Annotated in this window: 44 protein-coding genes and 2 tRNA genes (1 of these 46 running past the window's edge); 14 read left to right on the forward strand and 32 right to left on the reverse strand. The window is 67.9% G+C overall.

The window, feature by feature from the left end; translation table 11 throughout:
* Window positions 1-636, forward strand: partial view of a L,D-transpeptidase family protein gene (locus FZ029_RS22720; RefSeq protein WP_149272050.1) — the end only. The gene continues 684 nt to the left of window position 1, outside the view; 636 of the gene's 1,320 nt are visible here — the last part of the coding sequence; its start codon lies beyond the left edge, outside the window; the stop codon is at window positions 634-636.
* Between the two features lie 4 nt (window positions 637-640).
* Here the strand turns inward: FZ029_RS22720 and FZ029_RS22725 are convergent, their stop codons facing one another.
* The gene (locus tag FZ029_RS22725; protein ID WP_149197678.1) at window positions 641-1,009 is read right to left on the reverse strand and encodes a DUF2934 domain-containing protein; all 369 of its coding nucleotides are present in this window, start codon (window positions 1,007-1,009) and stop codon (window positions 641-643) included.
* Between the two features lie 329 nt (window positions 1,010-1,338).
* Here FZ029_RS22725 and FZ029_RS22730 point away from each other — a divergent pair, with 329 nt between their 5' ends.
* On the forward strand, window positions 1,339-2,970 hold the full coding sequence (locus tag FZ029_RS22730; RefSeq protein WP_149272051.1) for a polysaccharide deacetylase family protein: 1,632 nt from the start codon (window positions 1,339-1,341) through the stop codon (window positions 2,968-2,970).
* A gap of 13 nt (window positions 2,971-2,983) precedes the next feature.
* On the opposite strand, the gene FZ029_RS22735 is transcribed toward FZ029_RS22730, so the two are convergent.
* From FZ029_RS22735 to FZ029_RS22765, 7 genes are all read right to left on the reverse strand, one after another.
* Window positions 2,984-3,346, reverse strand: a complete 363-nt coding sequence (locus tag FZ029_RS22735; RefSeq protein ID WP_149197260.1) for a hypothetical protein — start codon at window positions 3,344-3,346, stop codon at window positions 2,984-2,986.
* A 166-nt stretch (window positions 3,347-3,512) separates the two neighbouring features.
* The gene (locus tag FZ029_RS22740; RefSeq protein WP_149272052.1) at window positions 3,513-3,833 is read right to left on the reverse strand and encodes a hypothetical protein; all 321 of its coding nucleotides are present in this window, start codon (window positions 3,831-3,833) and stop codon (window positions 3,513-3,515) included.
* Window positions 3,834-4,455: 622 nt separating this feature from the next.
* On the reverse strand, window positions 4,456-6,522 hold the full coding sequence (locus FZ029_RS22745; protein WP_149272053.1) for an amylo-alpha-1,6-glucosidase: 2,067 nt from the start codon (window positions 6,520-6,522) through the stop codon (window positions 4,456-4,458).
* 7 nt (window positions 6,523-6,529) lie between these two features.
* Window positions 6,530-8,539, reverse strand: coding sequence for a malto-oligosyltrehalose trehalohydrolase (treZ, locus tag FZ029_RS22750; protein ID WP_247892452.1), 2,010 nt, complete (start codon window positions 8,537-8,539; stop codon window positions 6,530-6,532).
* A gap of 274 nt (window positions 8,540-8,813) precedes the next feature.
* Complete coding sequence (locus FZ029_RS22755; RefSeq protein WP_149197263.1) at window positions 8,814-9,068, reverse strand: hypothetical protein; 255 nt, start codon at window positions 9,066-9,068, stop codon at window positions 8,814-8,816.
* Between the two features lie 20 nt (window positions 9,069-9,088).
* Complete coding sequence (locus tag FZ029_RS22760; protein WP_149272054.1) at window positions 9,089-10,270, reverse strand: zinc-dependent alcohol dehydrogenase; 1,182 nt, start codon at window positions 10,268-10,270, stop codon at window positions 9,089-9,091.
* Entirely contained in the window at window positions 10,267-11,082 is an 816-nt protein-coding gene (locus tag FZ029_RS22765) for an SRPBCC family protein (RefSeq protein WP_149272055.1), read from the reverse strand. Before FZ029_RS22765 ends, FZ029_RS22760 begins: the two co-directional genes overlap by 4 nt.
* A gap of 169 nt (window positions 11,083-11,251) precedes the next feature.
* On the opposite strand from FZ029_RS22765, the gene FZ029_RS22770 reads away from it, so the two are divergent.
* A complete protein-coding gene (locus FZ029_RS22770) occupies window positions 11,252-11,902 on the forward strand; it encodes a dienelactone hydrolase family protein (RefSeq protein WP_247892453.1) in 651 nt (216 codons plus the stop codon).
* 33 nt (window positions 11,903-11,935) lie between these two features.
* On the opposite strand, the gene FZ029_RS22775 is transcribed toward FZ029_RS22770, so the two are convergent.
* The 9 genes from FZ029_RS22775 to FZ029_RS22815 form a co-directional block, all read right to left on the reverse strand.
* On the reverse strand, window positions 11,936-12,883 hold the full coding sequence (locus FZ029_RS22775; RefSeq protein ID WP_149197266.1) for an anti-sigma factor: 948 nt from the start codon (window positions 12,881-12,883) through the stop codon (window positions 11,936-11,938).
* Entirely contained in the window at window positions 12,883-13,392 is a 510-nt protein-coding gene (locus FZ029_RS22780) for a sigma-70 family RNA polymerase sigma factor (protein ID WP_085089022.1), read from the reverse strand. The genes FZ029_RS22775 and FZ029_RS22780 overlap by 1 nt, the downstream gene beginning before the upstream one ends.
* Before the next feature lie 192 nt (window positions 13,393-13,584).
* Complete coding sequence (locus FZ029_RS22785; protein WP_149272056.1) at window positions 13,585-14,190, reverse strand: hypothetical protein; 606 nt, start codon at window positions 14,188-14,190, stop codon at window positions 13,585-13,587.
* 6 nt (window positions 14,191-14,196) lie between these two features.
* Window positions 14,197-14,382, reverse strand: a complete 186-nt coding sequence (locus FZ029_RS22790; RefSeq protein WP_149272057.1) for a hypothetical protein — start codon at window positions 14,380-14,382, stop codon at window positions 14,197-14,199.
* 152 nt (window positions 14,383-14,534) lie between these two features.
* Window positions 14,535-14,610 (reverse strand) — tRNA-Ile (locus tag FZ029_RS22795).
* A gap of 132 nt (window positions 14,611-14,742) precedes the next feature.
* Window positions 14,743-16,755 carry an RNA polymerase sigma factor RpoD gene (gene rpoD, locus FZ029_RS22800; RefSeq protein WP_149197270.1) on the reverse strand — a complete coding sequence of 671 codons (2,013 nt, stop codon included), beginning with the start codon at window positions 16,753-16,755 and terminating at the stop codon, window positions 14,743-14,745.
* A gap of 198 nt (window positions 16,756-16,953) precedes the next feature.
* Window positions 16,954-18,864, reverse strand: a complete 1,911-nt coding sequence (gene dnaG / locus FZ029_RS22805) for a DNA primase (protein WP_149272058.1) — start codon at window positions 18,862-18,864, stop codon at window positions 16,954-16,956.
* Between the two features lie 138 nt (window positions 18,865-19,002).
* Window positions 19,003-19,635, reverse strand: coding sequence for a Uma2 family endonuclease (locus FZ029_RS22810; protein WP_247892454.1), 633 nt, complete (start codon window positions 19,633-19,635; stop codon window positions 19,003-19,005).
* 60 nt (window positions 19,636-19,695) lie between these two features.
* Entirely contained in the window at window positions 19,696-20,160 is a 465-nt protein-coding gene (locus FZ029_RS22815; RefSeq protein WP_149272059.1) for a GatB/YqeY domain-containing protein, read from the reverse strand.
* Between the two features lie 359 nt (window positions 20,161-20,519).
* On the opposite strand from FZ029_RS22815, the gene carA reads away from it, so the two are divergent.
* The gene (gene carA / locus FZ029_RS22820; RefSeq protein WP_149272060.1) at window positions 20,520-21,692 is read left to right on the forward strand and encodes a glutamine-hydrolyzing carbamoyl-phosphate synthase small subunit; all 1,173 of its coding nucleotides are present in this window, start codon (window positions 20,520-20,522) and stop codon (window positions 21,690-21,692) included.
* A gap of 60 nt (window positions 21,693-21,752) precedes the next feature.
* Here carA and FZ029_RS22825 read toward each other — a convergent pair whose 3' ends face one another.
* A complete protein-coding gene (locus tag FZ029_RS22825) occupies window positions 21,753-22,007 on the reverse strand; it encodes a hypothetical protein (protein WP_149272061.1) in 255 nt (84 codons plus the stop codon).
* Window positions 22,008-22,153: 146 nt separating this feature from the next.
* Between FZ029_RS22825 and FZ029_RS22830 the strand changes: the two genes are divergently transcribed.
* Window positions 22,154-22,411 (forward strand): HNH endonuclease, encoded by a 258-nt coding sequence (locus tag FZ029_RS22830; RefSeq protein ID WP_149272062.1) that lies wholly within the window; start codon window positions 22,154-22,156, stop codon window positions 22,409-22,411.
* Window positions 22,412-22,417: 6 nt separating this feature from the next.
* Here FZ029_RS22830 and FZ029_RS22835 read toward each other — a convergent pair whose 3' ends face one another.
* From FZ029_RS22835 to arsC, 3 genes are all read right to left on the reverse strand, one after another.
* Window positions 22,418-23,140 (reverse strand): hypothetical protein, encoded by a 723-nt coding sequence (locus tag FZ029_RS22835; RefSeq protein WP_149272063.1) that lies wholly within the window; start codon window positions 23,138-23,140, stop codon window positions 22,418-22,420.
* 68 nt (window positions 23,141-23,208) lie between these two features.
* Window positions 23,209-24,153 (reverse strand): 50S ribosomal protein L3 N(5)-glutamine methyltransferase, encoded by a 945-nt coding sequence (prmB, locus tag FZ029_RS22840; RefSeq protein WP_246457494.1) that lies wholly within the window; start codon window positions 24,151-24,153, stop codon window positions 23,209-23,211.
* Between the two features lie 34 nt (window positions 24,154-24,187).
* Window positions 24,188-24,529 (reverse strand): arsenate reductase (glutaredoxin), encoded by a 342-nt coding sequence (arsC, locus tag FZ029_RS22845; protein WP_149197278.1) that lies wholly within the window; start codon window positions 24,527-24,529, stop codon window positions 24,188-24,190.
* A gap of 243 nt (window positions 24,530-24,772) precedes the next feature.
* Between arsC and serA the strand changes: the two genes are divergently transcribed.
* On the forward strand, window positions 24,773-26,017 hold the full coding sequence (gene serA / locus FZ029_RS22850) for a phosphoglycerate dehydrogenase (protein WP_149272064.1): 1,245 nt from the start codon (window positions 24,773-24,775) through the stop codon (window positions 26,015-26,017).
* A gap of 125 nt (window positions 26,018-26,142) precedes the next feature.
* Window positions 26,143-27,135, forward strand: a complete 993-nt coding sequence (locus tag FZ029_RS22855; protein WP_149272065.1) for an alpha/beta hydrolase — start codon at window positions 26,143-26,145, stop codon at window positions 27,133-27,135.
* On the opposite strand, the gene FZ029_RS22860 is transcribed toward FZ029_RS22855, so the two are convergent.
* The 3 genes from FZ029_RS22860 to FZ029_RS22870 all read right to left on the reverse strand — a co-directional run bounded on the left by FZ029_RS22860 (window position 27,126) and on the right by FZ029_RS22870 (window position 28,903).
* On the reverse strand, window positions 27,126-27,728 hold the full coding sequence (locus FZ029_RS22860) for an N-acetyltransferase (protein WP_149272066.1): 603 nt from the start codon (window positions 27,726-27,728) through the stop codon (window positions 27,126-27,128). The genes FZ029_RS22855 and FZ029_RS22860 overlap by 10 nt on opposite strands.
* A gap of 117 nt (window positions 27,729-27,845) precedes the next feature.
* On the reverse strand, window positions 27,846-28,301 hold the full coding sequence (locus FZ029_RS22865; RefSeq protein WP_149197282.1) for a MarR family transcriptional regulator: 456 nt from the start codon (window positions 28,299-28,301) through the stop codon (window positions 27,846-27,848).
* 182 nt (window positions 28,302-28,483) lie between these two features.
* Entirely contained in the window at window positions 28,484-28,903 is a 420-nt protein-coding gene (locus FZ029_RS22870) for an organic hydroperoxide resistance protein (protein WP_012973667.1), read from the reverse strand.
* 308 nt (window positions 28,904-29,211) lie between these two features.
* Here FZ029_RS22870 and FZ029_RS22875 point away from each other — a divergent pair, with 308 nt between their 5' ends.
* A complete protein-coding gene (locus FZ029_RS22875) occupies window positions 29,212-30,876 on the forward strand; it encodes a methyl-accepting chemotaxis protein (protein ID WP_149272067.1) in 1,665 nt (554 codons plus the stop codon).
* A gap of 758 nt (window positions 30,877-31,634) precedes the next feature.
* On the opposite strand, the gene FZ029_RS22880 is transcribed toward FZ029_RS22875, so the two are convergent.
* The 8 genes from FZ029_RS22880 to FZ029_RS22915 form a co-directional block, all read right to left on the reverse strand.
* A tRNA-Pro gene (locus tag FZ029_RS22880) sits at window positions 31,635-31,711 on the reverse strand.
* Between the two features lie 94 nt (window positions 31,712-31,805).
* The gene (locus FZ029_RS22885; protein ID WP_149272068.1) at window positions 31,806-32,270 is read right to left on the reverse strand and encodes a MerR family transcriptional regulator; all 465 of its coding nucleotides are present in this window, start codon (window positions 32,268-32,270) and stop codon (window positions 31,806-31,808) included.
* A 103-nt stretch (window positions 32,271-32,373) separates the two neighbouring features.
* Window positions 32,374-32,706, reverse strand: a complete 333-nt coding sequence (locus FZ029_RS22890; protein WP_085088899.1) for an integration host factor subunit alpha — start codon at window positions 32,704-32,706, stop codon at window positions 32,374-32,376.
* A gap of 157 nt (window positions 32,707-32,863) precedes the next feature.
* Entirely contained in the window at window positions 32,864-33,835 is a 972-nt protein-coding gene (locus tag FZ029_RS22895; RefSeq protein WP_149272069.1) for a beta-ketoacyl-ACP synthase III, read from the reverse strand.
* A gap of 3 nt (window positions 33,836-33,838) precedes the next feature.
* A complete protein-coding gene (gene plsX / locus FZ029_RS22900; protein WP_149197286.1) occupies window positions 33,839-34,891 on the reverse strand; it encodes a phosphate acyltransferase PlsX in 1,053 nt (350 codons plus the stop codon).
* Between the two features lie 82 nt (window positions 34,892-34,973).
* Window positions 34,974-35,162 carry a 50S ribosomal protein L32 gene (rpmF, locus tag FZ029_RS22905; protein ID WP_012973646.1) on the reverse strand — a complete coding sequence of 63 codons (189 nt, stop codon included), beginning with the start codon at window positions 35,160-35,162 and terminating at the stop codon, window positions 34,974-34,976.
* A gap of 190 nt (window positions 35,163-35,352) precedes the next feature.
* Window positions 35,353-35,940 carry a DUF177 domain-containing protein gene (locus tag FZ029_RS22910; protein WP_149272070.1) on the reverse strand — a complete coding sequence of 196 codons (588 nt, stop codon included), beginning with the start codon at window positions 35,938-35,940 and terminating at the stop codon, window positions 35,353-35,355.
* 144 nt (window positions 35,941-36,084) lie between these two features.
* Window positions 36,085-36,666, reverse strand: a complete 582-nt coding sequence (locus FZ029_RS22915) for a ubiquinol-cytochrome C chaperone family protein (protein WP_247892455.1) — start codon at window positions 36,664-36,666, stop codon at window positions 36,085-36,087.
* 132 nt (window positions 36,667-36,798) lie between these two features.
* Here FZ029_RS22915 and bamE point away from each other — a divergent pair, with 132 nt between their 5' ends.
* From bamE to nusB, 6 genes are all read left to right on the forward strand, one after another.
* Complete coding sequence (bamE, locus tag FZ029_RS22920) at window positions 36,799-37,293, forward strand: outer membrane protein assembly factor BamE (RefSeq protein WP_149197288.1); 495 nt, start codon at window positions 36,799-36,801, stop codon at window positions 37,291-37,293.
* Window positions 37,294-37,319: 26 nt separating this feature from the next.
* Window positions 37,320-38,474 (forward strand): bifunctional diaminohydroxyphosphoribosylaminopyrimidine deaminase/5-amino-6-(5-phosphoribosylamino)uracil reductase RibD, encoded by a 1,155-nt coding sequence (gene ribD, locus FZ029_RS22925; RefSeq protein WP_348771135.1) that lies wholly within the window; start codon window positions 37,320-37,322, stop codon window positions 38,472-38,474.
* A 77-nt stretch (window positions 38,475-38,551) separates the two neighbouring features.
* Window positions 38,552-39,139 (forward strand): riboflavin synthase, encoded by a 588-nt coding sequence (locus tag FZ029_RS22930; RefSeq protein ID WP_149272072.1) that lies wholly within the window; start codon window positions 38,552-38,554, stop codon window positions 39,137-39,139.
* Window positions 39,136-40,290, forward strand: coding sequence for a 3,4-dihydroxy-2-butanone-4-phosphate synthase (gene ribB, locus FZ029_RS22935; protein ID WP_149272073.1), 1,155 nt, complete (start codon window positions 39,136-39,138; stop codon window positions 40,288-40,290). Before FZ029_RS22930 ends, ribB begins: the two co-directional genes overlap by 4 nt.
* A gap of 22 nt (window positions 40,291-40,312) precedes the next feature.
* Window positions 40,313-40,777 (forward strand): 6,7-dimethyl-8-ribityllumazine synthase, encoded by a 465-nt coding sequence (gene ribH, locus FZ029_RS22940; RefSeq protein WP_149272074.1) that lies wholly within the window; start codon window positions 40,313-40,315, stop codon window positions 40,775-40,777.
* 35 nt (window positions 40,778-40,812) lie between these two features.
* Window positions 40,813-41,403, forward strand: a complete 591-nt coding sequence (nusB, locus tag FZ029_RS22945; RefSeq protein WP_109151537.1) for a transcription antitermination factor NusB — start codon at window positions 40,813-40,815, stop codon at window positions 41,401-41,403.
* Window positions 41,404-41,584: the final 181 nt, after the last annotated feature.

Genomic DNA, 41,584 nt, shown 5'->3' on the forward strand with positions numbered 1-41,584 from the left:
GCCAAGGGCGTGCCCGGCATCCAGAACGCCATCGTCTATCTCGACGGGCAGGAGGTGGCGCCGGAAACGGTCGACTGGCACGACGTCACGCCCGGCCGGGTCCGCATCGTGCAGCAGCCGGGCGACCACAACGCGCTCGGCCGGTTCCGCTTCAACCTGACCAACCCCTACGACATCTATCTGCACGGCACCAACGAGCCGCGGCTGTTCGCCCGCGAGCTGCGCTCCATCAGCTCCGGCTGCGTCCGGCTGGAGGACCCGCGCCGGCTGGCGGAGCTGCTGCTGCAGGGAACCACCGTGACCCCGGCGCGGATCGACCGCATGCTGAGCAAGCCCCAGCCGCAGTGGGTCAAGCTGGCCACGCCGATGCCGGTCCAGTTCGTCTATTGGATCGCCACGGTCGAGGCCGACGGCGCCGTCCGCCTGCATCCGGACATCTACGACCGCCTGGACGACGTGCCGGTCGGCGCATCCGCCCCGGCGGTGGAACCGGCGCCCGGCTCGCTTCCGGCCGTCGCGCCCGCAACCGCCCCGGCGACCATCCCGGCGGTGACGCCGGCCGACACCGGCCGCGCCGCCATGCCCGATGGCACGAGCGGCACGGCCGGCGGGATGGCGGAGAAGTCCCGCGTCTGAGGGGCTATCCCCGGCGGCGCGTCTTCTTGCTGCGGTTGGGCGGCACGGCGGTGGAGGCCGCTTCCTCCGGCGTCGGCCAAACCTCCCGGTCGCCGCGCATAGGGATGCCCATCTCTTCACCCTGGTCGGCAAGGCCGGGCTGTTCGCCCTGATTGGCGATGCTCAGCACCGGCTCCACCGGCTCGGTCCGCATCGCGGTCGCTTCCGGACCGCCGGCCGGGTTGGGCTTCAGCGTGTCGCGGTAATTGTCCTGGATCGCGATCTCCTCGCTGGCCAGTTCCCAATGGGCGGCGTCGCGGCCTTCCGGGCGGCCTTCGCCTTCCCAAATCTCATGCGCGCGCCGACGGATGCGGCTTTCCAAATCCTCGGCCATACGGGTCGTCTCCATTCACGGGTGGGCCTTCCAAAGAGGGAAAGCGGAGCGGCCGGCGGCGCCCGTTCCGACGCCCGGCCGCTCCGCCGGTCCCCTTATGAACCCCGTCGCTCCCCCACCGGTTCCGACACGCCTCTTCACAGGCCTTTGCTCCCACCCCGGGCATGCCCGGTCGCGGCACCGTTTCCGAACGGCAACGCCCCTGTGAAAAGCGGCGGAGCCGCCACATTTTCGCCGCTTGTCGTTTGAATTAACCCCATCGGGATGATATTGCACCGCCATCAACCGGCGGTCCGCAGATAGTGGCTGGGCCAAGCGACGGGACCGATATGTTGCGCATTTCCTGGCCGAACGCCGCATCCCACAGTTCCAGCCACCGGATGGCCGACAGCCGCCGGGGCCGTGGCCTTGCGCTGGTCCTGCCGGCGCGCGGCCAGGGCTCCGGCAGACTGCTCAAGGCCGCCCTGCTGGCCTGCGCGATCGCCTTGCCCGCCCTGCCCTCCCACGCCGCCGAATCGCCCGCCAAACGCCAGCACGCAGCGAAGGTCGAGCAGAAGGCGCCGGCCCCGGCCGCTGCCCCGGCCGCTGCCGATGGCCCGGTCCTGCAGCTGGGCATCTTTTCCCGCGACGGCGACGCCTGGTGGAGCTGGAAGAACCTGCAGCGGCGCGAGCACGACCTGACGGCCGGGATGACCGCCTCGGTCATGCTGCTGGACGGCAAGAGCGAGGCCGGCGGCGTGGCGCTCTACGCCCAGGTCGCCAAGGGCACCGACGCGCGGGCGCTGTGCCGCCGGATCGTCGGCGCCGGTTTCGGCTGCCTTGTCGTCGACCGCCCGGCCCCGGCCGCGACGCCGGCGCCCGTCACGTTGGCGCCCGTCACACAGGCGAAGACCACCCCCGAAAAGGCCGCTCCCGAAAAGAGCGCGACGGCGCCCGTTCCCGACGTTGTCCCCGTGCAGGCGGCAACACCGGCGCAGCCGGCCATCGTTCCGTCGCCCGCGACCAAGCCGCCGGCCGTGACCGTGGCCGTCGCCCCGCCATTGCCCGACGGCAAGCCGCCGCAGCCAGCCGTAGAGCGCGAGCCGGTGACGGCGACGACCACTTCGGTCCTGGCGCCGATCGGCTCCGCCGTCGCCGCTCCGCTGCCGCCGCCGTCCGTCGCCGCAGCCTTGCCGCCGGCCGACGGTCTGGTCATCTACAACGAGGAAGATGCCCGCACCATGGCGGACATCGAGCAGCACAGCCGCCGCAAGGGCCGGCTGCGCTCGGTGATGCCGGATTCGCGCTACGACGTGATGCCGGCGACGTTGAAGCGGGAGAACTGGAACCTCTGCGCCCTGACCTTCGACGACGGGCCGCACCGCACGGTCACCCGTCAGGTTCTGGACATCCTGAACCGCGAGGGCGTCCGCGCCACCTATTTCCCGGTCGGCCGCATCGCCGAACGGCAGGGGGATCTGATCCGCGACTTCGTCGCCGGCGGGCACGAGATCGGCAACCACAGCCTGACCCATTCCGACCTGCGCAAGATGGACGCCGCCGGCGCCCGCTACGAGATCACGGAGACCAACCGCATCCTGCGCGAATTCGGCGCCAACCCGGTGCTGTTCCGCCCGCCCTACGGCCGCTATTCGGACGATCTGCTGACCATCGCGCGGGAGGAGCATATGGGCTCCGTCCTGTGGTCGGTGGACACGCGCGACTGGCAGGTGCGCAATGCCGACAAGATCGTCAGCCAGATCAAGCTGGGCGGCCTGCCGGGCAACGTCTTCCTGATGCACTCCACCTATGCCAGTACGGCGCAGGCGCTGCCCCGCGTGATCGCGGAGCTGCGGGCCAAGGGCTGCGAGTTCGTCACCCTGTCCGAATGGCTGGAACGGGCGCGCGTCCTGGCACTGCCGAAGATCGTCAACGCCGGCATGCCCTCGCCCGTGGCCGGAACGCCCACCGACCGCCAGTAAGCGGCCTACGCCCTTACCGGGCGGGCTTGCCGTCCTGCTTCTTGCGGTTCTGGGCGTATTGGCGGATCACCGCATCGACCTCCGTCGGCAGGATCGACCAGGTGGCGCCGACGGTGTCGCCCTTGATCTCCACCACCGCGACGGTCGCGTTGAAGGTGAACTTGCCGGCGGGATCGTCGACACGCACCGACACCTTGGCGTTCTGACCGACGATCAGCGACCCGTCGAAGCCGCGGGCGACGAAACCCTTCGGCGTCAGCGACACGATGGGAAAGCTCTTTCCGTCGCACTGGATGACGCTGACCGGTATGCGGCCGGCAGGCTTGGCCGCCTTGTTGTCCTTCACCGCGACCTTCAGGAAATCGAAAAGCCCCATCCCGCGCCCCCGGAAAACCACCCCGGATCACCGGGAGGAAGGGCGAATGCCGCCCTCACCCGCGATTAAACGCGGGTGCGCCCCGCGGAGCAACGGAATCCTTATCGGGAGTAATCCTAGGGAAAAGCCTGAACGGGCGATCTCTGCAGTGGCCTGAGCGGCGGCCTCAGCTGCGGAAGGACTCCTGCATGGCGGCCCAGGCCCGGTGCGCCCGCCTGACGGACAGCAGTGCGAAGGGCAGCAGGGTCACGAGGACCACCGCCATCCCGACCATGACCGACAAGGCTCCCAGTGCATCGGTGGTGGGAAGCCGGGCCACCAGACCGGCCAGAAGATGCAGGATCAGCGCCCCCAGCACCGACACCGCCAGCAGAGGACCGACGACGGCCGGCAGCAGGCCAAGGGCGCCACGCCGCGAGCGCCCGGCGGTCCCGGCCGTGGCGGCATCCTCCGCCGCCCATCCCGACCGGCCCGCCGGGTACGGCATGCCGGCGACACCCCGCACAACGCTCCGCATTGGCTCCTCCGCTCTGGCTGTCCTTCCGCACTCCGTACGGCTGCATTTCGAAGGTCCGCCCGGAGTACCGCCAGTCGGGGTACCGAGAGAACCGGCGCGGGAACTATAGGATGCTTTCTCCGGTCTGGCTAAAATCCAAAACGATTACCCCCTTGCGCAGAGCCCCGCCCCGGCCTCGGCCCAAAGCACAGGCATCGAAAGTACAGGTCCGGCCGACAGGCACGACGGGAGGCATGGCCGCCGGCAAAGCCGACGGTCTCCACAGAGGCTGTGGATAACTGTGTGGGCAAGCCGTGGGCAGTCCCGATTCGCGCTAGGCGATTCAACGGGGCCACGGTGTTTGCCCAAAAATCAGGCAAATGACGCAAGCACCTGATTTATAAAAGAAAACCCTGTTTTTTCGCTCTCGGAGCCCTGGCCGCGTGTCAACCGAAATCTGTCACATTCCGCCCGACCCTGCGATTTCACACCCTGTTGTGCCCTGTTGACAACTGCTCCCAAGGGCATTCCACCATCGTTGCGGGTGGGGCGGCCCTCATCGGCCGCCCTATGACCTTCGGAGAGGCAGGGTCTCCGCAACCGCCGAATTCCTTCAGCTCTCCGTCTTCACCCAGCAGCGCAGGACCTCCGCCACGCTCCAGGCCTGGGAGATGCAGCCGCGCGGGGTGAAAGGCGCCTCCGCATCGAAGATCTCGCTGATGGTGCCGATGCCGGCCTCGTCCAGATGCGGCAGGAAGCCCTCCAGCAGGCGCCGCGCCCCCGCCTTGTCCTCCGGGTGCAGCTTCAGCCACGCATCGACATAGGGGCCGATCAGCCAGCCCCAGACGGTGCCCTGGTGATAGGCGGCGTCGCGCGCCCGCAGGTCGCCGAAATATTTGGCCTTGTAGTCGCGGCAGCCCGGCGCCAGCGACCGCAGCCCCAGCGGGGTCAGCAGACGGCTTCGCACCGTTTCCACCACCGGATCCCATCGTTCGCGCTCCAGCACCGGATGGTCGAGCGAGACGGCGAAGATCTGGTTGGGCCGGCAGGCGATGTCGTCGCCATGCTCGCCATCCACCACGTCGAACAGATGGCCGGCCGACGGGCACCAGAAGCGCGCGTTGAAGGAGGCGTGGGCCTGATCGGCCAATTCGGTCAGCGGACGGGCGGCGGCCTCGCCGTCCTCCTCGCGCAGCCAGCCGGCCATCAGCCGCAGGGCATTATACCACAGCGCATTGATCTCCACCGCCTTGCCCCGGCGCGGCGTCACCACCCAGTCGTCGACCTTGGCGTCCATCCAGGTCAGCTGGTAGCCCTCCTGCCCCTGGCGCAGCAGCCCGTCCCTTGGGTCGACGCCGATGCCGAACCGGGTGCCGCGGCGGTGGTGGTCGATCACATCGTTCAGCTTGGGCAGCAGCAGGCGCAGCGTGTCGCGGTCGCCGGTGGCGCCCAGATAGCGGTGCAGCGCGTGGAAGAACCACATCGTCGCGTCGGCGGTGTGGTACAGCCCGCGATCCTTGCCGTCGGGGAACATGTTGGGGATCAGGCCGTCGCGGATGTAATGGCCGAAGGTGTGCAGGATCCACCCGGCTTCCAGATGGCGGCCGGTGGCCAGCGTCAGCCCTTCCAGCGCGATCATGGTGTCGCGGCCCCAGTCGGTGAACCAGTGATAGCCGGCGATCACCGTCCGCACCTCGTCGCCCTCCGCCCGCGCCCGCATCTGGTCGGCGACGCGGCCGGCCGGCACGAACAGGAAGCTGTCGGCAGACAGCACCAGTTCCGCCATCGCCCCGTCGCGCAAGGCGGGATGGGCGTTCTGGATGATGCGGCGGCGGCGCTCCGTCTCGAACACCAACACGTCCTGCGGCGGCAACGCCTCCAGCCGCCACCAGTCCTCGGTCGCCGCGGCGAAGGTGATGCTCTGGCCCGACCCGACCTCGCCGCTGAAATAGCCGGGCGTCCACAGCGAACCGCGCGCCTGATAGCCGCGTTCGTCCTCCACCCGGTAATAGACGTCGCGTCGGATGCCGCCGTCGAGCGTCATTGGGAAATGGCCACCCTCGATCGCCATGCGCAACACCGGCAGGTCGGGTCCGGCGGAAACCTCGTAACGCTGCCCGGCCGCGGTGATGCGATAGTCCCCGGCGAGCGGTCGGTCGACCGCCGATTCCTGCGTGCGGAAGGCCAGCACCGGCCGCAGATGCAATTTCACCGGCGCCTTCGTCTCCATCACCCGATAGGTGACATGGACGATGTTCTGGCCGTGCGGCAGGACGACCTGCTTTTCGATCACCGCCCCGCCGGCGCGGAAACGCCAGACCGGCAGGCCCGACTCCATTCGGAATTCCTGCAAGGCGGCGGTCTGGCCCTCCTGCCCCGCTTCGCCGCCCTCCGCATCGTCTCCCGCGGGATCGCCGCCGGTGTCGCGGCTGCTCAGCCTGTAGCTCCGGCCGTCGGCGTCGATGACCACGTCGCTCAGCTGGCTCAGCATCAGCACGCGGCCGAGCGGAGCCGGCAGCGCCGCGATCAGCAGCCCGTGGTAACGCCGCGTCACCGCCCCCGACACGGAGCCCGAGGCGTAGCCGCCGAGACCGTTGGCGACCAGCCATTCACGGGTCTCCGCGCCTTTGGGACCGGTGTTCAGGATATCGCGCGACAGGGTGCGGACAAAATCAGCCATGGTGGACCTATGCTCTGCAATCGGTTTCCGACCCATGTGAAACCACGATGACCGGGGTTGTGTTGCCCCCGGCCCCGTCGCTTTTCTTTGGAAAATCGCGCGCGGGGGCCAGAACCAGCGCCGCATGGCCGGGCAGCCGCCATGCGCCGTCCGACTGTTCCACCGCCGCCGAGCCGCCGCCGCCATAGGCGGGCTCCTCGCTCGACCACAGCAGCATCCAGGCGCCATCCACGAGCGGCGGCGCCAGCAGCGGCTCCGCCAGCACGCGAAGCGTCAGGTCGCGGCCCAGATTGACCAGGACCAGCCGGTCGTCGCCCTCCTCCTCCCCGAAGAAGCGCAGGACGAAGGCCTCCTCCCCCAGCACCGCGCCATCCAGCCCGCCGACGCGCTGGGCGGCGAACACCGGGTCCTCCCGGCGCAGGCGCAGCAGGTCGCGGTGCATCGTCCAGACCGCGGCGTTGGCCTCCCGCTCCCGGTGGTCGAGCTTGCAACGGGTGAAGCTGTCCTCCGCCTGCGGCTTGGGCAGTCCGGCGCTCATCGCCGGTTCGGCGATGCTGGGGAACTGGGCCAGGAACTCCGCCCTGCCCGTCTCGACCAGCGCGGCGAGGTCCGGCTTGTGGTCGGCGAAATAGAGGAAGGGGGCGCCGGCGGCGAATTCCTGCCCCTGGAACAGCATCGGCGTACCGGGTCCCAGCAGGATCAGCGCCGTCATCGCCCGCAGCAGCCCCGGCGCGGTCAGCGCATGCAGCCTCGAGCCCCTGGCGGAGTTGGCGATCTGGTCGTGGTTCTGCAGGAAATTGACGAAAGCCGGCCGCGGCATGGCGAGGGCCGGCATACCGCGCCGCTTGCCCTGCCAGCGATACCACTGCCCCTGATAGAGGAAGCCGTACTTCAGCGCCGACACGAACTCCTGCGGGGTGCCGCGGTAATCGCTGTAATAGGCCTCGTTCCGGCCGGTCAACGCCACCATGGCCGAATGGTGCAGGTCGTCGTTCCAGATGGCGCACAGCCCGCAACCACCCTCCTCGGCCGGCTTCACCATGCTGGCATGCTGCGGCTCGTTCTCCCCCACCAGGATGGCGGCGCGTCCGTCGGCCGCCTTGCGCACGGTGAGGGAGATCTCGGCCAGGATGTGCGGTTCTCCTCTCTCTTCGCTGCTGTCGAAGATCGACTGGGTGGCGTCCAGCCGCAGCCCGTCCAGGTGGTATTCCGCGATCCAGTAGGCGGCGTTGCAGAGGAAGAACTCCCGCACCGGTTCCGAGTTGGGACCGTCGAAGTTGATCGACTCGCCCCAGTCGTTCTTGTAGCGGTCGGTGAAGTAGTCATCGGCGAAGCATTTCAGGTAATTGCCGTCCGGACCGAAGTGGTTGTAGACGACGTCGAGAATGACGGCGAGCCCCAGCCGGTGCGCCCCGTCGACGAAGCGCCGCATGGCGTCGGGATCGCCATAGAGCCGCGTCGGCGCGAACAGGTTCACCCCGTCATAGCCCCAGCCGAAGCGGCCGGGAAACTCCGACACCGGCATCACCTCCAGCACCGTCACGCCGAGATCGGCCAGCGCCGGCAGCTCCCGCAACGCGGCGTCCCAGGTCCCGTCATGCGTGAAGGTGCCGATGTGCATCTCGTAGATCACCTGGCCCTTGATCGCGCGGCCTTGCCAGTCCTGATCGGTCCAGGCGAAGCGGTGCGGATCGACCAGCTGGGACGGGCCGTGCGGTCCCTCCGGCTGGAAGCGCGACATCGGATCCGGATAGCGCATGTCGCCGCCGTCCAGCCGAAAGCGGTAGAGCCCGCCGGCCTCCAGCCCCGGCACGGCGCCGGAGAAATAGCCGTTGGCCTCGCGCTCCAGCGCCGTCGCCCGCCCGTCCGGTTCGGCCACAAGCTCCACACGCCCGGCCTTCGGCGCCCAGACCCGCGCATGGGCACCGCCGGGCAGTAACTCCACACCGATGGGCCAGCGGCGTTTGACGGTGGCCTGCACCTGCTCGACAGGCGGTACGACGGCGGACAACTTCACGGCAACGGCCCCCTGGAACGAGTGATGCGGACTTGCCTTGCGGCAATGGTCAACAGAGGCTGGGCGGCGTGGTTGCAGACAGGCCGAAAATTGTTTCAGAGGCTAAGGGTTTTGGGGTCAAGTGTCGGCTTCGGGTGCCCCCTCCCTAACCCTCCCCCACCTTCGGTGGGAGAGGGAACTCCGCCGCCGAGCGAATCAACCCTCTCCCGCGCAGCGGGGGAGGGAGGGACCCGCGGCGAAGCCGTGGGAGGGAGGGGGCAAAGCACCGCCCCCCTCACACCCTCTCCCCAAAACTCCGCGCCGCCGCGTCGATCACCAGCGGGTGGGCGCGCAGCGCGGTCAGCGCCGCTTCGACCTTGTCGTCGGTGACCTCCAGCGTCACCACCACGTCCGAACGGTCGCCGCGTTCGGCGTCGCGCTCCTCCCGCCCGCGCTGCACGACATCGCCGAAGCGGTCGCGCAGGCTGCCGACGATCTCGGCCTCCACACCCCGGCCGCGTTCGGCGGGATAGGCATAGACCAGCTCCATGGCCGCTCTCCCTTTTCGCTTTAGCCTTGCGGGGCGAAGACGACGCGCATGCAGTCGTCCGCCTTCTCCTTGAACATGCGGTAGGCCTGCGGGCCATCGTCCAGCGGCAGCCGGTGCGTCATCAGATATGAGGGGTCCAGGTCGCCGTTGCGGATGTGCTCGAACAGGCGCCCGGCATAGCGCTGGCCGTTCTGCTGGCCCATGCGGAAGGTCAGGCCCTTGTTCATCGCCGCGCCCATCGGGAACTTGTCGATCACCCCGCCATAGACGCCGACGATCGACAGGGTGCCGGCCTTGCGGCAGCTCTCGATCATCTGGCGCAGAACCGCCGGCCGGTCGGTCTGCAGCCCCACCGCCTGCTTGGCACGGTCGTACAGGTCCTCCACCGCGTTCGACGCGCTGTCGGCCTCCATGCCGACGGCGTCGATGCAGACGTCGGGACCGCGCCCGCCGGTCATCGCCTGCAGCGCGTCGAAGACGTCGACGCGGCTGTAGTCCAGCGTCTCCGCCCCCACCTTCATCTGGGCGGCGCGCAGCCGGTCGGGATAGCGGTCGATGCCGATCACCCGCTCCGCCCCCAGCAGATAGGCGCTGCGGATCGCCATCTGGCCGACGCCGCCGCAGCCCCATACCGCCACCATGTCGCCGGGCTTGATGCCGGCCATGTCGGCGGCCATGTAGCCGGTCGGCACCGCGTCCGACACGAAGACGGCCTTCTCGTCGCTCACCCCCTCCGGCACGCGGAAGGCGTTGAAGTCGGCATAGGGCACGCGGATATAGTCGGCGTGGCTGCCGGCATAGCCGCCGAAGGCGTGGCTGTAGCCGAAGATGCCGGCGCCGCAATGGCCGTAGGCGGTGCGGGCATAGTCCGGGTTCGGGTTGGAGTTGTCGCACAGCGAGCTTTCGCCGTGCCGGCAGTGCCCGCAATGGCCGCAGCCGATGATCGAAACGGTGATGACCCGGTCGCCGCGGTTGAGATAGCGGACCTCCGGCCCCTTCTCCACGATCTCGCCGAGGAACTCGTGGCCGATGATGTCGCCGGGCCGCATGGTCGGCACATAGCCGTCGATCAGATGCAGGTCCGACCCGCAGACCGACGACAGCGCCACCTTGACGATCACGTCATGCGGATTGACCAGAACCGGGTCGGGCACCCGCTCCACCCGCAGATCGTTGGTTCCGTTCCAGCAGAGCGCCTTCATTCCGTCGCCTCCCGGAAAGTACCCGATCCATCCCCGCGCGGCTGCCGTTCGATGGTCGACAGTTCACCGGTCTCCACCCGCTGTTTCAGCCGGCGCAGCGCCTCTTCCGCCTGCCCTTCCGGCGTCACGCCCAGAAGCGCCGCCACCTCGCCGGCCGGAACCCGGTAGACCAGCGTCAGCCGCACCTCCGTCCCGCGGTCGCCGGGCGCCGGGCTCAGCATCAGCGAGGCGCGGTGCGGCAGCGCCGTCTCGCCCACCGTGTGCCAGGTCAGCAGGCGGTCCTCGTCGACGCGGTCGAGCACGCAGCGCCAGCTCGGCCCCTCGCCGCCCGAGACGGCCTTGGCGATCCAACGGCTTTCGGTGGCCGACAACACGTCGACCCGCTCCAGCTGCGGCATCAGTTTCGGCAGGTTGGCGAAGTTGCGCCAGAAGCGGAAGACCGTCCCCGGTTCGGATGCGATGGTGACCACGGCCTGCTTCCGCTCCGGCGTCAGCGACCGCCGGCGGGAGGCCGGGCCGTGGCTGCGCCAGCCGGGGTTCGATACGGTGCGCAGCGGCCGTCCGCCGAACGAACCCAACCCCAGGGCGCCGACGGCGAACAGGCCGGCGCCGCCGAGCGCCAGCATCGCCCCGCCCCATCCCGACCGCCGCAACCCCATCACGCCCAGCGCGGTGCCGCCCATCATGGCAAGCCAGCGTCCGCCGGTCGCAACCTCGCCCGACCCAAGGCGGTCGCCGATCCGGCTCAAGCCCGAGCCGAAAGTGTCCGGCCGCGGCCAGCGGCCGTCTCCGGTCAAACTGTTCGACGCCATCGCCGCTCCTTTCCCGTTTGTCCAATGCCTGTGGCCAGAGTCACTGGGCCAAAGTCTCTGGATGGAGAACAGCCGGGTTGCGGCTTCGTTGCCTCGCCCGCCCCGGTATGCGGCAACCGTGGGGCGTTCCCGCTGTTACCATCTTCAGCAGCCGAGATCGGAAGGGAGAATGGCCGTGCCGCTTCTGGACGCCACCATGGGGATCGCCGACGCCGAAGGCTTTCAGCCGGCGACGCTGGAAACCGACCGTGGCCCGGTCGAGGCCCGCTATTACCCGGTGCCGGGCGGGGTTCTGGCGGTGATTTGGGTCGGCGGGGTCGGCGGCGGCTTCGACACGCCGGCGCGCGGGCTCTATCCCCGGCTGGCCGCCGACCTGACCGCCGACCGCATCGCCTCGCTGCGCCTGCGCTTCCGCGATCCGCGCGACCTGGAGGAGTCGGTGTACGACCTGCTGTGCGGGCTGAGCTTCCTTGGCCGCCAGGGCATCCACCATGTGGCGCTGGTCGGCCATTCCTTCGGTGGGGCCGTGGTCATCCAGGCGGCGGCGTCGAACCGCGGCGCCGTCTGCACGGTGGTGGCGCTGGCGACCCAGGGCTACGGCACCGACCCGGTCGGCGATTTGTCCTGCCCCATCCTGCTGGTCCATGGCGAGGCGGACGAGATCCTGCCGCCCAGTTGCTCCATCCACGTCCACCGCAAGGCGCGCGAGCCGAAGAAGCTGGTCCTGGTCCCCGGCACCGGCCACGCCCTGGAGGAGGCGTCGGAGGCGGTCTGCCGCGAGGTGCGCGACTGGCTGAAGGAAAACTTGCTGAAGAAGTAGAGGGGAGCAGACGCCCCTCTACTTTCCTTCGCCTCAGCTTTCCTTCGCCTTTTGGGTGTCGCTGATCGGCTGCACGCCCGGCGGATGGTCCTGTTGCGGCTGCGGCTGTTGCTGCTGGGGCTGCTGTTCCGGCGGCGGCTCGCGGCGCGGCGGGCCGGCCTTCACGTCCTGATAGACCGCCTTGGCGATCTCCAGCAGTTCCTCCTTCGACAGGCGGCCGGCCAGCGCGTAGGCCAGCGGACCCTCGACCCAATAGAAGGTCGCGACGTCGCCGTTCTGGGTGAAGCTGAAGTTGGACTGGTTGCCGCCCTGGGGGGCGCCGACGAAGAGGGTGATCCGCTTGTTGGCGTCGTTGGCATACATGTACTGGGCGCCGGCGCCGAGGTCGGTCGGCAGCGACCGGCCACCGATCAGCCGGTAGCCGACGCGGCCCAGGTCCGGACCGAACACGTCGCGGCCCATCCGCTTGGACAGCCAGCCGTTCAGCTCGTCCTGATTGTCGGCGCCAAGTTCCACCTGGAAGCGTTCGTCCGAGGTGTAGAAACGGTGCGCCTGCGTCGCCTCCTGGGCGAAGGTGGCCAGCGTCTGGCGCTGCTGGGCGACGGGGGCCGCGCCCTGCTGGTCGGCGCCACGGCCCATCCAGCCGCCGGCGGCGCCGGCGACCACCAGCATCACCGCCGCGGCGAATCGCACCAGCGGGCGGGCATGCCAGGCCGGACGGTTGTCGTTGAAGGCGATGCGACCCTTCAGCCGGTCGGACAGTTCCTGAACCGTGTCGCTCGGCGGCTCGCGCAGGACGGCGTCGAACATCTCGTGCAGCAGCAGCCCCTGGGCGCGGTAATCCTCCGCCCGGCGCGCCGCCTCCGGATCCTCGGCAAGCCATCGCTCCACCGCCAGGCGGCGGTTGCCGTCCAGCTGGCCATCCACATAGGCGTGGAGTTCGTCCTCCGTGACCCGTCCAGTCGCTTGATGCGCGTTCATCACTTCACCCGCCGGAGGGTGACGCCACCCTCGTTCGCCAGTTTCGCCCGCACCGCCTCGCGCGCCCTGGATAGGCGCGACATGACGGTCCCGATCGGCACGCCGAGCATGTCGGCGACCTCGTCATATTTCAGGCCCTCCAGCGCCACCAGAAGCAGCACCTTGCGCTGTTCCTCCGGCAACTCGTCGACCGCGCGCATCATCTCGCGCAGCTCGACACGCTCTTCCTGCCGGGCCGGGCTGACCAGCTTCGATTCGACGTCGGCGACGTCGACCTCCTGCGGCCGGGCGGCCTTGGAACGGACCTGATTGACGTGGACGTTGTGCAGGATGGTGAAAAGCCATGCCCGCAGGTTCGTCCCCGCCTGGAAGCTGTCGGCGCGCGCCACCGCGCGCGTCAGCGCCTCCTGCACCAGATCCTCCGCATCCGCACCGTTGCGCAGCAACGCACGCGCGTAGCGCCGCAAGGACGCGATGTGGACTTCCAGATCGACCCCGAATTTGCTCAACCGCGCACCCGTTCCTTACCGGTAACGCCAAGGCTCACGCCATGGACTCCCCCTTCCAGCGAGAGGCCGGACGGGACGACGAGGGCGCCGCAACTCCAGGGCCGGGCCGGCTCACTCGACCCTGCGGCCGAAATGGGGACCCGATGCATATGGGTGCGAACGCGCGCCGCGCATCCTTTATTCCAGACTTTGTCAGGCTTGCAGCAAAATTTGTGCGGTACGGCCACGCTTGTGCCGAAAAGGCTTCAGGTGGGCTGTTGGATGATCGGATGGGATATGCCCGCCCTTCACACACCATCCGGACGCTACGCCATTCCTTCCAGGATGATTCGGATCGCACTCGGCGAGAAGGAATGGTAACGCAGCGACGTGATCAGGTCGTGGACCAGTTCGGGCTTTGGGCGCAGAACGGTTCCATGGGCCCTGATGATCCCAAAGGCTGCCCGAGCAGCAATCATCTCGTTGACGAACAGGTGCAACGGGTTTCCGGACCATCTCCGGCGGGAAGGGATGCTGGATCCCGCGCTCTTCAAGAAAGTGTATGACGGTGGAAATGCGGAAGACACGGAAGGGCTTCAGCTTGCGGACCCAGAAGGCTATGTGACCGGCGACCTTGAAGTGATTCGGGTTCGGGACGCCGGGAATGGATCCGAAGCCCTTTTCCGCTTCCAGAACAGCCTCTTCGGAAATTTCCCGGTCGTGGAGGATGGAGCATTTCAGCTCGATTTCAACGCGCCGCCGTGCATCATCAAGAAAGGCAAAAGCCTCATCCAAATTGGGAAACCGTGCGTCGGCCAAGGATCATTACCCCTGGGAACGGCTCAGGAGACGCGCCACGTCCTTCCAGAGATCGCCGTTCTCGCGGTCGAAATCCTCAAGCCCCTTCCGGGCAAGGTCGTAATCGACCTTGGGACCGGTATTGTGGGCGTAAGGCTTCTGTATCTTTTCGATTTGGGCTTTGGACAGGCCCGCTTTGTTTTCGACCGGCATTCCAGATTATCCTTCAGGCCCCATCCTGCGGCCAGAAAGCCGGAATGGGTATGGAACGACATATCTATTCATCGCACCGCATCTTAGCCGGCGCAAGAGCGACGGCCAGGATTTTGCGCGACATGATGACGTTACCGGTCACAGGAAAAGCGTGGTGGGCCCGGCCGGATTCGAACCGACGACAACACCGTTATGAGCGGCGCGTTCTAACCGCTGAACTACAGGCCCTACCGCGGGGCGCACTTTGCGACAAAGCTTCGGGGAAATGCAACCCCTCGTTCATCGTTCCGACGCAGAAGCCCGAAAACGAAAACGGGGGCCAACCGGCCCCCGCTCCGTCTCGAAAACAAGCGTCCCGGATCAGGTATCCAGGAAGCTGCGCAGCTTGCGCGATCGCGACGGGTGCTTCAGCTTGCGCAGCGCCTTCGCCTCGATCTGGCGGATACGCTCGCGGGTCACGTTGAACTGCTGGCCGACCTCTTCCAGCGTGTGGTCGGTGTTCATGCCGATGCCGAAGCGCATGCGCAGCACACGCTCCTCGCGCGGCGTCAGCGAGGCCAGGACGCGGGTCGTCGTCTCGCGCAGGTTCGCCTGGATGGCGGCGTCGAGCGGCAGGACCGCGTTCTTGTCCTCGATGAAATCGCCGAGATGCGAATCCTCCTCGTCGCCGATCGGCGTTTCGAGGGAGATCGGCTCCTTGGCGATCTTCAGGACCTTGCGGACCTTCTCCAGCGGCATCATCAGACGCTCGGCCAGCTCTTCCGGGGTCGGCTCGCGGCCGATCTCGTGCAGCATCTGGCGGCTGGTGCGGACCAGCTTGTTGATCGTCTCGATCATGTGGACCGGGATGCGGATGGTCCGCGCCTGGTCCGCGATGGAGCGGGTGATGGCCTGACGAATCCACCAGGTGGCGTAGGTCGAGAACTTGTAGCCGCGCCGGTACTCGAACTTGTCGACCGCCTTCATCAGGCCGATGTTGCCCTCCTGGATCAGGTCCAGGAACTGCAGGCCGCGGTTCGTGTACTTCTTGGCGATCGAGATGACGAGACGCAGGTTGGCCTCGACCATCTCCTTCTTGGCGCGGCTCGCTTCCTTCTCGCCCTTCTGGACGGTGGAGACGATGCGGCGGAACTCGTTGATCGGCAGGCGCGCCTCGTCGGCGACGTTGGAGATCGCCTCGCGCGTCTTGCGGATGTCGCTGTCGTACTTCTCCGCGAACTTGCCCCAGGTCTTGGGGTTCAGGCCGCGGATGCGCTCCAGCCAGTTCGGATCCAGCTCGTGGCCGAAATACTGGTTCAGGAAGTCCTCGCGCTTCACCCGGCACTCGGTCGCCATGCGCAGCAGGCGGCCTTCGAAGCCGGTCAGCTTGCGGTTCAGGCCATAGAGCTGCTCGACCAGCTGTTCGATGCGCTGGTTGTTCAGGCGGACGGTGTTCATCAGCTCGACCATCTCGGTCTTGAGCTTGTCGTACTTCTTGTCCGTCTGCTTGCCGACATCCTCGCCGCGCTGCATCGCGCCCATGCGGGCCTCATGCAGCTTGTGCAGCTTGTCGTAGGTCGCCTTGATGTTCTCGAAGGTCTCGATGACCTGCGGCTTCAGCGCGGCTTCCATCGCGGACAGCGACAGGCTGTTCTCGCCCTCGTCGCCTTCCTCGCCCTCGTCGCCCTCGCCTTCGGCGCGCGGCGGACGCGGCTCGTCGCCTTCCTCGTCGGCCGGCGCTTCGGCGGCGGGAGCCGCACCGGCGGTGCCGGCGGGACCGACGGCCTCGACCACCCCGGCCAGACCCTCCGGAATCTCCTCACCGTCCGGACCGCCGCCATAGGTGGCGTCCAGATCGATGATGTCGCGCAGCAGCATCTTCCCTTCCATCAGGGAATCATGCCACTCCAGGATGGCGCGGATGGTCAGGGGCGATTCGCAGATCGCGCCGATCATCATCTCGCGGCCGGCCTCGATCCGCTTGGCGATGGCGATTTCGCCTTCGCGCGACAGCAGCTCCACCGAACCCATCTCGCGCAGATACATGCGCACTGGGTCGTCGGTGCGGCCGATGTCGTCGTCGTCGAGATTGCCCGACGAGCGGCCTTCGCCCTCGCCGCCGGCCTCGCCGCTGTTCTCCGAATCCTGCTCTTCCGATTCGACGATGTTGATGCCCATTTCGGACAGCATCGCCATCGTGTCTTCGATCTGCTCGGAAGAGGACGAATCCTGCGGCAGCGCTGCGTTCAGCTCGTCATAGGTGACATACCCGCGCTCCTTGCCGCGGGCGATCATCTTCTTGACGGCCAAACCCATGCCGTCCATCAGAGGACCGTCTGCGGATTCCTCCCGCGTTTCGGAAACTTCCACGCTGTTCGCAGCTTTCGTGGCCATGCGATCGGTGCCCCCGCATTACCCCAGTGAATAAAGACGAAAGGAGCGCCCGGTCCCGGTTTCCCGGCCCGTCCGCCCCACCCCCAACCATGTATCTACCCAGAACCCGCCATCACAGAAACTGTCATGCGGCCCCGTCCTGTTGCCCTGTGTCCCGTCAACCGATGCCCGATTGCCGATGATACGAGTCATCAACCGTCAGACATCGTCAAAGTCACTGTCGTCCGCATTACCCAGACCGGACTTTATGACCTCCTGCTGAAGAGCCACGACCCTCGCGAAGTTGGCCTCGCTGTTGTCACGGGTCAGGGCCGCCTTCGCTTCCCTAAGATCGTCGAGCACCCGCTCGTGATGCAGATGCCGCCACGCAGGCCACCATCCCTTCCTGGCGTCCTCCGTAGAGGCGTCGGGACGGGCGAAGCCGGCATGGACATAGGTCGACTCGCCTAGCAAAGCACCGACCATGGTCTCATGGCCGGCGGATGACAAGTGGCGACAAAGCGCAGCGGCGTCAAGTGTCGAGTCGTGATTGCGGTCGTCGGAAAGGCATTCAATGACCGCCCAGCGCAGTTTTTCCAGCTCCGGGTCACCGAACGGCAACAGCCCCAGCGGCTCGGCCAGTTCGCCGAACAATTCCGGATGATTGATGAGCGTCGCCAGCAGGATCCGCTCCCGCATCGAAGCGAGGCGCGAGGCGCGGCCGCGCCCCTCCCCGACCGGCTTGGAGGTCAGGCGGCCCGGCGTGCCCGGCACATGGCGGCGTGGCGCCTCGCCGAAGCGGCTCCGCCCCTGCCCCGGCACCCAGGGGCCGCGATTGTAGCCCTGGCGCACCGGGGCGAAGGCCTCGTCGACGCGGCGGCGCATCTCGGTGCGGTAGAAGCTCTGGACGTCGCGGTCGGCGATGGTGGCGACGCGGGCCTCCAGCGCCGCCTTCACCGCGGCCTTGGCCTCCGGCGTGTCGGTCGGCCGGCCTTCGCTCTCCATTCGCCACAGGGCGTCGGACAGCGGGATGGCCGCCTCCAGCACCGCCCCCATCGCCTTGGCGCCGCTGGCGCGGATCAGGCTGTCGGGGTCTTCCCCCTCCGGCAGGAAGGCGACGCGGGCCGACTGGCCGGGGGCGAGGTGCGGCAAAATGCGCTCCACCGCCCGCCACGCCGCGCGCCGGCCGGCATTGTCGCCGTCGAAACACAGGAAGGGCACCTTCTCCGCCGCCGGGATCAGCTTCCACAGCTCCTGCACCTGCGTCTCGGTCAGCGCGGTGCCCAGCGGCGCCACGGCGCCCTCGAAGCCGGCGCGGACCAGCGCGATCACATCCATATAACCTTCGGCGACGATCACCGGCTTGCCGTCCGCCGCCGCCTGCCGCGCCCGCGACAGGCCGTAGAGCAGCGTGCCCTTGTGGAAGAGCGGGGTGTCGGCGGTGTTGACGTATTTCGGCCCGTCGCCCTCCAGGATGCGCCCGCCGAAGGCGACCACCTGCCCGCGCCGGTCGGTGACCGGGAACATCACCCGGTTGCGGAAGAAGCTGTAGGGAGACCGGCCGTCGTCCGGCCGCTTCAGCAACCCGGCATTGACCATGTCCTCATCGGAAAAGCCCTGCTTGCCGAGATGGGTGCGCAGCGCGTTCGAATCGCCGGGGGCAAAGCCCAGCCGGAAGCGGGCGATGGTCTCGCCGTCCAGCCCGCGCCGCATGAAATAGTCCAGCCCCGGCCGCCCGGCGGGCGTGTGCAGCTGCTGTTCGAACCAGCGCGCCGCCTGTTCGACAAGGTCGTGCAGGGTCTTGCGCCGCTCGTAGCGCTGGCGGTCCTCCTCCGTCGGGCGCGGAACCGGCAAGCCGGCCTCGCCGGCCAGATGCTCGACCGCATCGGGGAAGCCGAGATTGTCGTGGCGCATGACGAATCCGATGATGTCGCCATGGGCGCCGCAACCGAAGCAATGGAAGAAGCCCTTCTGGTCGTTGACGTAGAAGGAGGGCGACTTCTCATTGTGGAAGGGACAGGGGGCCTTGTACTCGCGGCCGGCGCGGATCAGCCGCAGCCGCTTGGATACCACTTCCGACAAGGTCAGCCGGGTGCGCAGTTCTTCCAGGAATTGGGGCGGGAAAGCCATGGTCGAACGGTCACCGGGGTACGAAGGACGATGGGCGGGGGCAAAGGGCGGAGCAATGGGAGCCAGGCTATAGCAGAGGCATAGTATGGGAACCAGCGCCGCCGTCCCCAAGGGTGCAGATGGCGCAGAGGCAATGCGTCAGTCCGGCGGCCTGACGAGATGCGTCCCGACATAGAGCGTGCGCAAGGGGGCCTGATAGCCGATGCTGTCCAGAGCCAGCACCTCGTCCCCGACGATCACTTGCGGACATTCCGGCCAGCTTCCGTCCCCCTGCCGCCGCAGAAGCTCCGCACCGACACCGGCCGTCCACAGCACCAGGATCTCGCGGACCGACGGCAGCGTGGTGTAGGTCCAGACATTCTCCCAGGTCTCGGCCTCGTTGCTGAGCGAGAGGATCTCGATCAGCAGGACCGGATCGGGCAGCGTGCGCAGACCCCGTTCATCCGGGGTGCAGGTCACGCCCAGGTCGGGGATGCGCATGTTGTGGCTGGAGCGGACGCGGGGCTGCACGCCCGGCGCGGTCACGACATGGCAGCCGGGCGCGCGGTCGGCCAGATGGTTGCCGATCAGGCGGGCGACGGTGCTTTGCAGGATGCCGTGGGTAATGCTCGCCAGCGCCATGGCGCGCGGTTCGCCGTTCACCAGCTCATAGCGCGTGTCGGTGCCGTCGCCGTTCCAGTCCAGGAACTCCGCGACGGTCATGCCTGAAGAGCTGGATTTGCGGACCGCGACCATTCCACTGTCCTCCTGCCCGTCTGCCGCGCGGGGCATCAGACCTCAAGCCTAGCCTGAGTCGCCCCGCGGCGGCCAGCGCCCCTAATTTGCCCGCCCTTACTTGCCCGAAAGCCGTGCCTTCACCAGACCACCGGCCTTGGCGAAGTCCATCTGGCCGGCATGGCGGGCCTTCAGCTCGGCCATCACCTTGCCCATGTCCTTGATGCTGGAGGCGCCCAGTTCGGTCACGATGGCGTCGATGGCGGCGGCGGACTCCTCCTCGCTCATCTGCTTGGGCAGGAAGCGTTCGATGACCGCGATCTCCTCGCGCTCCTGCTGCGCCAGTTCGGGACGGCCGCCCTGCTCGTACATTCCCGCCGACTCGTTGCGCTGCTTCACCATCGTCTGCAGCATCGACAGGATGGCCGGGCCGTCGATGCCGTCGGTCACGCCGCGGCCGCGGGACTCGATGTCGCGGTTCTTCAGCTCGGTAAGGATCAGGCGCAGGGTGGACACCGCGCGCATGTCCTTCGCGCGCATCGCATCCTTGAGGGAGTCGTTGAACTGCGTGCGCAGGGTCATGTCCAGTCTTCCTTGTTCTTCGTGCCCGGCATGCGGCCGGACAGGGCGACTATCCCGAAAGCGTCCGCCGATTTCCACACAAATGGCCCGTTTCCGCGAACGCCCGGTTCCGCCGCCGGCCGACTTTGTCCGCGGATCAGGGCCGCCTTGCAAAGCTATTGCTGGAAATCCGGCCGCCAATCGTCATATAGGATGTCCGGCCCACCCGATCAGCCCACTCGATCCCACGTCATCGCCCTCCTGGGTGGATATGGGGTGCGAGCGGTTGCGTGTGCGCGCCCGGCGGGACGCTAGGCCGTCGCCGTTCCGCCGATCACCCGATCCGTCGCCGGCCGCGGTTTTTGGGAAGGTTCATAGGAATGACTCTCGCCACTCCCCCCTCCGACAATGCGGTTCACACCGGCGTCCTGGTCCTGGCCGACGGCACGGTGTTCCGCGGCCGAGGCATCGGCGCCACGGGGGATTCGGTGGGCGAGGTGTGCTTCAACACCTCCATGACCGGCTATCAGGAGATCCTGACCGATCCCAGCTATGCCGGCCAGATCATCACCTTCACCTTCCCGCACATCGGCAACACCGGCGCCAACGCCGAAGACATCGAGACGATCACGCCGGCCGCCCGTGGCCTGATCCTGCGCGCCGACATCACCGACCCGTCGAACTGGCGCTCCACCCGCCATCTGGACGACTGGCTGAAGAGCTACGGCCTCGTCGGTCTGGCCGGCGTCGACACCCGCCGCCTGACCCGCCGCATCCGCGACCTGGGCGCGCCCAACGGCGTCGTCGCCCATGCGCCGGACGGCAAGTTCGACATCGAGGCGCTGGTCGCCAAGGCCAAGGGCTGGCCGGGTCTGGAGGGCATGGATCTGGCCAAGGACGTGTCCTGCCGCCAGACCTATGACTGGACCGAGGCCGGCTGGACCATCGGCGGCGGCTACGCCACCCAGGACAAGCCGCAGTACCATGTCGTCGCCATCGATTACGGCGCCAAGCGCAACATCCTGCGCTGCCTCGCCGCGGCCGGCTGCAAGGTGACGGTGGTTCCGTCCACCGCCTCGGTCGAGGACGTGATGCGCCACCAGCCGGACGGCGTCTTCCTGTCCAACGGCCCCGGCGACCCCGCCGCCACCGGCGAATATGCCGTGCCGACCATCAAGGGCCTGCTCGACACCGGCGTGCCGATGTTCGGCATCTGCCTCGGCCACCAGATGCTGTCGCTGGCGCTGGGCGCCAAGACCACCAAGATGGCGCTGGGCCACCGTGGCGCCAACCATCCGGTGAAGGACCTCGCCTCCGGCCGGGTGGAGATCACCAGCCAGAACCACGGCTTCGTCGTCGTTCCGGAGACCCTGCCGGCCGATGCCGAGGTCACCCATGTCAGCCTGTTCGACGGCACCAACGAGGGCATCCGCCTGAAGGGCAAGCCGGTCTTCTCGGTGCAGTACCACCCGGAAGCCTCGCCCGGCCCGCAGGACAGCCACTATCTGTTCGACCGCTTCGTCCAGCTGATCGCCGAGAAGAAGGCAGCCTGACGTCCGACTGCCAACAGGTCATGAAAAAAGGGGGAGCCGTTCGCGCGGCTCCCCCTTTTCCTATTTGGCGTTATGCTCCTTGTCAGGGGCCAGCGTCGCGGTGGTCGCCGTGCGCGGCTGGACCCGCTGGATGCCGCCATAGCAGCTGGTGCCGCCACGCCCGCCGGGTGATCCGGCGGCTTGGCCGTACTGGGTGCAATCGGCTGTCTGGCCGGCGGCTGTCGGGGTAGCGGCCGCCTTTTCGCCGCCATGCTTCTGGTCACGAGGCTTTGATTTGGGATCGTCCACAGTGGCCTCCTGGAGGTTGCGGACCATATCGATTATGGCCTCTCCTAGATTGCCAACATGGGCAGCGATCAGCGGTTCCAACAGATATGCGTCTTGCCGATCATCCGTTTTCTCACAAGCCTCCGCCGACTGCGGAGCCCGACAACCCCGCCTGCCCGCTTTGCGGACGGCAGATGGTGCCGGGCGCCAGCCTGAACGAGCATCACCTGATCCCACGCACCTATGGCGGCCGGGATACGGTGACGATGCACCGCATCTGTCATGCGAAGATCCACGCGGTGCTGACCGAACAGCAGCTGCGCGACCATTATCACGAGATCGAGGCGCTGCGCGGCCATCCCGACATCGCCGCCTTCATCCGCTGGGTCCGCCGCAAGCCGCCTGAGTTCGTTGACGGTCACGCCACCGACCGGCGGCGGCGCAAGCGCTGACCGACCTCAGCCCCGCTGCATCGCCCGCCGCGCGGCCGGCTTCGGCAGATATTCGCGGGCCTCGCCGTTGCAGACGCGGCTGACCCGCTCATACTCCTCCACCGTGTCGACCTTGGCCTGCCGGCGGTCGCGCTCGCGGCCGAACTCCTGCATGATCCGCCGCATCGCCGATTCGAGCGGCCGGCGGATCGCCGCCATCGCCTGGGTCTGGCTGCGCGAGCGCACCGGCGCCATCCCGTCGATCACCTGCTCCAGGCGGCTGCGGATCTGCGGCATCATCTCGTTCAGCAGCGCCTCGTCCACCGCGACATGGCGCATCTCATGGGCCAGAACTTCGCCATGCAGGCAGGACCCGGCCGGGATCTCGCCGGCGACATGGACGATGCGCTGCTGGAAGCCGAAGCTGATGGTCAGCGAACTGGCCGACGCGCAATAGGTGCCGTCGCCCATCGACTTGAACAGCGCCTGCACCTGTGACTGCTCGCCGTAACGCGCCTGGGTCAGCCCCAGCACATGGCTGTCGGCGGTGCTCGCCGGCCCCGGCGTCCGCCCCGGAAGCCGGGTGAGCTGGGCGATCGACAGGCTGTCGTCGCGCTTGATCGGCGCCAGCACGGTGTCGAGAGTCAGCTTGGTCGGCGGAAAGCCGCCGCAGCCATTGGACTGCGCCGCGGCCGGCATCGCCGCCAGGAGGAGACCCAAAAGGGAAAGGAACAGGAGGCGAACGGTCATCCCAGCACTGTTACCGGGAAACCGTTCGCCGACAAGAGATATGGAAGGGCGGCCAATGCCCCCAAACCTCACTTCCCCGCCTTCAGCTGCTCCCGCGTCAGCCAGAACACCTCGCCGAAGCTGTTGGCGGTCTGCAGCCACAGGAAATCCAGGTGCGGATACTCCGCCTCCAGAATCTCGCGGCCGGTGCCGAACTCGCACAGCAGCCCGCCCTCCGGGGTCAGGTGCTTGGGCGCTTCCTTCAGGATGCGGCGGACGATGTCCAGCCCGTCATCGCCGCCGGCCAGCGCCATCTCCGGCTCGGCCCGGAATTCCGGCGGCAGGGCGTCCATCGATTCGGCGTCGACATAGGGCGGGTTGGTGATGATGACGTCGTACTTCCGCGTCTTCAGCGGCGCAAACAGGTCGCCCTGGTGCAGGGTGATGCGGTCCTCGAACCCGCTGTCGGCGACGTTGCGCTTCGCCACCTCCAGCGCGTCGGGCGACAGGTCGACGGCGTCCACCTGGGCCTCGGGGAAGATACGGGCGGCCAGGATGGCGAGGCAGCCGGAACCGGTGCACAGATCCAGCACCCGCTCCACCGACGTCGGGTCCTCCACCAGCGTGAAGTCGTCGCCGCCGAACAGGTCGGAGAACAGCAACTCCCCGATGTAGGAGCGCGGGACGATCACCCGCTCGTCCACATAGAAGGGGATGCCCTGGATATAGGCCTTGTTCAGCAGGTAGGGCGCCGGCTTGCGGGTGTCGATGCGGGCATGGAGGATGCCGGCCACCGCCTCGCGCTCCGCCGCGGTCAGGCGCGAGTCCAGATAGGGGTCGAGCTGGTCGACCGGCAGGTGCAGCGTCTCCAGCACCAGGAACACCGCCTCGTCGAAGGCCGTGGTGGTGCCGTGGCCGTAATCCAGATCGGCCTCGTTGAAGCGGCTGACGCCGTAGCGCAGGAAATCGCGGATGGTCGACAGCTCGGCGGCGGCTGCCGCGGCGGTGTGTTTGGTGGTCAGCTTGCTGGTCACTGGGCGCAGGCTCCGGTCAGGAACGGGAATAGGGTCAGAGGATGTCCAGCACCGACTCCGGCGGACGGCCGACGCGGGCGCGGTCGCCCTTCACCACGATCGGGCGCTCGATGGCCGCCGGATTGGCGGACAGGGCGGCGACCAGCGCCTCTCCGTCCAGATCCTTGGGCAAGCCGGCCTCCGCCGCCTCCTTGGCGCGGGTGATGTCGCGCGGCCCCTTGCCCAGCTTGGCGAGGATGGCCGACAGCTCCGCCGGGCCGGGCGGGGTCTTCAGATACTCGATCACCGTCGGCTCGACGCCGCGCGACCGCAGAAGCTCCAGCGTCTCGCGCGATTTGCTGCAGCGCGGGTTGTGATAGATCGTCACGTCGCTCATGGCAGGCTTTCCAGGGTTGGGCAGGCTTGCTCGGTTTGAAGAGCGGTCAGACTGATACACCCAACCCGCGCTCCGCGCCAATCCGGCATGCGGAAACGGACGCCGCGGCGCAACATCCCTCAGGTGACAAGGGATGGCTTTGGTATTACTTTGCGCGCTCGCTTTTCCGAAGGCCCGTGCGCGCCGTAACCCGGTGGGCGGGCCATGCGGAACAGTTCCGATGCCCAGATACGGATGCCGGCCGTGACCAAGCTCTCGCTCTCCAAGGACAAGATCAACATCCTCCTTCTGGAAGGTGTCCACGACAACGCCATCGACGAGCTGGCCCGCGGCGGCTATGCCTCCGTCGAGCGGCTGCCGCGCGCGCTGGACGAGGCGGAACTGCTGGAGCGCATCGGTTCGGTCCACATCCTGGGCATCCGCTCGCGCACCCACCTGACCGCCAAGGTGCTGGAAGCGGCGAACAAGCTGATCACCGTCGGCTGCTTCTGCATCGGCACCAACCAGGTCGACCTGAAGGCGGCGCGCCGCCAGGGCGTGCCGGTGTTCAACGCCCCCTATTCCAACACCCGGTCGGTGGCGGAACTGGTGATCGGCGAGATCATCATGCTGATGCGCGGCATCTTCGAGAAGTCGCAGCTGGTCCATGGCGGCGGCTGGATGAAGTCGGCCAAGGACTCTTACGAGATCCGCGGCAAGACGCTGGGCATCGTCGGCTACGGCCACATCGGCACCCAGGTGTCGATCCTGGCGGAAGCCATGGGCATGCAGGTCCGCTTCTACGACACCGTGCGCAAGCTGGCGCTCGGCAACGCGCGCGCCTGCGACTCGCTGGAGGAGCTGCTGTCGGTGTCCGACGTGGTGACCCTGCATGTGCCGGACACCGCGCAGACCCGGAACATGATCGGCGAGCGTGAACTGGCCGCCATGAAGAAGGGCAGCCACCTGATCAACGCCGCCCGCGGGCAGGTGGTGGACATCGAGGCGCTGGCCGCCGCGATGAACTCCGGCCACGTCCTGGGCGCCGCCATCGACGTCTTCCCGGTCGAGCCCGGTTCGGACAAGGACGAGTTCCAGAGCGCGCTGCGCGGCATCAAGACCGCCATCCTGACCCCGCACATCGGCGGTTCGACGATGGAGGCCCAGGCCAACATCGGCACCGAGGTGGCGCAGAAGCTGATCGAGTATTCGGACAACGGCTCCACCGTCGGCGCGGTCAACTTCCCGCAGGTGGCGCTGCCGGTGCAGGCCGGCTGCACCCGCTTCCTGCATGTCCACGAGAACCGTCCGGGCATCCTGCGCAAGGTGAACGAGGTGTTCTCCGGCCGCGACCTGAACATCGCCGCCCAGTATCTCCAGACCGATCCGGAGCTGGGCTATGTGGTGGTGGACGTCAACGGCGACGTCGACGAGCTGGAGGTCACCAACGACCTGCGCGCCATCGAAGGCACCCTGAAGGCGCGCTTCCTGTTCCCGTCGCAGCGCTGACCGAATAGGGGGAGGGGGAGTGCCCGAGGGAGACGCAACCGTCCCCCCTTGGGAACCCTTCCCCCGCCGCCCGGTTGTCCACTCATGATGCTGCGCCGCAGCACCAGCCCGAGAGGACGACCGCCATGACCAACCGCCACTCCACCATGCTCAAGACCCTGGGCATCACCGCGCTGGCGCTAGGCGGGCTGGCCGTCGCCAACACGCTGGCCGCGCGGGCGGCCGAGCGCCGCTATCCGCCGGAAGGCCGTTTCCTGACCGTCGACGGCGTCCGCCTGCATTACATGGAGGCCGGCGAAGGCCCGCCGGTCGTGCTGCTGCACGGCAACGTCTCCGCCCTCGGCGATTCGCTGGCGAGCGGCCTGTTCCAGCGGCTGGCGCGGAATCACCGGGTGATCGCCTTCGACCGTCCCGGCATGGGTCACAGCGACCGCCCCAAAAACCGCTCCCATGGCCGCGACTGGACGCCGGAGGATCAGGCCGACCTGCTCGCCCGCGCCTTCGACGCGCTGAACATCGAGAACGCCGTGGTGGTCGGCCACTCCTACGCCACGCTCGTCGCCCTGGCCCTGGCGCTGGACCATCGCCGGGCGGTGAAGGGTCTGGTGCTGATGGCCGGCTACTACTTCCCGACCAGGCGGGTGGACGCGGCTCTGGTGGCGCCGGTGGCGATGCCGGTGCTGGGCGACCTGCTGCGTTATACGCTGTCGCCGCCGTTCGCCAAGGCGATGATGCCGGCGATGCTGAAGACGCTGTTCTCGCCGCGGCCGGTGCCGGACCACCTGACGGACAGCTTCCCCGCCGCTTTGACGATCCGGCCGAGCCAGCTGCGCGCCAACGCCCAGGACGGCGTCACCATGGTGCCCGCCGCCGAACGGATGCAGCACCGCTATGCCGAGGTGACGGTCCCGGTGGCGATCTTCGCCGGTCATGGCGACCGCGTCGTTGAGCAGGAGGAACAGAGCGGCCGGCTTCACCATGTCCTGTCCGACAGCACCCTGCATTGGGTGCCGGACTCCGGCCACATGGTGCATTACGCCGATCCGGATCTGGTGGTGCGCCGGATCGACGAGTTGTCAGCCGAAAAGGCGGCGCCGCAAGTCTCCGTTCACAGATAGCGCCGCATCAGGACGCTGCCGCCCTGGTGCGGCAGGCGGGGGTGCCAGGGGATGTCGGCGCGGCCGATCTCCTCGAATCCCTCGCCGGCGTACAGGTGGCGGGCCGGCTCGTTGTCGGCCCAGACATGCAGGGTGACGCGGTCGAAGCCACCGGTCCGCGCCCGCTCGTAGAACCAGCCGAGCAGCCGCCCGGCGATGCCCTGCCGCCGCCGGTCCGGATCGACCGCCAGCGCCGACAGGAAATAGCTGCCCCAATCCAGCGTTTCGGAAAATTCGGCCATATGGGCGACCCGGTCGGGCGGCAGGCCGCTGTAATCCTCCGTCCGGATCCAGTCGGTGGGGTAGCCGTGGGCGACGCCGACCACCTGCCCGTCCAGTTCCGCCACTCCGCTTTGCCGGTGCGACAGCGACCCGCTGCGCCCGGCCAATCCCGGAACCAGCATCTCCGCCGCGGTCATTCCCGGCATCAGCCCGTCGAGCAGAAATTCATAGACCCCGCCCCCGGCAATGTCGATCAGCCGAGCCAGCTCCGGTGCGTCGTCGGCATCGGCCGGGCGGATGCGGAGACGGTCGTCGGTCAATGCAGGGCTCACGGCGGGAACCTTCGATCAGGAGAGCGGCCGAATAGAAGAGGCCCTCCCGCCGCGGATTTCCAGCCCCTTTCGTGCGAACCGGCCCGCTCGGCCCCAATCCGCTCAGCCCCAACCCGATCAACCCTGATCGGCGGCCCGGTTCAGGTCGTCGCGCAGCCGCAGCAGCGCATCGCGGAGCGACATCAGTTCCTCGGCCGAATTGCCGGCGGCGGCGGCAATCCGCGTCGGCAGGCATTCGGCCTTGGCCCGCAGAGCCGCACCCTCGGCGGTCAGGCCGATGCGCATCAGCCGTTCGTCCTGCGGATCGCGGGCGCGGGTGAGAAGCCCCTGCCCTTCCATCCGCTTCAGCAGCGGGGTCAGCGTGCCGCTGTCCAGCCCCAGCCGCTCGCCCAGAAGCTTCATCGACTGTCCGTCCTGCTCCCACAGCAGCAGCATGATCAGATACTGCGGATAGGTCAGGCCAAGCTGCTCCAGCATCGGGCGGTAGACGCGGCTCATCGCCAGATTGGCCGAATAGAGCGCGAAGCACGCTTGGTTGGAGAGCAGAAGCGGGTCGTCCTTGTCGGCTGCCATGATGCGTGAACCTTGGAAAGACGGCGCGGAGAAGGCGGCGTGGAAAAGATGGCGCGCCGCCGGGATGCCGCGCGTCGATCGATTGTGCATCCCGCACAATCGCGCGCAACAGCCCGGCAGCGCAATGCCGAAGGCTTTTCGCCTCAGGCGATACCCTCAAGATCCGGCCTTCAACTCCACCGTCAGGCGACGGTCGTGGTGACCGGGATGTTGCCCTTGGTGGCGTGGCTGTACGGGCAGACCTTGTGGGCACGGGCCAGCAGGTCCTCGGCGGCGGCCTTGTCCATGCCCGGCAGCGAGACCACGAAGTCGACGGTCAGGCCGAAGCCCTCACCATCGTCGCGGGCGCCGATGCCGACCGTGGCGTTCACCGTCAGGTCGGCCGGAACGGCGATCTTGTCGCGGTTGCCGACGAACTTGATGGCGCCGATGAAGCAGGCCGAATAGCCGGCGGCGAACAGTTGTTCCGGATTGGTGGCGCCGCCTTGGCCACCCAGTTCCTTCGGCGCGGCCAGCGCGACCGACAGCAGGCCATCTTCGCTGACGGCCTTGCCGTCACGGCCACCGGTGGCGGTCACCTTGGTCGAATACAGGGTCTTCATGGCGTGTGCTCCTTCACAGATTGGATTGGCTGGGTTTCCGGGGCGGCGGTTTGAACCGGCGCCCGTCGATCTCGTGAGAAGAACTATTGTGCACAATTGAACTGCACGCAATCTATTTTATCGTGCGCAATCAGATTGTGTGCAATGTGTGTGGCGCATGGCGCTGCCCTGGAGCCGGATCACCCATGCTGGATGCGGGTTAGCCCGCATACCTGAGTATTGCCATTTGTTAACGACGCCACGGTTAATGCCTAGCTTGTGTCGGCGTCGTGACCTTCCGGCCGCTCATTCCGCCCCATGAGAGTGCCATGAAACTATCCAGCAAAATCCTGCTGCCGGTCCTGGTCCTGTCCATTGTGTCGGCCGCCATCGGCGGCACCTCGGTATGGGGGTTGAACCGCATCGCCGCCGCCAACCAAGCCCTGATCCGGACGGATCGGATGGTCCTGACCGCATCGGAACTGCGGTCGATCAGTAGGTCCCTGCAGCGTGACGCCTTGAACCTTATTTCCGAGGACGCTGCGACGCAGGCGAAGATCAGCGAGCGGTTCGGCGACCGCATCGAAGACATGGCGGACACCAACCGCCGGCTCGACCGGCTTCTCGCCGCGTCGGGCAATCCGGCCGCCGGACAAATCGGCCCGCTGCAGGTCAAGGTGATGGAGGCTCTGGCCAAGACGCAGGACCTCGCCCTCGCGGGGCAGCGCGACGCCGCAGCCGCCCTGTTCCGCAGCGATGTGCGCAACGGCGAGCGCGCGGCCTCGGCCCTGACCGATCCGATCATCGACACTGGGACGAAGCGGATCGCCCAACTCACCGAAGCGGTGGAGGAGACCGAGAGCTTCGTGAAGGTCACCGTGGCGGCGGTTGGGCTTATCGGCATTCTCGCCGGCGCCCTGCTCTCCCTGCTGATTGCCCGCCGCAGCGTCGTGGAACCGCTGGCCCGCCTGACCGCGAGCATGGGACGCCTTGCCCGCAAGCATCACGGCGTCGACCTGACGGATGCGGCGCGCGGTGACGAGGTCGGCGCCATGGCCACCGCAGTCGTCACCTTCCGCGACGCGCTGCAGACCGCCGACCGGCTGGAGGCCGAGCAGGCGGCCGACCGCACCGCCAAGGAACGGCGCACGGCCGAGGTGGAGCGTCTGGTCCGCCATTTCGAAGCGACCGTCAGCGGCATCTTGCACACGCTGTCGTCCGCCGCCACCGAACTGAGCCAGACGGCGCACAGCATGTCGGGCATCGCCGACCAAACCAATGCGCGTGCAACGGCGGCGGCCCAAACGGCGGTCGAGGCCTCGTCCAACGTCCAGGCCGTCGCGGTGGCGACGGAGGAGCTGACCGCCTCCATCACCGAGATCAGCGGGCAGGTGTCGCGCTCCACCGCCATCGCCGATCAGGCGGTGAGCGAAGCGCAGCAGACCAATGCCCAGGTCCAGGGGCTGGTCGAGCAGGCGCAGCGCATCGGCGAGATCGTGCAGATGATCAACGGCATCGCCACCCAGACCAACCTGCTGGCGCTGAACGCCACCATCGAGGCGGCACGGGCAGGAGAAGCGGGCAAGGGCTTCGCCGTGGTGGCGTCGGAGGTGAAGAGCCTCGCCAACCAGACGGCCAAGGCGACGGAGGACATTGGCACCCAGATCGCCTCGATGCAGGGCGCCACCAACGGCGCGGCCCAGGCGATCGGCGGCATCAGCCGGACCATCGCGACGATCAGCGAGGTCGCCACCTCCATCGCCTCCGCCATCGAGGAGCAGGGAGCGGCAACGGCCGAGATCGCCCGCAACGTTCAGGAGGCCTCCAGCGGCACCGCGTCGGTCAGCGCCAACATCGGCGGCGTCAGCGAGGCGGCCGCCCAGACCGGCGCCGCGGCCAGCCAGGTGCTGGGCGCCTCGGGCGAGCTCTCGCGCCAGTCGGAACTGCTGCGCCTGGAAGTGGAGACCTTCCTGAGCGGCATTCGCGCCGCCTGACTGGCCCCGCTCTCTCGCACCCAGGAACCGGCGCGTGAGGGGGCGAGCATGACGGCGCCGCGTGCGCAGATGCTTGGCCGGGCTGCCCGATGTCCGGGCCAACTTTCCGGTGGCGTCGGCAGTCGCGAAGGCCCATTCCCGGCCCTTGACCCCCGTCTCCGCGAAGGAGCAGCCGTCGCGCACCCATGCGTCGATGACGGGCAGAGGCCCGGAGCCGTACATCGGCGATTTCGTTCGTACTCAAAATGTGACGGTCATCACTGCCGGCGCACGCTCGGAGGGCGATGCTGGCTGCTCGAAGACACAGTGGAATGCCGGCTATTCGACATGCTCAGGACCAGCAGGATCGGGATGTCTCAGAAGCCCCAGCCCGTGGCGATCTGCCTGGAATGCGGAACGCCGTACCTTGGGTTGGAGGCAATCACGGACGGATGCAGGACGCGAACTTCTGCCGGCCGATGCGACGGCGAGGTCGTTGCCCGATGGCGCAACGAGGATTGGATCGTCTGCCCATCCTGCGACGGTGGCGGCTGTCCGGAATGCCGTGATCTCGGCTGGTTGCCCGTGCCGCACTGAAGCGGCGCGCAACGCGGTGGAGGCGATCCCGATGAAGGACTTCGCCCACGCGGCGGCGTCACCAAGTCGCAAACAAGAGTCGCAAACGGACAGGGCAGCAGCGCCGAAAGCAACCCCGGACGCGGGCAAAGAAAAAGCCTTGGAACCGTTGGGTTCCAAGGCTTTTCCGGTCCTTCCGGAACTGGTCGGAGCGACAGGATTTGAACCTGCGACCCCCAGACCCCCAGTCTGATGCGCTACCAGGCTGCGCTACGCTCCGTCAACTTCACCGCAGTGCTTGCGGCTTGGCTCCGGAAGGGAACGGGACTATAGCCGCGGGCTTTTGCCGATGCAACATCTCCCGTGATGATTTTTCAGCTTTTTTTGCTCCCCATTTCGGACAGGCGGGAGAGCACCGATCGCAGCGATTTCAGCTCGTCCAACACCATGGTGATCTCGTGACGCACCGCGTCGGACAGGGGCGGCTGGTCGGCGCTGGCCTCGCCGCCGTCATCGGATTCGTCAACGGTGAAAGCTTCGACATCCGGCGCCTCGTTGCCGTCGTCCGTGTCTTCGGGCAGCGGCGGCGTCGGATCGGACATCCGCCCTTCCTTCAACAGGCGCTGAACGCCCTTGATGGTGTAGCGGTCCTCATACAGCAGCGCCTGGATGCGCCGCAGAAGCTCGACATCCTCCGGCCGGTAATAGCGTCGGCCGCCGCCGCGCTTCAGCGGGCGGATCTGGGGAAACTTCGTCTCCCAGAACCGCAGCACATGCTGAGGCACGTTGAGATCGGTCGACACCTCGCTGATGGTGCGATAGGCCGTGGCGGATTTCATGACCGGATCAGGCCGCCTTCCGGCGATGACCGAAGGCGGCGGTCCGCGGAACGGCACGGCACGGCGATGGACGGGGCATCCGAATCATCGGAAACGGCCGGCGTCAGGACAGCGCCCGCGCGGGCGTCGGCGCCCCACCCTCCTGAACCTCGTTGATGCGGTTCTTCAGCACATGGCTGGCGCGGAAGACCAGGACCCGGCGCGGCAGGATCGGCACCTCTTCCCCGGTCTTGGGATTGCGGCCGATTCGCTCGCCCTTCTGGCGGACCTGAAAGCTGCCGAAGGACGAGATCTTCACCATCTCCCCCCGGGCGAGCGCATCGGAAATCTCGTCCAGGACGGTTTCGACCAGATCGGCCGATTCATTGCGCGAAAGACCGACCTCCTGATAGACGGCTTCGCTCAATTGCGCGCGCGTGACGGTGTTTTGCGACATTGTTCGACCTCCCCCCGCAACCATTGCGAAGACGGTAATCCGGGGGAAGAAGGTCCGTCAATTCAAAAGCTTGGCAGCCGCAAACGGCCCGGCCGAAGTCCGGCCGGGGTTGCAGCGCAGCATGGCAACGGGGGGACTGGAAAGGGACGCCGGCGGCTTACCAGCGGATCAGCGCCGACCCCCAGGTCAGGCCGCCGCCGATGGCTTCCATCAGGATCAGGTCGCCGCGCTTGATGCGGCCGTCGGCCACCGCCTCGCCCAGCGCCAGCGGGATCGACGCGGCCGAGGTGTTGCCGTGGCGGTCAACCGTCAGCACCACCTTCTCCGGCGACAGCTTCATCTTGCGGGCCAGCCCGTCGATGATGCGGCGGTTCGCCTGGTGCGGCACCATCCAGTCGATGTCGGTCGACTCGAGGCCGTTGGCGACCAGAGCCTCCTCCACCACCGCCGACAGCTTGGACACGGCGTGGCGGAAGATTTCCTGCCCGTGCATGCGGACATGGCCGATGGTGCCGGTCGACGATGCGCCGCCGTCGACATAGAGCAGGTCGTATTGGCTGCCGTCGGAATGCAGGTGGGTGGACAGCACGCCGCGGTCGGACGAATCGCCCTTGCCTTCATAGGCGTCCAGAACGATGGCACCGGCACCGTCGCCGAACAGCACGCAGGTGGTGCGGTCGTTCCAGTCGAGAAGGCGGGAGAAGGTTTCCGCCCCGATCACCAGGGCGCGGCGCGCCTGACCGTTGCGCAGGAAATTGTCGGCCACCGACATGGCATAGACGAATCCGGCGCACACCGCCTGGATGTCCATGGCGAAGCCCTTGGTCCCCAGCGCCGCCTGCACCTTGGTCGCCGTGGCCGGGAAGGTGTTGTCGGGCGTGGTGGTGGCCAGGATGATGCAGTCGATGCTGGCGGCCGGCACGCCGGCATGCTCCAGCGCGCGGATCGCCGCGGCGATGGCGAGGTCGGAGGTCTTCTCCCCCTCCGCGGCGATGTGACGGGACTTGATGCCGGTGCGCTGGACGATCCATTCGTCCGACGTGTCGACCCGCTGTTCCAAATCCTTGTTGGTGACGACGTTGGACGGCAGGAAGATACCGCAACCCAGAACTCGGGAACGCATGACCATTGTTCAGCCCGCCGCCGCCTTCGTGTCGGGAAGAGGGTTCGCGTCGGCTATGCGCCCCATCTCTTCCTTGATGCGTTCGTTGAAGCCATGCGTCGCCAGATTGACGGCGACCGCGACGGCATTGGCGAAGCCGACCGCGTCGGTGCCGCCATGGCTCTTCACGCAGACGCCGCGCAGGCCCAGGAACATCGCGCCGTTGTAGCGGCGCGGGTCGATCCGCTCGCGGAAGCGCTTGAAGGCGCCGCGTGCCAGCAGATAGCCGATCCGTGCCAGGAACGACGTCGCGAAGGTCCGGCGCAGGAACTCGGAGAACAGCTTGGCCGTGCCCTCCGCCGTCTTCAGCGCGACATTGCCGGTGAAGCCGTCGGTGACGATGACGTCGACCGTTCCCAGCCCGATGTCCGTGCCTTCGACGAAACCATGGAAGCGGCCGGGCAGCGGCATGTCGCGCAGGCTGGCCGCCGCGGCACGCACCACCTCGTTGCCCTTCATGTCCTCCGACCCGATGTTCAGCACACCGATCGACGGCTCCGGAAGGCCCAGGATGGCGCGCGCGAAGACGGCCCCCATCACGGCGAACTGGACGAGATTTTCCGGCTGGCATTCGGCGTTGGCGCCGAGGTCCAGCATCACGCTCTCGCCCCGCTGCGTCGGGAAGAAGGAGGCCATCGCCGGCCGGTCGATGCCCGGCAGCGTCTTCAGCACGAACTTCGCCATCGCCATCAGGGCGCCGGTGTTGCCGGCCGACACCACGCAGGCAGCCTCGCCCGCCGCGACGGCGTCGATGGCAAGCCTCATGCTGGACTGGCGACCGGCGCGCAACGCCACTGCCGGTTTGGCGTCACCGGCCACGAAGTCGGCGGTGTGGCGGATTTCCGCCACTGCCTTCAACGCAGGCCGCTGGCTCAGCAGCGGTTCGAGCCGCTGCTGGTCGCCGTACAGCAGAAAGCGCACGTCGGGATGGCGCTCCCGCGCGATGTCCGCCCCGGCAACGACCATGTCGGGGCCGAGATCGCCACCCATGGCATCCAGGGCGATGGTCAGGCGCTGGCTCACCGCGAACAGGCTCCCCGGCTTGGACCCCGGCAGGGGCGACCAGCGCCCCCGGTCATCGGGACCTCAGACAACGCGATCCGGATCAAGCGGCCGCGGTGCCGCTCTGAACCACTTCACGCTGGTCGTAATGGCCGCAAGACCCGCAGACGTGGTGCGGACGCTTCAGCTCGCCGCAGTTCGGGCACTCGTTGTACGCCGAGGTCGGCAGAGCGTGGTGCGAACGCCGCATGTTGCGCCGCGACTTGGAGGTCTTCTTCTTCGGAACAGCCATGACCGTAAACTCTCTTCATTGGAAAGGGCGGCCCGAACAGGGGCCGCCCAGCGCGAGCGGCATTCAATAAGGCAAATGCCCCCAAAGGGCAAGCCCGAACAACCCCCATTTCGCAACCCCGCGCCGCTCATTGGTGGGGGTGGAAATGCCGGCCCTTATACAAGGCGCGGCGGGGAAAGCAACAGTCCGATCAGTCCCGCGACTTCAACTGTTGCAGAACGGCGAAGGGATTGGGCTTTTCAGGCTCTTCCGCCACCTCTTCCTCCGCCGGGTCCTCGCCCTCATGCTCGCGATAGTCCTCGAATTCCACGCCCTCGGCATGAGGATAGGGGTCGAGACCGAGCGACAGGTGCTGCGCCGTCAGTTCGCCGATGTCGATTCGGTTGCTCTCCATCGGCTCGGGAATGTCCTCGTCCGACAGGGACGGGTCGAAATCGATCTCCAGCCCCTGGTCCTCGATCATCGACGGCGGGGCGAACAGCGCATCGAAGCTCTCGCTGACATGGGCGGGCACCGGCTCCAGCGTGACGACGCAGGTCTGGACCACGTCGGCCTCCAACCGGCCGGAGACGCGGATCATCTGGCCGCCGCGCACCGCGCGCAGTTTCACCGTGGCGGTCAGGCTGCCGATCGCCTCCAGCTCCAGCCGTTCGGCCAGCGCCTTGCGCTCCGTCTCCGTCGCTTCGATGGTCTCGATCACGTCGGCGCGGCGCACAGCGTCGGCAGGGACGATGCGCGAGAATTCCGGGGCCGGCAGGGCACCGTTGGCAGGACTCATGGCGAAAGACTCTCTGATCGAAAACCGGAACGGCCGGCGCGACGGGCGACCGGCATCACTCAAGTCACATGCAGCCGCCGCACCGGAAAGGCAAGCCCTCAAGCATCGGAAGGCCCACAGCGCCCTTCATATATAGTGTGAGCCTCACGCCGGCACCGGGGCGAAGCGGACCTCCCCCTGCATCAGCGACTCCAGCGGCTGGGCGTCGAGCGCCGCGGCGCAGGCGCGGACATAGGCGGCCATGGCCACCAGCACCCCGTCCGGCACCGGGTCCACCGTGCCGTAGAGGTTGTTGTCCAGCGCCACCTCCAGCCTGCCGTCGTCGGAGTCGGCCAGCGCCTCGTCATAGGCGCGGATTCGCCCGGCCATGCCGCGCGCCATCGTCTTGACGCGCCGGGCGATGCCGCTGTCGCCGACCCCCATCTCCAGCAGCGACTTCTCGAAATCGTCGACCATCGTCTCGTAGAGGCGCTGCGACAGTTTGCCCGCCTCCGCACCCTGGCCCTTCAGCCGGCGCATCACCAGCAGCAGATGCAGCGCCACCATCTCGAACCGCCCGTCGAGCGTATCGGGCACGGCGAGCGCACTGTAGAAGGCCGGCTCGCGGGCCCGGCCGACGATGGCGGTGAACAGACCGCCCACCGCCGTGGCGTTGCGGGCACGCGCGCCGCCGCCGATCCCGGACATCAAAGGGGCCAGCAGACGGCCGATAAAGCTTCCTGACACGAACGGCAGCCCTTCCCCGACTCGGAGTCTCGTTGACAGGGCGAAGCAGCCGGTGCGATTGTCCCGCACGGAGACTGTCCACAGCCGTGGACGGCCTCACTGCCCCGCCGGCTCCATCATAGCCCGAGCACCATGACCAGATCGAACTTTTCCGCCCCCCGCACCGTCATTCGCACCGCCCTGCTGGGCAGCGTCCTGCTCGCCGGCCTCGCCGCCACCGGCTGCTCGCCCATCGTCGCCACCCGCGGCAACCTGACGGACCCGCAGCTGGTGGCAGAGCTGCAGCCGGGCCAGAGCCGGCGCGACGACGTCGCCGCGGTGCTGGGCACCCCGACCTCGGTCGGCACCTTCGATCCGAACGTCTGGTACTATATCGGGCAGAAGACAGAGAAGACCGCCTTCTTCGAGCCGGAAGTGACGGAGCGCCGCGTCGTCGTCGCCCATTTCGACGACACCGGCGTCCTGCGCGAGATCAAGACGCTCGACAAGTCGGCTGGCCAGGATGTCGATCTGGTGGAACGCACCACCCCGACCGCCGGCCGCGAGATGGGCTTCCTGGAACAGATGATGGGCAACGTCGGCCGCTTCTCCGCCAAGGACACCAAGGGCAAGGGCCCCGGCAGCTGATAGCCTAGCCGACAGCCGGGCTATCCGTGCCCGTTCACCCCGATACAGACACCGACCTGCGCCACATGCGCGCCGCCCTGTCGCTCGCCGCGCGCGGGCTGGGGCGGACTTGGCCGAATCCGGCGGTCGGCTGCGTTCTGGTCCGCGACGGCGCCGTGATCGGCCGCGGCTGGACCCAGCCCGGCGGCCGGCCGCATGCCGAGACGGAGGCGCTGGCCCGCGCCCGCAGCCTCTCCGGCGGGACCCATGAGGGAGCGGAAGGCGCCACCGCCTACGTCACGCTGGAACCCTGCAATCACTATGGCAAGACGCCGCCCTGCGCCCTGGCGCTGGTCGAGGCGAAGGTGGCGCGCGTCGTCGTCGCCTGCCAGGACCCCGACCCGCGGGTCGCCGGCGGTGGCCTGGCCCGGCTGCGCGATGCCGGCATTGCGGTCACGACCGGCGTCTGCGAAGCCGAGGCGCTGGCCCTGAACGAGGGCTTCTTCAACCGCATCACGCTGGGCCGCCCGTTGGTAACGCTGAAGGTCGCCAGCACGCTGGACGGCCGCATCGCCACCGCCACCGGCGAGTCGCAGTGGATCACCGGCCCCACCGCCCGCGCCTGGGGCCACCGGCTGCGCGCCAGCCACGACGCCATCCTGGTCGGCATCGGCACCGCGCTGGCCGACGATCCCGAACTGACCTGCCGCCTGCCCGGATTGGAAGACCGCAGCCCGGTGCGCGTGGTGGTGGACAGCAGCCTGCGCCTGCCGCCGACGGCGAAGCTCGCCACCAGCGCCGGCCGCATCCCGACCTGGGTCGTCACCGGTCCTTCCGCCGATCCCGCCCGCACCCAGGCGCTGACCGCTCTCGGCGTCGAGGTGATCCCGGTTGCCACCGACGCTGACGGCCGCGTCGATCCCGCAGCCGCGATGACCGCCCTCGCCGCCCGCGGCATCACCCGCGTGCTGGTGGAGGGCGGAGCGTCCATCGCCGGCGCCCTGCTCGGCGCCGGGCTGGTCGACCGGCTGGAGTGGTTCCGCGCCGCCTCGCTGATCGGCGGCGACGGGCTGCCGGCGGTCGCCGGCTTCGGAGTCGAGGCGTTGGCCGCCATGGCGCGCTTCGAACGCACCGCCGTCCGCAGTGCCGGCGCCGATCTTGCCGAAAGCTACCGCCGGATCCCCGCCAAAGCATCGGTCTAGCCGACGCAACAGACCGTTGCGCCGTCCGCGGTGTCGCGCGCGCTTCCCCTGGCCGCGAAACCTGCTAAATTCCCCGCATGTTCACCGGAATCATCACCGATGTCGGGCGCGTCCAGGCCGTGGAGCGGCAGGGCGACACCCGGTTCACCATCGAGACCGCCTTCGACACGGAGACGATCGCGATCGGGGCGTCCATCGCCCACAACGGCGTCTGTCTGACGGTCATCGAAAAGGGACCGGGGACCTACGTCATCCAGGCGTCGGGGGAGACCCTGTCGAAGACGACGCTCGGCGGGTGGGAGCCCGGCACGCGCGTCAACCTGGAACGCGCGCTGAAGGTCGGCGACGAGTTGGGCGGGCACATCGTGTCCGGCCACGTCGACGGCGTCGGCCGGCTGGTCTCGATCCGCCCCGAAGGCGAATCGCTGCGCCTGACCTTCGAGGCGCCGGCCAACCTCGCCAAATACATCGCGCCGAAGGGTTCGATCGCCATCGACGGCGTGTCCCTGACCGTCAACGAGGTCGAGGGCAACCGCTTCGGCGTCAACATCATCCCCCACACCCAGACCGCGACCACCTTCGGCGGGCTGAAGGAGGGCGATCCGGTCAATCTCGAAATCGATATGCTGGCGCGCTATGTCGCCCGGCTCGCGGGGCAGGAATGACGTCCGAGTTTCACAAGTACCTGTCGACGGCCGAAGAGATCATCGAAGAGGCGCGTCAGGGCAGAATGTTCATCCTGGTCGACGACGAGGACCGGGAGAACGAGGGCGATCTGGTGATCCCCGCCTCCTGCGCCACGCCGGAAGCGGTGAACTTCATGGCCAAGCATGGGCGCGGCCTGATCTGCCTCACCATGGACCGGCCGAACATCGAACGGCTGCGCCTGCCGCTGATGGCGCAGCAGAACGCCTCGCGCCACCAGACCGCCTTCACCGTCTCGATCGAGGCGCGCGAGGGGGTGACCACCGGCATCTCGGCTGCCGACCGTGCCCGCACCATCGCCGTCGCCATCGACCCGGCGTCCGGCCCGCAGGACCTCGCCACCCCCGGCCACATCTTCCCGCTGCTGGCGCGTGACGGCGGCGTGCTGGTCCGCGCCGGCCATACGGAGGCGTCGGTCGACATCGCCCGGCTGTCCGGCCATTCCTCGTCGGCGGTGATCTGCGAGATCATGAACGACGACGGCAGCATGGCCCGCCTGCCGGATCTGGTGCAGTTCGCCCAGTTCCACGGGCTGAAGGTGGGCACCATCGCCGACCTGATCGCCTATCGCCGCCGCACCGAGACCATCGTCGAGCAGGTGCTGGCCGGCACGCTGGACAGCCGTTACGGCGGCCGGTTCCAGTCCTATGTCTACGTCAACAAGATCCAGTATGCGGAGCACATCGCGCTGGTTCGCGGCGACATCTCCGGCGACGAGCCGGTGCTGGTCCGCATGCATGCCCAATCGGTTCTGGACGACGTGCTGGGCGACCGCAATTCCGGCCGCGACAACGAACTCCACGCCTCGATGGAGCTGATCGCCAAGGAAGGCCGCGGCGTCGTCGTGCTTCTGCGCGAGCCGAACCCGAACGGCCTCTCGGTCACGCTGAAGGCCCGGCTGGAAGGTCAGGCCAGCAGCGTGCCGGAACTGCGCGACTATGGCATCGGCGCGCAGATCCTTCTGGATCTGGGCGTGCGCAAGATGGTGCTGATTTCCAACCGCAAGAAGCCGATCATCGGGCTGGAGGGCTATGGCCTGACCGTGGTCGGCCACCGCGCGGTCGGCGCCACCGCCGATGGAACGGGCGCCGCCGGCCCGGGCGACGACTGAGGAAGGGACTGGTCGCCGCCGGATGACCGACACGCCCCACATCATGGTCGTGGACGCCCGCGTCCACGAGGACATCGCCGACGAGCTGGCGCGTGGCGCCGTCGCGGAACTGGACCGCGCCGGCGCCACGCACATCCGCTATGGCGTGCCCGGCTGTCTGGAGCTTCCGGCGGCGATCATGTACGCCATCCGCTCCATGGATTTCTTCACCGCCCGCAAGCGCTTCGACGGCTATGTCGCGCTCGGCTGCGTGATCCGGGGCGAGACGACGCGCTACGACACGATCTGTGCCGAAAGCGCCCGCGGCTTGCAGGATCTGGCGCTGCGTTACAGTCTGGCGGTCGGAAACGGCATCCTGACGGTGGAAAACCGCGAGCAGGCCTGGGCGCGGGCCAATGTCGGATCGGTCAATATGGGCGGCCGTGCCGCGCGGGCCTGTCTTGACATGATTGACCTGAAGCGCAAATTCCGCCTCTATCCGCGCTGACCCCGACATCTCCTCTCTTTTAGCGACTGCAGATCATGAGCAACGACGACGCGGGCAGCCCCGTGACACCCGATCACGCCCCCAAGGGCGGCGACTCCAAGGGCAAATCGAAGTCCCGCAAGAACAAGACCGGCGGCGGCTCCGCCAAGGCGCGCCGCAAGGCCGCCCGTCTGGCCGCGGCCCAGGCGCTGTACCAGATCGATCTGGCCCAGGCCCCGGTCGAGAATGTCGTCGGCGAGTTCGTCGCCCACCGGCTGGGCGAGGAGATCGACGGCGACAAGTTCGTCGCCGGCGATCCGCAGCTGTTCGCCGACATCGTGCGCGGCGTCGTCCATCGCCGGGCCGAGGTCGACGGGGTGCTGGGCGCCGCGCTCGACCCGCGCTTCCCGCTCGACCGGCTGGAACTGCTGCTGCGCGCCATCCTGCGCGCCGGCGCCTATGAGATCGCGGTCCATATGGACACCCACCCGCGCATCCTCATCAGCGAGTATGTCGACGTCGCCCGCGCCTTCTTCTCCGGCCGCGAGCCGGCGATGGTGAACGGCGTTCTCGACCACGTCGCCCGCGCACTCCGCGCCGACGACCTCGCCAAGCCCGACCCCGGCCGCGGTACGGGCGAGGAGTGATCCTGTAAGAAGTCCCCTCTCCCCCCCGGGGAGAGGGTTAGGGTGAGGGGGGTGCACCGCGTGACTGTTACAAGAATCCACCCTTTGCATCCCCCCCCCCCCCCCCCCCTCCCCCCGGGGGGGGGGGGGGGCCCCCCCCCCCCCGGGGTCGGGCCGCCGCCCCCCCCTCCCCAACCCCCGG

Origin of the sequence: Azospirillum sp. Sh1 (genome assembly GCF_008365135.1) — a bacterium.
Classification (GTDB): Bacteria; Pseudomonadota; Alphaproteobacteria; order Azospirillales; family Azospirillaceae; genus Azospirillum; species Azospirillum oryzae.

Excerpts from the sequence above, each read along its gene's own strand:
- FZ029_RS22725 (WP_149197678.1), bottom strand. The coding sequence starts at position 1,009 with ATGGCCGAGGATTTGGAAAGCCGCATCCGTCGGCGCGCGCATGAGATT.
- FZ029_RS22730 (WP_149272051.1), top strand. The coding sequence starts at position 1,339 with ATGTTGCGCATTTCCTGGCCGAACGCCGCATCCCACAGTTCCAGCCAC.
- FZ029_RS22735 (WP_149197260.1), bottom strand. The coding sequence starts at position 3,346 with ATGGGGCTTTTCGATTTCCTGAAGGTCGCGGTGAAGGACAACAAGGCG.
- FZ029_RS22740 (WP_149272052.1), bottom strand. The coding sequence starts at position 3,833 with ATGCCGTACCCGGCGGGCCGGTCGGGATGGGCGGCGGAGGATGCCGCC.
- FZ029_RS22745 (WP_149272053.1), bottom strand. The coding sequence starts at position 6,522 with ATGGCTGATTTTGTCCGCACCCTGTCGCGCGATATCCTGAACACCGGT.
- FZ029_RS22755 (WP_149197263.1), bottom strand. The coding sequence starts at position 9,068 with ATGGAGCTGGTCTATGCCTATCCCGCCGAACGCGGCCGGGGTGTGGAG.
- FZ029_RS22760 (WP_149272054.1), bottom strand. The coding sequence starts at position 10,270 with ATGAAGGCGCTCTGCTGGAACGGAACCAACGATCTGCGGGTGGAGCGG.
- FZ029_RS22765 (WP_149272055.1), bottom strand. The coding sequence starts at position 11,082 with ATGGCGTCGAACAGTTTGACCGGAGACGGCCGCTGGCCGCGGCCGGAC.
- FZ029_RS22770 (WP_247892453.1), top strand. The coding sequence starts at position 11,252 with ATGGCCGTGCCGCTTCTGGACGCCACCATGGGGATCGCCGACGCCGAA.
- FZ029_RS22775 (WP_149197266.1), bottom strand. The coding sequence starts at position 12,883 with ATGAACGCGCATCAAGCGACTGGACGGGTCACGGAGGACGAACTCCAC.
- FZ029_RS22790 (WP_149272057.1), bottom strand. The coding sequence starts at position 14,382 with ATGCCGGTCGAAAACAAAGCGGGCCTGTCCAAAGCCCAAATCGAAAAG.
- rpoD (WP_149197270.1), bottom strand. The coding sequence starts at position 16,755 with ATGGCCACGAAAGCTGCGAACAGCGTGGAAGTTTCCGAAACGCGGGAG.
- dnaG (WP_149272058.1), bottom strand. The coding sequence starts at position 18,864 with ATGGCTTTCCCGCCCCAATTCCTGGAAGAACTGCGCACCCGGCTGACC.
- FZ029_RS22810 (WP_247892454.1), bottom strand. The coding sequence starts at position 19,635 with ATGCCCCGCGCGGCAGACGGGCAGGAGGACAGTGGAATGGTCGCGGTC.
- FZ029_RS22815 (WP_149272059.1), bottom strand. The coding sequence starts at position 20,160 with ATGACCCTGCGCACGCAGTTCAACGACTCCCTCAAGGATGCGATGCGC.
- carA (WP_149272060.1), top strand. The coding sequence starts at position 20,520 with ATGACTCTCGCCACTCCCCCCTCCGACAATGCGGTTCACACCGGCGTC.
- FZ029_RS22825 (WP_149272061.1), bottom strand. The coding sequence starts at position 22,007 with ATGGTCCGCAACCTCCAGGAGGCCACTGTGGACGATCCCAAATCAAAG.
- FZ029_RS22830 (WP_149272062.1), top strand. The coding sequence starts at position 22,154 with ATGGTGCCGGGCGCCAGCCTGAACGAGCATCACCTGATCCCACGCACC.
- FZ029_RS22835 (WP_149272063.1), bottom strand. The coding sequence starts at position 23,140 with ATGACCGTTCGCCTCCTGTTCCTTTCCCTTTTGGGTCTCCTCCTGGCG.
- arsC (WP_149197278.1), bottom strand. The coding sequence starts at position 24,529 with ATGAGCGACGTGACGATCTATCACAACCCGCGCTGCAGCAAATCGCGC.
- FZ029_RS22855 (WP_149272065.1), top strand. The coding sequence starts at position 26,143 with ATGACCAACCGCCACTCCACCATGCTCAAGACCCTGGGCATCACCGCG.
- FZ029_RS22865 (WP_149197282.1), bottom strand. The coding sequence starts at position 28,301 with ATGGCAGCCGACAAGGACGACCCGCTTCTGCTCTCCAACCAAGCGTGC.
- FZ029_RS22870 (WP_012973667.1), bottom strand. The coding sequence starts at position 28,903 with ATGAAGACCCTGTATTCGACCAAGGTGACCGCCACCGGTGGCCGTGAC.
- FZ029_RS22875 (WP_149272067.1), top strand. The coding sequence starts at position 29,212 with ATGAAACTATCCAGCAAAATCCTGCTGCCGGTCCTGGTCCTGTCCATT.
- FZ029_RS22885 (WP_149272068.1), bottom strand. The coding sequence starts at position 32,270 with ATGAAATCCGCCACGGCCTATCGCACCATCAGCGAGGTGTCGACCGAT.
- FZ029_RS22890 (WP_085088899.1), bottom strand. The coding sequence starts at position 32,706 with ATGTCGCAAAACACCGTCACGCGCGCGCAATTGAGCGAAGCCGTCTAT.
- FZ029_RS22895 (WP_149272069.1), bottom strand. The coding sequence starts at position 33,835 with ATGGTCATGCGTTCCCGAGTTCTGGGTTGCGGTATCTTCCTGCCGTCC.
- rpmF (WP_012973646.1), bottom strand. The coding sequence starts at position 35,162 with ATGGCTGTTCCGAAGAAGAAGACCTCCAAGTCGCGGCGCAACATGCGG.
- FZ029_RS22910 (WP_149272070.1), bottom strand. The coding sequence starts at position 35,940 with ATGAGTCCTGCCAACGGTGCCCTGCCGGCCCCGGAATTCTCGCGCATC.
- bamE (WP_149197288.1), top strand. The coding sequence starts at position 36,799 with ATGACCAGATCGAACTTTTCCGCCCCCCGCACCGTCATTCGCACCGCC.
- FZ029_RS22930 (WP_149272072.1), top strand. The coding sequence starts at position 38,552 with ATGTTCACCGGAATCATCACCGATGTCGGGCGCGTCCAGGCCGTGGAG.
- ribB (WP_149272073.1), top strand. The coding sequence starts at position 39,136 with ATGACGTCCGAGTTTCACAAGTACCTGTCGACGGCCGAAGAGATCATC.
- ribH (WP_149272074.1), top strand. The coding sequence starts at position 40,313 with ATGACCGACACGCCCCACATCATGGTCGTGGACGCCCGCGTCCACGAG.
- nusB (WP_109151537.1), top strand. The coding sequence starts at position 40,813 with ATGAGCAACGACGACGCGGGCAGCCCCGTGACACCCGATCACGCCCCC.